The sequence below is a fragment of the Sulfuricurvum sp. genome, assembly GCF_030691015.1.
Lineage (GTDB): Bacteria > Campylobacterota > Campylobacteria > Campylobacterales > Sulfurimonadaceae > Sulfuricurvum.
On the sequence record NZ_JAUYFF010000019.1, the window covers coordinates 1 to 57,671 of the forward strand.

Consider the following 57,671-nt stretch of genomic DNA (forward strand, 5'->3'; position numbering starts at 1 on the left):
GGGTCAAGTAGACCAAGTAACCCAACAAGTTGCCGCCAACTCCGAAGAAGCGGCCGCAGCAGCAGAAGAGCTTAACGCACAAGCGACATCGATGATGGAAACCGTTCGTATCCTTGCCAAAATGGTAGGAATGGAGAGTGACGCACCCGCAGCACATTCGCTAAAAAAGATGAACCTTCATCATATCGAGATGAAATCATCGGCACCGCGTAAAGTCTCTCCCGCACTACAAAACAGAGTCGCACCCAAAGCAGATGATGTGTTTCCGCTCAGCGAAAACGATCTGAAAGAGTTCTAAATGGAATTTGACGGAGACGCGCTTACCATCGATTTATCGATGAGTATGGAAGAGATTAAAGAATTTGAAGCGTTCGTCCGCCCCCGTATCGACTATATCGAGTGCATCGAGGTAGAAGAGGGGGGGATGTTGAAAAGCAGTGCTCTTCTGGCTCTTTTAGCGAGCTTAAAAAAAACACGTCGTGAATTGGTAATCCCTTTTTTAGAAAAAGGGATTACTGTTTCACCGACGTATGGAACCATTCATTGGATATGTCATGACTAAACAAGAACAAGTCAAAGCGATTTTTATCGAAGAGGCGGGAGAGATTATCGAAAAACTCGATGTCGATATTCTCCGCTTTGAAGAGAACTCTACCGATTTTGATCTCCTGAATGAAATTTTCCGAGGGGTTCATACTCTAAAAGGAAATGCCAACGCGTTCGGCTTTACCCGTTTGGGTGAATTTGTTCACCATTTTGAAGATGTCCTTGATTATTACCGAAGTACCAAAGAGGTGATTGAAACAGCTCAACTCGAACTGATTGTTAACAGTGTCGATGTTATCAAAGAGGTGATGGTCTGCGAACTCGATGCACTTCCCGATTTACCTAACGACTATGAGGAGTGTTTGGAGGGGATCAAATCTTTGATCGCTTCCAAAAAAAGGGGATCGGTTGAAAGTATTCCGGTTGAAGCCACTGCAACATTTGCTGATTTGGCATCGGAATTTGGATTGGACTGTCCCGATCAGTATGAAAATGATATGACGCAATCGATCGAGATAATGCGTGCCGCGTATCAGGAGGGGATGCAAATCTATCGTATTGAGTTGACTCTTGATACAGACAGCTATAAGCGTGGATTTGATCATCTCATCTTTATCGGGCTACTTGCTGAAAAAGCGGTCTCCATTGAGAGTTTTTTCAATCTTGAATCGGTTCCTCCCCTGGATAATTTCTCTTGTGAAGAGAATTATCAGAACAAGATGGGTATCGTTCTCCTCACCACGCAATCACGTGCCGAAGTGGAGGAGAATTTTGAATTTTTATTTGATCATGAATATTCAATTCAACCAATGGAACCGGTATCTCAGCCGAGCGTAACGGTAGAAGCTGTTGAAGCAACCGTTGAATCACCTGTTGCAATGGAAACCCCAAAAGCGGTTCAAACACCTTCAGCGGCAGCAAAACCCTCTCCAGGATCGGATATCTCTTCCTTGAGCAATGGAGCAAAATCGACGATTCGTATCGATACGTTCAAACTCGATGAACTCTTTGATTCAGTTGGTGAGCTCGTCATCGCTCAGAACTTTATCGCCCAAAATGAGAAAATCCGTTTGATTGAGGATGAATCGATCAGTCGAACCATTGAGACCCTCTCTAAAATTACGAAACGGATTCAAGATCGGGTTATGAGTCTGCGAATGGTTGCCATACGTGATACGTTTGATAAAATGAAACGGGTTGTGCGCGATACTTCCAAAAAAACGGGGAAAGAGCTTCATCTCAACGTTATGGGAGAAGAGACCGAGATCGATAAAACCATGATCGACAGCCTTTCTGATCCAATGATTCATATTATCCGTAATGCGATCGATCACGGGCTCGAAGCCGATGCGGCCGAACGTATTAGTGTCGGTAAAAAGGTCGAAGGGAATATTACTCTGCGAGCGTACCACAAAAGCGGCAGTATCGTTATCAGCGTCAGTGATGACGGTCGCGGTATCAACAAAGCAAAAGTACTCCAAAAAGCGATTGAGCGCGGCATTATTACGGGGGATGAGAATCTTACCGACAGCCAAATCTTCGGCCTGATCATGCAGCCGGGATTCTCGACCGCAGATACGATTAGCGATCTCTCAGGCCGAGGGGTCGGATTAGATGTCGTCAAAACCTCGATTGAAAAACTGCGTGGAAAGATCGAAATCGAATCCAAAGAGGGGGAGGGGACAACTATCTCTATGGTTCTCCCTTTGACCTTGGCAATCATTGACGGAATGCTCGTTGAAGCCTCAGGTGAGATTTACATCATACCGACGTTGAGCGTCGTTGAATCGTTTCGTCCGGAGCAGGAGATCGTCCACGCGCTCAAAGAAAAAGGGGAATTTGTCTCCTTGCGCGGACAGCATTTGCCTATTATCCGCCTCAGCGATGTATTCAGTCTAAAGGCTGAGCGAATCGAACCGTGGGAAGGGATATTGGTGTGTGTCGAGACCGAAGCGGGAAGAATCGCTATTATGGTCGACGAACTGGTAGGTCGCCAACAGGTTGTTATCAAACCGTTGGGGAAATCTTTGGCTAAACTTAAAGAGATCTCCGGCGGAGCGATACTGGGAAGCGGCGATATCGCATTGATTTTGAATGTTGATGCTTTGCGTCCGGTTATCGAGGGCACGCATGCATGAAATTGAACTCCGTCCTGAGGAGTTTGCCCTATTTCGAAAATATATTTATGAAAAAGTGGGAATCTCCTTATCGGATCAAAAAAGTACTCTGGTAAAAGGACGGCTTAATAAACGGCTTAATCATCTGGGGCTTAAGTCGTTTCGTGATTATTACGATTACCTTGTTTCCGATCTGAGCGGTGAAGAACTCTCTTTTTTCGTCAGCGCCATTTCGACCAATGTCACCTCATTCTTCCGAGAAGGGGCGCAATGGAAATGGCTGGAGAGTTATCTGCCGGCACTCGTCGCGTCCAAACGGGAAAAAAAGCTCCGTATCTGGTCAGCTGGATGTTCCAGCGGGGAAGAGCCCTATACGATACTGATGTTTTTACAGCATCATCTGAGTGATTTTGAGAAATGGGATATCAAGATTTTGGCAACGGATATCTCCTCGAAGGTTCTTACCCATGCCATGCAGGGTGCGTATGAGCCTAAAGCGGTAGAGGGATTATCCAAAGAGATCATTGCCCGTTCGTTTGAGGCCAAAAAAACGGAGGAGGGGCGATATCAAATACGTGCTTCTTTGAGAGAGAAAATTTTGTTTCGCAAATACAATCTTGTGACCGATCCGTTTTTTTTCAAAAATAGTTTTGATATGATTTTTTGCCGTAATGTGATGATCTACTTTGATGAGGCTACTCGTTTCGATTTGATAGGGCGCTTTATAACGCTTCTCCCCAAAGGAGCACCTTTGTTTCTCGGGAGCTCCGAATCACTCACTACCCACCGTGAGAGCCTAAAACTTTTAGGTTCTTCAATTTATCAACGACTATAAGGGATTATAAGTGAAAAACCTAGGGTGCGCCAGTGCTATGAGAGAGGCAAAATTCGATACCGAAGAGCTTTTCTTTTCGATTACCGATCATGCAAGTACGATTCTCTCGGGCAATGAGGTATTTGTCCGTATCAGCGGATATAAAAAAGAGGAGCTAATCGGGCAATTTCATAATATCATCCGACATCCCGATATGCCCCGTGTTGTTTTTAAAACCCTTTGGGATCATCTCAAAAGTGATAAACCGGTTGTAGCGTATGTCAAAAATAAGACAAAAGATGGGGGATTTTATTGGGTTTTAGCGGCCGTATTTCCTCTGCATGACCGCTTTGTATCGATTCGTATCAAACCGAATTCCCACATTTTTGCTGTAGTTCGGGAACTCTATTTCAAGCTTTTAATGGCAGAAACAAGCGGAGGGATGACAGCGAGCGAGTCAATGATGTTCGAACTCTTGAGAGAGTTAGGGTATAACAGCTATGACGATTTTATGTCGGATGCCCTTTTGTCGGAACTCAGTGAGCGTAAAAAAATCATTTCGTATGTCGATTCGTCTGAAAAAATATGTTCCGAAGTTACTACACCTCTTGGGATTGGCCTTAAAGGTTTGTTAGGACATAGCCAAATGTTGATGCGCCGATATGAACAATGGTTTGAAAAAATTGGACTCTACAATCAGGTCAAAAGTGTCTTTGAAGAAAAAGGGGGGATTTTACGTCATCTCGCCCGGGACATCGTTTTCTTATCCCTCAATGCGTCGGTGGCTTCATACAAAGTTGCCACAGGAGGAGAGACATTCGGTGTACTAGCCAGTGATATTCGTATCAATGCCAAAGAGAATGACAGATTGATCGGACATGTTCATACGTTGGCTCAATCGTTGAGTGACACCCTCAATGAACTGATCTTTACCGTTTCCGCATTGAGTATTCAGATAGAGATGGTTCATAATTTCATCCAAGAGACATTACAATGCAACGTTGAAGCCGTTTCCTCGGAGTTGAGCGAGAATATTGATTTTCTTGTCGCGTTGGTTTTGATTTACAGTGAAAAATTGAATGCATTGCAGTTAAAGATGGACTGTTCCATCCAAGAGAGCACTAAAACCCTCAATCAGCTCGAGCAGCAGGTTATGTATTTGGGATATATCCAAGTCTATGGGATTATCGAAGCGGCTAGCAATACGGATGAGACGGTCGGGTTTGGCGGGATTTTTTCACAGTTAAAAGGGTTGATCGGAAAAACGTCCGAAGAGATTATCGTGATGCAAAAAATGGGAATCACTTTTCATACCGAAAATCAAAACCTTATGGCAGAAGCACACAATATCGGGGAGATCTTAAATCAATTTCAAACTGAATCGGATGCTATCAAAACAATGGATGTGTAACTACTATGAAAGAAATTGAAAATAATGAAGTCGCTTTTTTAAGCCGAAAATTACTCGATTTAAATAAACAGCTTATCGACAGTGAAAAAGCAAAAACACGGTTTTTATCACTGATTGCCAATGAGCTGAATAATCCGATGACGGCGCTTTTGGGATTGATTCCCCATTTGGCTTCAGAGAATAGCGAAAAGCGTGAAAAGATACTGGAGTTGGCAGAACAAGAGGCGCTTCATTTGGATTTTCATATTCAAAATCTTGTTGCAGCGGCAGAGATTGAGAACGGAGAGATTAAAATGAGTTATTCTCTGATTGATCCCGAAGAGTTGATCGACGAAGTTCTGAAAGGGCTGAAATATTGGATGAAAGAGAAAAATATTCAGATTCTTATCGAAAATAATCTGAAGCAGAAAATTGTCACTGATCCGCAAAAACTTCATCTTATAATAAAAAATCTTTTAGCCAATGCCTGTGCTTACGGTAACGCCGACAGTACGGTAAAAATTGCTATAAATTGTAACGGCAGTAAATTGAATATAGATGTTAATAATCAAGGTGAAGCGCCGAAAGTAGAGTTTAAACCGCAAATTTTTACCCGTTTTGCCCAACAAGCGGGGGGAAGTGTACACGGTCTGGGAATCGGACTAAGTATTGTACGCGGCTTGTGCGAACTTTTAGAGGGCGAAATCGACTATGATACGGATGGGGAATCTGTGACGTTTACGGTGACCTTGCCGCTTGATACAAAGCTTCCTGATTCAGAAGCATACGGTTCAAACGAATTTTTATTTGAATCATTCAATGACTCGATTGAGCTTTAATGATACAAGGGTGCTCCACGTTTATTCATGTAGGTCAAATTCATGTTGATACTTCTCCCTCAGCTATCTCTACCGTTTTAGGCTCCTGTGTTGCAGTGTGTCTGTATGATACAGCACTCGGCTTAGGAGGGATGAACCATTATTTGCTCCCTTTTTGGAATGGTAATGGCTTACAATCACCAAAGTTCGGCAATATAGCCATTCCGAAATTGATTGAAGCGATGTTAGACGCCGGTTCATCGATAAATAGGATGGAAGCAAAAATATTCGGCGGTGCATCGATGAACATCGGTGCATCGGAAGCCATGATGATTGGTCAAAAAAATATTTTGGTGGCCCGAGAAATTTTGCGAGAGTATCGTATTTTCATTGTTGCTGAAGATGTCGGGGGACAAAACGGACGAAAAATCCAATTAAATTTGGAGCGGGGCAAAGTACAGCTAAAGTATACTACCCGAAGTGATATAGGAAACGGAGGATAAAAATGGCGATACGGGTGCTGATAGTTGATGACAGTGCCACGGCACGAGCCGTACTGCGTGAAATTTTAGAGAGCGATCCCGCTATCGAAGTTGTAGCAACCGCTTCGGATGCCTACGTGGCTCGTGATAAAATTGTCGAATTAAAACCGGATGTCGTGTGTCTGGATGTAGAGATGCCGCGTATGGATGGCATTACGTTTTTGAAAAGACTGATGCACTATATGCCCCTACCGGTTGTGATGGTGTCCTCTCTGACTCAAAACGGTGCACGGACAACCCTCGAAGCACTTGAAGCAGGAGCAGTCGATTTTGTCGGAAAACCCCATTCTCATATATACGACGGCGTTGAAACAATGCGCGAAGAGCTTCTCAGTAAAATCAAAATGGCCTCTCGTGTCCGTGTCCGTCCCCGATTACTTCAGAGTATTCAACAAGCCAATACAACCTCTTTGGCGGAAACTACCAACAAGATTTTGGCTATCGGTGCCTCAACAGGGGGAACAGAAGCGCTCAAAGACCTATTGATGGGCTTGCCGCGTAACGCGCCGGGTACCATTATCGTACAGCATATGCCCGCGAATTTTACCGGACCGTTTGCCGAGAGGCTCAACGGATTATGTGCGATGGAAGTACGAGAGGCTCGCAATGGCGACTCTATCACTCCGGGTGTCGCACTCATTGCTCCGGGAGATTATCACATGGTGGTTCGACGCTCGGGTGCTAGATACTATGTCGAAATCGGGAGCGGTGAAAAGGTTTCCGGTCATCGTCCTTCCGTCGATGTCCTCTTTAATTCTGTAGCCAAAATCGCCGGAGTGAATGCCATCGGCGTTATTTTAACCGGAATGGGGGGGGATGGTGCACGCGGATTATTGTCCATGCGTAATGCCGGCTCTCGTACTCTAGGACAAGATGAATCCAGCTGTGTCGTGTATGGGATGCCGAAAGTTGCATTTGATATAGGTGCCGTTGAAAAGCAGTTGCCGTTGAATAAAATAGCTCAAGAGATTATTACTCTCATTACATAATTACCAGAAGAGTAAATGCATCCCAACAGGAGGGTTTTTTGAGTTCCGATTTTTTTAGAAATCAGCAATATTTTAAAGCCTTGACGGAATCTTCGATTGTTTCAAAATCGAATACCAAAGGGACAATTATTTATGTGAATGACAATTTTTGTAAAGTGACAGGGTACACTGAACAGGAGATGATAGGACATTCCCATAATCTTTTTCGGCATCCTGATAACCCTGACTCTCTGTACAAAGAGATGTGGGAGACGATCAATGCGGGGAAGATTTGGCGTGGACGTATGATTAACCGCAACAAAGACGGGTCCGATTTTATTGCGGAATCGACTATTATCCCTTTGGTAGACGAAGACGGGAATATCCGTGAATATATGGCGATTCGAAATGATATTACCGATATGGTCAAATTAAAGAGGGAGATATTTTTAAAAGAGCAGGAAAAGGTTGAACAAGAGAAAATACGAGAAGCCCAAAAATCCTTTCTTTTACTCTTTACCCATGAGCTTAAAACTCCTCTCAACGCGATTATTAATTTTACCAAATACATTCGAAAACAGATTGAATCACCCAAAGCCATCAATCAAGAAAAACTTTTAGCTCTTTTAGATACCGTTTCGGATAATGCTGCGGATATGCTTGAAACCATCACGATGATATTAGAGACTTCCAAGCTTACTACTCACAAACTTACCTATAACTATACTCTCTTCAGTCTCAATGAGTTGATTACGGTAGCGTTGACAAAGTATGATTCCCTAATCAACGAAAAAAATATTAAGCTTATCCAGCATTTTGATCGCGATGTTTTTATTTACAGCGATATTCTTCGTATCCAACAGATATTTTCCAACATACTCTCTAATGCTATCAAATACGGCAATGATGAAATTATTATTACGCTTCGTGATAATGCGGATACGGTTGTCATCACTATTGAAGATAACGGTCCTGGAATTCAGGATAAAGAGGCAATTTTTGATCTTTATGTTCAAGAGGGTGAAAGTTTTTTACAACGAAAAGGGCAGGGAACCGGTATCGGTCTTTACTTTATCAAACTTCTGTGTCAAGATTTAAATATTTACTATAAAATTGAAGATAGAGAACAAGGAAGCGGGACAAAGTTTATCCTCTCCTTTAGCAAAAAATCAAAAAAATCAGAGAGCAATGGACGCGTATGAAATTATTAATAGTAGATGATGATCAAAACAACCGGATGACGTTACAGCTTCTTTTGGAGGAATTTGACGGTATAGAAGTTTCAGAAGCCAAAGACGGTCAAGAGGCGATTACCCTTTGTAAAAGTACCCATTATGATATCATTTTTATGGACATTATGATGCCCAATGTTGACGGTATTACGGCAACCAAAATTATTAAGTCGTTCGATAAAAAAACGATGATACTGGCATTAAGTGCATTAGACGATGAAACATCTAAAAACCAAATGCTCTCAAGCGGTGCCGAAGATTATATGACAAAGCCGATTGAAGATCAGTTATTTCATCAGCGTGTAAAAAATTATATGCAGATTGTAGAACTTCGCCAAATTAAACCCTCTAACTCCGAGGCCATTAACCCCTTTAGTCAAGAAGTCTACTCTCGATCGTTAAAATTCAATATCAACTCTCTTCAATCTCTCGCTGAATTTTGGGATTATTATCTTAATGAAGCTTGCTATGAAATAGAAGGGTTAGAAGAGTGTATTCGAATCGTTTACGCGTATGGACAGTACAGTTTAAAAAATGATTTTCCCTTTACGATTGCCGCTGAAGAGAATGATAAAAATCTCTTTTTAACATTCCCCCTCATAGAAACGATTAGTGACCTTGTCGTGCAAAATACGTTGATCAAGAACTATCAAAATGCTATTTTCATTCTCGATCGGCATCAACTCTCTTTTCGGCTTCCTAAAAAGAAATTGATGGGGAACGAGGAGATACAAAAACTGGATGTGAGCGATTATACGCAGACCATTCTCTCCAAAACCCATTTTAATAAGATAACCGCTTCTGAATATGTCAGAAGTACGGCAATAGCCTTGATGGAGAAAATAGAAAATCTTGAGAGTATTAAAGATACGTTGGAATTAGTAGCGATCGAATTTGAAAAACAGCCGACAAAGGATAATTTAGAATCCATTACTAAACTGCTGAACTCTTATATTGATGTTATTGATAATCTGATGGATTTTGAACATTTTGCGTATGCACTCAAAACACTCAATGAGTTTTTAACCATGTTAAATCCCGATACTATGGATGCCTCGGATTGTAAAAAATTCTCCCTTCTTTTCTTATCGTTACTGGATGATATCGAAGGGTGGAGAACGAATATTTTTATTTCACAAAAAGCGAATGATATACATTATTTAGACTCTTCTCTCTTAAGCTCATGCCTCCAGATACAATCAATATTGACGAAAACAGAGGTGTCGCAACACGATGACGATGACTTTGAGCTGTTTTAAAATACGAAAAAATCATTGTGATTGTTTTATGATTTTAAATGCCTATGATATCACTAACTAAATGACGTATGAGTTTATTAAATGATAACTATCAAAGATGTGCAAAATTATTCACAGCAATTGTCTGTATTGTATGTTGAGGATAATGATAAAGTTAGAGAAGAGACCGCAGAAATTTTCAAACTCCTTTTTGCCAAAGTAGAGACGGCAAGTAACGGACAAGAGGGGATAGAAAAATACAATTATGAACCATACGATATTGTTATTACCGATATCAATATGCCCCGCCTAAACGGAATTGAGATGATTTTTCAAATTCGAGAAATTAATCCCGAGCAGAAAATTATCGCGATTTCCGCGCATGATGAACCCGAAACTTTGATTAGCATGATGCGTAAAGGGGTAAGTACCTTTTTACTGAAGCCGATTAGCCACGATGAAATGTTGAAAATCATTTATCCCGTGTGCCGTGATGCCTCTGCCCAAAATGTCAATGCCGAACTGTTTGAAAAACTGAACGAAGAACGTAAAAAGTACAAAAAAATTGTTTCTAAACTGATGAGTCACTTACAGACGGTTGAGATTAAAAATGGTCAAATTGAAAAACTGTATGCCCAAAATCATCAGGAAGAGCGTTCAGAGTTGCTGGAAGAGTATTTTGCTAAAGATAACGATGATGAATGTGAAAAAGTGATTTTCTTGCATGATGATTGCGAGGAGATGACCGATATCTTAGGTGAAATTCCTGATAAACTTTCACTCTATATTGACGAAAAAGATATTCGCCATATCCATAAAACACGCGATGACGTTGCTAAACTCTCTAACATTTTGTATCGCTATACCCCCTTTTTAGATCCGTTGGCAAAAAGTCTCGAAGAGCTCTCTTCCGTAGTCGCCCAAGAGGAAGAATTTTTGGTAAAGTTTGATGCCAAGCCCGAACAAATTCTCTCACTGTTTGATGCGGTGTGCATCGATTTGAGTCTTTACGTCAAGCGTTTTGCCATAGAGAGTATGGCAATGAAAAATATTCATCATATCCATCAGCCTACCACATTAAGCATCCATCAGATTATCGGGTTGATTCGTCCTGATTTAGCTGATGAGGGCGGCGATATGGATTTCTTTTGACTCCGGCAGTATCGTGAAACATATGAAAAACAAACTCAGAAAACTTTTCTTCGAGAATTTTCAAGAGAATGAGTTTATTTACGGCAGATATGTTTCGATAATCGGGTTGATACTTTCTCTCGGGTTGATCTATGGTGTTTGGTTTTTTTCAGAACGTTTTTTTTACAATCAGGCAAAGGTTCGTTTTGAGCGTCATGTGGATAAAGATCTCCAGACTCTTAGAGAGCGTCTTCAGCAGTATGAAAATACACTGCGCGGAGGGATCGGTGATTTAATCAATGCTAATAAAGAGATATTGGAGCTTGAAATTTATGACGGTAAGCGTATGGGGACAACTAATCTCCTCTACAAATCACCCGATGTCTCCGGTTATCATTCTGATCATCATACCGAACGTACTTTACGCATCGGAGGGCGTGAATGGCATATGTATTATTCGAGTTCTTCGGCTTTTGATGCGCATCATAGCAGTCATTATCCAAAATTATTCGCCCTCATTGGGTTGATCGTTTATTTGATGATGATGTACATCATCATAGAGCTGCTGAGAAAGCGGGCATTATTAAAAAAACAAACGCAAGCGCTTCAACATGAAAAAGAGTTGGCTCAAACGTATCTTGATATCGCAGCGGTAATGGTCTTGATTCTAGATACTAAATACACCATCAAGAGCATAAACCGCAAAGGGTGTGAAGTTATAGGCTACAGTGCCGATGAAGCGATCGGGAAAAATTTTATTGAGTTATTCGTACCGCTGCGAATACGCGAGGAATTGCACAAGGTAGCGAATGCATTTGTTGATCACAATAAAAATGATTACTATGAAAATCCGATTCTTACCAAAAATGGTGATGAGAGACTGATCGCATGGCGCAATCGACAGTTATTCGATGAGCAGGGGGAGTTAATTGGTATCCTGAGCTCAGGGGAAGATATTACTGATATACGGCATGCGCAAAAAGAGTTGCAAGAGCGCGAAACATTTTATCGTACCATATTTGAATCTATCGATAAATCCATCGTCATTTTAAGTGATACGATTATCGTCGATTGCAATAAAGTTGCATTGGATCTTTTTGATAGTACCAATGAACACTTTATCGGCCAATCACTTTTCGATACAGCCTATGAAATTGATTGTCAAGATGGGTCATTGCATCACCATCTTACATGTGCGTATAGCGGAGAGAGGGTTTCCACTCGATGCACATTGCGTCATCATGCGAATCCGAATAACGTCAAGATCGCCGATTTCTATTTTTCACAATTCGGTTCTGCGGAGCACAATAAGTTGATTATGATAGCGCGTGATATTACGGATAAAATCGAAAAGGAGAAAATGCTTACCCTTCACGGACGTCAAGCTCAGATGGGGGAGATGATTTCAATGATTGCGCACCAATGGCGACAACCGTTGGCGATTATCAATGCGATTACCACCCAAATGAGATTCAAAGCGATTATGAATGACATTGAAGATCATACGTTCATTGATAATTTGGTGAAAATTGAGCAACAAAGTTCTCATCTCTCGCAAACGATTTCTGATTATCGAGATTTTTTCCGCCCTGATAAACCTAAAGAACATTTTCGGATAGTCTCTCTCATCAATCATGCCCACAACCTGATTGACCATACGTTAAAAAATCACTCTATCCATGTAGAGCAGGAAGAGTTGTACAATCCGATGCTTTACACGTACCGTAATGAAGTGCTTCAGGTATTGATCGTCTTGCTTAAAAATGCGTTGGATGCTTTTGTCGAGAACAAAGTGCTCGGAGGGAAGATCACTATCACTGTCCGTGCAGAAGAGCGCTATTGTATTATTTCCGTCACTGACGATGCGGGCGGCATACCAAGTGGAGTGATGCACAAACTTTTTAGCCCCTATTTCACAACCAAAAGTGAGAGTTACGGAACAGGTCTTGGGCTGTATATGAGCCGAATCATTATCGAAGAGCATTGTGATGGATTGATCGAAGCTTTTAGTGAAGAGAATACCACCACATTTAAGATCAAATTACCGTGCGAGGAAGATCTATGAACTTAAAAGAGATGATACAGCAGCTATCGGAATATGCAAAAGGGATGAGCGTCCTTTATGTTGAAGATGAATCTTTGATACGGATCAATACCTCCATGTTATTGGAGAGTATCTTCTCGGATGTGACAACGGCAGAGAATGGACGAAAGGGGCTGGAACTTTTTGAGAAAAAAAAGTTTGACATTGTCATCACCGATATCCTTATGCCGGAGATAAGCGGTATCGTAATGATCCAAAAAATGAAAGAGATCAATCGCACGCAACCTTTTATTGTCACCTCCGCCTGCGAAGAGAGCAGTTATCTCCTGGAACTAATTAATCTGGGAGTGGCGCAATTTTTACTCAAACCGATTCAATCGGAACAAATCGTACAAATCTTATACGAAGTAGTTAAAAATATCTACAATGAACGTAAAGTAGACGAGTTTACCACTCAGCTGAAACAAGATTTATTGCATCAAACAACGTTGTTAGAACAGTATAAAGAGATTGTGGATTTATCATCTATCGTGATCAAAACAGATGTTAATGGCAACATTATCTATGTAAACGAGCTATTTTCCAAAATCAGCGGTTACAGCTTTGAAGAAATTATTACTCATGGCCATAAATTATTGCGTCATCATGAAAGCAGTACAGAATTTTATGATGATCTTTGGAAAACCATTTTGTCTAAAAAAACATGGAACGGGATTATTAAAAATCTCAGAAAAGATGGAAGCCATTACATCTCCGATACAACCATTAAACCGATTTCGGATGAGTTCGGAGACATCATTGAGTATATCAGTATCAGTAATGATGTAACAGAACTCTTTGATCTTAATGAAGAGATATGGCAAACACAGCACGAAATGCTTTCTCTCTTGGGCGAAGTGGGGGAGACACGATCACAAGAGACAGGCAACCATGTCCGCCGTGTCGCTAAATACGCACAACTTTTAGGCGAGCTCTATGGCTTGGAGGAGGAAGAGATTCGTCTCCTCTACAGTGCATCGCCGATGCATGATATCGGTAAAATCGGTATTTCCGATGCGATTTTACTCAAACCCGGCAAGCTTGACGTTGATGAATATGAGGTGATGAAAACCCACAGTACCATAGGGCATAATATCCTCAAAAATTCCTCCCGTCCCCTCCTTAAAGCAGCGGCCATTATTGCCGGAGAGCATCACGAAAAGTGGGATGGAAGCGGGTATCCCAATGCATTACAGGGATCCAAAATTCACATCTATGGGCGCATTACGGCTTTAGCCGATGTATTCGATGCCCTTAGCTGTGAACGTGTCTACAAAAAAGCGTGGCCTATGGAGCAGATTATCGATTTTGTCTCACAAGAGCGCGGGAGACATTTTGATCCTGATTTAGTGGATATGTTTATGGAAAATATCGATCGCTTCAAAGAAATTGCGGCGAAATATCAAGATTGAAGGGACTTCATTATGCCTAAATTCAATGAATTTAGAAATCTTTCGGTTTTGTATGCCGAAGATGATACTGAATTACGTGAAATCACCACAAAGACGCTTCAGCTTATTGTAGGGCAGGTCTTTGCCGTTGTTGACGGGACAGAAGCCTTGTTCATCTATGAGAACAATCGTATCGATATTGTTATCCTTGATATTTATATGGGAGCCGTGAGCGGTCTCGATGTTGCAAAAATGATACGAAAAAGCAACGAAAAAATCCCTATCGTGATCGTATCGGGATCGATAGCGACACAAGATTTATTGGAAGCATGCAAACTGAACCTGATAGAGTATATTTACAAGCCGATTGAGTTTAATGCCCTCATAAAAGTCCTCTATCTTGCGGTGGATCGTCTCAAATCTCAGGGGATGCTGGTTGCAAAAATCAATGATTCACTCTCCTATGACTATTTTGCCAAGTCCTTTATCCATTCAAACGGCGAAAAAACGGCATTAACAAAAAATGAGATACAAGCACTGGAACTTTTATTGGCTCATCGAGCTCAAGTGGTAACGTATGAAACATTTTCAAATGTTTTGGAAGAGGAGATGTCTGATGGTGCGTTGAAAAATCTTATTCTACGAATCCGTAAAAAGATGGGAGATGATACGAACTTGCGCAATCTTGCTAAAGTAGGGTATACGCTGGTTTAAAAAAGGTGCTTTAGTTTGTCTTTTTGGATTGTATTAGAGGGGATTAAATTGATGTGGCGGACGAGGAGAGATTCGTGAAACACCTATTTTAAGCACTTTAAAGATATTTTATAAGAATAACCTACATTAAAAACTACATTAACAACAATGTGACTCAACATTTGTATGAGATAAAGTCCTCTGCTATTTTTCTGATTTAGAATTGTATTTATTTTGTTTAAAACTACCATATTTATTTTATATGGTAGAAATATTGTAAAAAACTACCATATTTTAATTATATGGTAGTTTTCCTACCATATCCCTTCACCCAATAGTGCATAGAGTTTAGGATTGATATAAAGGATAATTCGCGATCTTTTTTGCGACGTCAGTATTCCAATTTTTTCGAGTTCTTTGAGGTACTTAGATGCTGCGTGCCGCTCAACATCCAAAGCAACTTCGACATGAGCCGTTTTAGTATAGACTTCGGTAAAAATAGCATCGATAAGTTCACGTTTATAGATTTTTGGCAATTTAGCTTTGACTTCATTTGCCGTTTCATCTACAAGCTCTTTAATTGCCTTAGCTTTCGTCAACGTACGAACGGCTGTCTCTTCAATGCCTTTGAGCATATATAAAGTCCACTCTTCCCATGCATTACTGACTCGCACTTCTTGTAATAATCGATAGTAGTCGCTTTTGTGTCGGATGATATAGCCACTCAAATAGAGTATCGGTGCATCCAATAATCCCTCAAGACAAAGATAGAGGATATTGAGAATACGTCCTGTCCGACCGTTTCCATCGTAAAACGGATGAATCGATTCAAACTGGTAATGTAATATCGCCATTTTAATCAAAGGGTCTAATTCATCGGGCTCGTTGATTTGTTTTTCTAGGTTGGCAAGCAGTTCATAAATCATCGCCTCATCTTGAGGAGGAGTGTAAACAACTTCACCCGTTTTAGCGTTGCGTAGTACAGTGCCGGCTTGTTTTCGGATACCGGCATTATTACCGGAGAGTTCTTGTTGAATGGCAACAATATCGTTTGTTGTTAAAAGTTGGCGGTGTTGCAAGTGAGTAAAACCAAAACGCAATGCTTTGCGGTAATTTAAAACCTCTTTGATGTTATCAGGAATATGGTGTGATTCACTCGCTAAGGCTTCAAATAGTTCATCTTGGGTGGTAATAATATTTTCAATTTCTGAGCTGTCTTTTGCTTCTTGGAGGGTAAGAGAATTGATGAGTATCTCTTTATTCGGGATTTGATCGGCAAACCCTTTTAGCTCTGCTAATGCCTTGTGTGCTTTAGAGAGTTGTTTGAGTATTGCAACTGTGTCAAAATCAAATTTTGGCGGTAAAGGAGGTAAAACAAATTCATCCATTAAAATGCTCTTCCTCTCAAATCATTAATATCAAAAAGAATATTTTAGCCGAAATGATCCAATATCTACTATTCATTTGGCATTTTTCCCTTATATGGTCTTAGCGGGTAGGGGAATGAGGAAACACTACTTCCTTGAAAATTGAGCCAATATTTTTACAGATAGCTTTGAATCGTTGCTTTCCCAATCAACCGATACACTGCATCGAGAAAATTTTCAAGTGCATTCTTTTCTACTATAGCCTCAAATTCATAGGAAGCATCAAGTGCAAGATGAGGGAATTTTTCTAACAACAGTTCATGCAAGCGTTCTGAAAAAGTATTTCTTCTCGCCATCGTGATAGTGATCGTAAATGTGTCATTTGTATTTCTAACAAGATTGAAATCATAAATCAAACTTGGATCATGATATGCGGATAAAAATATTGCTCTTCCATTTATCTCGGTTTCTTGTTCGAGATATTCTCCGAGAGTTTTGGCGAATTCGAGAAAGGCATAAAGGAAACAGTAGTCATTGCTTCTTTGCAACATTATGCCGCGTTCGTACATGAGATTATCATATATCGAAGTCGCCGCTTGTTGGTAGTTTATATTATTGACAAATACATCACCTGTAAAATAATCTTTTTCTAAATTTAATAAACACACTTCTGAATAGGGAGTTCCTTTTTTAAAACATCCAATTTCAAAAATAACATTACCTTCAATATCAACCAAGACAGCTTTTTTAGTTGAATCCATTAACTTTCCTAAAAAATATTATTTCACTATTATACCCTTGATATTGACATAGATATTCATTTGGCATTTTTCCCCTATAGGGTCTTAGCGGGGTAGGGGCATGGGGAAATACCCACCCCCCCGATATAGCAAAAACATTTTTGGAAATTTAAACTATCTTCTTGCTTTGTATATAGTTTGTGAGGCTTTGTCTCGTTCCGACTCCGATGATCTTGGTGATACTTGCTATCGAAACATCTTTAGCAACTAATTCTTGGATCATAGATAAATGCTCATCGTACTTGGATTTAACAACTGCCCCTTTTTGTCTGCCGAGTTTGACACCGCTTGCTTTACGTTGCGCCAGTGCCGATTTGGTGCGTTCACTGATAAAACTCCGCTCCATTTGGGCAAATCCGGTGAGAAGTGTGATTATCATTTGATTGATCGGGCTAGTATCATTTCCGTCCACAACAATCCCATCTTTGATGATGTGAAGCTGAATACCCCTATTTTTAATATCCTCGATGATTTGTAGCACTTCAATCGTCGAACGTCCGAGGCGGTCTAGTTTGGTAACTATGAGAATATCACCGCTTTTTAACTGTTCTAGCGTTTCATCAATGAGTCGCTCTTTTTTATTTTTCGTAGAGGAAACTTCAATTTCAACTATTTTATCAATAGTCATCTTTTTCGTATGAGCGTAATCGAGAATCTCTTTACGTTGATTTTCAGTTGTCTGCACCCCTGTTGAGACTCGGCAATATCCATAAATTCTGCTCATTTTGCGACCTTGCAAGTTTAGATGTAATAATCATATCTATACTTGCTTATTTTGTCAAGTTTAAATAGCTATATTTACTTAACAATAAAGCATTAGTAAACGTTCATCTATTATTGACAGATAAAGACATAAATATTTTCACGATCTTAAAATATCAAATTAAAAAAGGTTAACTTTTATTTAAGAACGCTAAAATATATAAAACTTTAGCCTGAAGTCCTTTATGAACGAAAAAATAACGCGAAAACAATTAATTGATCAGCGTCTAATGCAAGCTGGTTGGCATCTTGAAGACAGAACTCTTGTTGTAGAAGAGTTATATCTTGCAACAACCAATGAATATGTTGATTATGTTCTTTATGCTAAAGATGGGAAACCATTCGCTGTTATCGAAGCTAAAAAAACTTCCAAAGATGCTGAACTCGGCCGCGAGCAGGCTAAACAGTATTGTCAAAATATTCAACAATCATTTAATTGTGAATTGCCATTTTGCTTTTATACAAATGGCAACGATATTTACTTTTGGGACATAGGTAAACATCCTCCACGCAAAATACACAGTTTTCCAGAGCGTCAAGACCTTGAGCGTCTTCGCCATATCCACATATACAAAAAACCCTTAGCCCATGAATTTATTAATACTTCAATAGCCGGACGTGATTATCAAGTAAGCGCCATACGTTCGATTATGGAAGCAATTGATAAAAAACGTCGTAACTTCTTGCTTGTAATGGCAACCGGTACCGGTAAAACAAGAACGACGATCGCATTGGTCGATGCGTTGATGCGTGCTGGTTACGTCAAACGCACACTTTTTTTAGTAGACCGTATAGCTCTTAGAGAACAGGCACTCGATGATTTCAAAGAGTATCTCCCAAATGAACCTATTTGGCCGAAGTTTGGTGAAAAAGCGATTGCCAAAGATCGCCGTATTTACGTCTCCACTTATCCAAGTATGCTCAATGTCATTCGTGATGAAGAACAGACGCTTTCATCACACTTTTTTGACCTTATTATCGTTGATGAATCTCACCGTTCTATTTATAATACCTATGGTGAGATATTTGATTATTTCGATGCAATGCGTCTTGGACTAACCGCAACTCCAACCAATGTAATCGATCACAATACCTTCCAATTATTTGATTGCTCTGATGGATTACCAACCTTTGCTTTTTCATACGAAGAAGCACTTTTGCATGAACCCCCGTATTTGTGTAACTTCCAAGTTATGAAAATTAAAACCAAATTTCAAGATGAAGGTATTAGTAAACGTACCATCAGTTTAGAAGATCAAAAACGCTTGATCCTTGAAGGGAAAGAGATCGAAGAAATCAACTTTGAGGGTAGTGATCTCGAAAAACGAGTGATTAACAAAGGGACTAATCAGCTTATCGTTAAAACATTTATGGATGAGTCTATAAAAGATAATGATGGCGTTCTCCCCGCTAAAACTATCTTTTTTTGTATGACTAAAGCGCATGCCAGACGTATAGAAGAACTTTTTGATGAACTCTATCCCGAATATGCCGGTGAACTTGCAAAAGTTATGGTGTCTGATGACAGCCGCGTTTATGGCAAAGGCGGTTTGCTCGATCAATTTAAAAACAAAAATCTTCCACGTGTTGCTATCAGTGTAGGGATGCTCGATACGGGTGTGGATGTACGAGAGCTCACCAATCTAGTATTTGCAAAACCTGTCTATTCCTATACCCGTTTTTGGCAGATGATAGGTCGAGGCACACGACTATTAGAGCCTACCAAACCTAAAGCATGGTGCACCAAGAAAGATCATTTTCTTATTATGGATTGTTGGGATAATTTTGAATATTTCAAACTCACACCTACGGGGAAAGATCCAACTTCTTCAGTACCTCTTCCCGTCAAGCTCTGTGAAATACGTATCAATAAAATAAGTGTTGCACTGGATACAGCGCCAGAGATTTCCGAAAAAGAGATCACAAAGCTCAAAAATGAAATTGCCCATTTACCCGAAGGATCGATCGTCATCCGTGATGCGAGAAATGATCTTGATCAATTAGATGAAATCTTTTGGAACAACTTGGATGAGGCAAAAATAGCTTATCTTCATGACAAGATTCAACCCCTTTTCAAAACCATGGTCGGTGTTGATTTTAAAGCTATGCGTTTTGAAAAAGACGTACTTGATGCTTCTTTGTCAAAACTGGCAAATGATGAAACCAACTACAAAAAACAAACCGACTCTCTAATAGCTCAAATCTCAGAATTACCTCTTTCGATTAATATCGTAGCCCATCATGAAGATGTCATTAATGAAGTTTTAAAACCTTATTTTTGGGAACATGCGATTGATGAACAGTTTGATGGCGTCAGCGAAGAGCTTGCCCCTTTAATGAAGTACAGAGAGGTAATAGATGACGGTCAACAAACTAGACTTAACATCAAAGATATCATCAAAGAAATAGAATATGTAGAATTTGGTGCATCCACTGAATCAGTTAGTATCTCTCAATATAAAGCGATGGTAGAGCAAAAGATCAGTGAGCTACTTGCACAAAATCCAATTCTCCAAAAGCTCAAAGAAAAAGGTACGATCAGTGAAAATGAGACCCGTGAGCTTGCGATAGTATTAGAGCATGAGTCTCCACATATTACTATTGATCTGCTTCGCCGCGTCTATCAAAATAAAAAAGCACCGTTTTTAAAACTCATTCGTCATATCTTAGGTATCGAAATGCTAGAGAGCTTTCCCGATACGGTGAGTGCTTCCATCGACAAATTTATACTGCAACACACGACTCTCAGTAAGAAGCAGTTAGAATTCCTCAATCTGTTAAGGGATTTCCTTATAAAACAGGGTGATATACAGAAAAAAGATTTTATTTCCGCACCTTTTACCGTGCTGCACCCAGACGGAATACGAGGGATATTTTCACCGCAAGAAATCAATGAAATATTAGATATGACAAAGGAACTCGTCGCATAATGTTACAAAACAATCCTCAGCTAAAAAGCCTTATAGACAAACTATGGAACAAATTCTGGGCTGGTGGCATTTCTAATCCGCTGACGGCTATCGAACAGATTACTTATTTGATTTTTATGAAGCGTCTAGACGAACTGGATACTAAGCGAAAAGCTAATGCTGAGTGGACAGAAGAACAACATATTTCTATTTTTGATGGTGTCTTTCCAGAACCTACTGAACAAGAGATTGAAGATTTTGCAAATGGTAAAGCAGACACTGTAGTTCGAGTTAAAAAACAAACATTACGTTGGAATTATGTCAAAGAGCTTAAATCTGAAGAAATGTTAACACATATACAACAATATGTTTTCCCTTTTATTAAACAACTTGGTGGCGAGAGTTCCCATTTTGTTAAACATATGAAAAATGCGGTCTTCATCATACCCTCTGCATCATTATTAGTAGAAGCAATTAGCATTATCGAAGATCTATTCAAAGAAATTGATAAAGATGCCAAAGAACAGGGGCATGCTTTTCAAGATATCCAGGGTGATGTTTACGAAATGCTTCTCAGTGAGATTGCAACAGCTGGGAAAAATGGACAGTTTAGAACACCAAGGCATATAATCAAACTCATTGCAGAACTGGTAGAGCCAAAACTTGGTGACAAAGTGGGAGATCCAGCATGTGGTACTGGTGGCTTTTTGCTTGGAGCATATCAGTACATTGTTTCATCATTGGATACTGAGGGTAAATTCGCCCAAAAAGACGAAGATGGTTTTACACGTAGCAGCACTAGCGCATTACTTACCGCTGATGTCAAATCAAGTTTAGATGGTTCATTCCATGGCTATGATATAGATGTTACGATGGTACGTCTTGGGCTCATGAACCTCATGATGCACGGCATTGATGATCCGCAAATTGATTATATGGATACCCTCAGTAAAAAATTCAACCATAGTGAATTAAATTCTTATGATGTAATCTTAGCAAACCCTCCTTTTACAGGAAACTTGAATAAAGGTGAAATAGATAGTGAATCTTTAACGTTAAATACCACTAAAACCGAATTATTATTTATCGACCGTATTTATACTTTGTTACGACAAGGTGGAACAGCAGGCGTTATTGTTCCACAAGGCGTACTTTTTGGTACTGGAAAAGCTTTTCAAGAAGCACGAAGAATAATGATTGAAGAATCTCAGTTAAAAGCAGTAATTAGTATGCCAAGTGGTGTTTTTAAACCTTATGCTGGAGTTGCAACAGCAATCCTGATTTTTACTAAAGCAGGTGTTACTGACAATGTCTGGTTTTATGAGATGGTGAATGACGGTTATTCATTGGATGATAAACGTACAAAGATTGATAAAAGTGACTTACAAGATATAGCAGATAAATATAAAACACGTAATGTAATGATTGAAAATGACCGAAAAGCTAAGCACTTTTTTGTAACTAAAAATGAAATTAGCGAAAATAACTATAACCTTAGCCTTAACAACTATAAAGAAGAAGAGTATACAGAAATCCAGTATGAAGCTCCTTTGGTAATTTTAAATAAATTGCTGAAAAATGAGATTGGAGATATATCTGAAAATGAGCTAAAAAAAGTTAAAAGTGGTATCGTACGAGAATTATTGGAGCTAAAGGAGATGATTGGGTGAAAAATACTGTCATTAAATCTATCTCAAAATTTGCGGAAGTTATTACTGGTGGGACACCTTCAACCGGAAAGTCTGAATATTGGGATGGTGATATTCCTTGGTTAAATTCTGGCGTATTAAATGATGGAGATATTAAAAAACCATCAAAATACATTACAAAACTTGGTTTAAAGAATTCATCTGCTAGGTTAATGCCAAAAGATACTGTTTTGATCGCATTAACTGGAACTACAACAGGTCAAGTAGGCTATTTATCATTTGAAGCAGCTGCAAATCAATCAGTCACGGGGATTCTTCCATCAAGCCAACATCATCCTCGTTATCTCTATTACTATCTAAAATCGAAGCGATCTAAGATACAAGGCGATACTTTTGGTGGTGCACAGCCACACATTAATCAAAAATATATTAAGGATTTTAAAGTTCCCCTGCCATCTCTTGAGTATCAAATCCAAATTGCTACAATTTTAAGTCAAGTTGATGAACTGATTACAAAACGCGAAGATAGTATTAAACTTCTCAATGAATTGCTTATGAGCACTTTTTTAGATATGTTTGGAGATCCTGCTTTAAATCCTAAGAGTTGGAATATCAAAACGTGTATAGATGTCGCATCATGTATAGTACCAGGGAGAGATAAGCCAAAATCATTTACGGGAAGTGTTCCTTGGGTAACCACAAATGATTTAGTCAATAAAGGAATTATGAAAATATCTGAAGATCACCTAGGTTTATCTATTGAAGAAATTGATGAAGTAAAAGCTAAATTAATTCCAAAAGGAAGTGTTATATTCACATGTGTTGGGGACTTAGGGATTGTAACTATTAATGATGAAGCTATAGTTATTAATCAGCAATTACATGCCTTTCAGCCTTCTGATGATGTAAATAATATCTTTATGATGTTTAATCTTAGTTTTCAAAAAAATTTTATGTACAAGTATGCATCAAAAACAACTGTCCCATATATGAATAAAACTACTTGCAATAGAATCCCTATTATTTTACCTCCAAAATATCTCCAAGATAAATTTGCTACCATTGTAGAAAAAGTAGAGTTAACAAAAATAATCTATCGGGAAAGTCTAGATCAACTTAATAAGCTCTTTAACTCATTGGCACAGAGAGCTTTTAATGGGCAATTAGATTTCAAAAAGTTTAAAATAGATAATAGTCAATATCAAAATAATGTTGAAAGTATTGCAAAGATTGACAATATATCTCCGTTAGAATATGTAGATGAAAGTAATGCTCCTATATTTGATGAACAATTTTTAGAAATGCTTTTGTTTCAAGCAGATGATGATATCACATTTGAATCCATCAATCATAAACTAGTAAAATTTTCTTTTCGAGAACAGCCAAGTTATGATGAAATACAAAAACATATTTTTTCTTTGATAAAAAAATCAAAATTAGTACAAATATTTGATCAAGAAAGAAATAAAATCGTATTAAGTAAAAAAATATGAAATTATTAAGCATAAAATTATTAGGAGATACAAGTTTTAGAAGTTTGGCTCAAGGTTTTGAAATAAAATTTTCAAGTAAATTAAGTGAACACATACAACCTAAATGTATTATAGGATTAAATGGTAGTGGCAAATCTAACCTCCTAGAATTGTTGTCTGAAATCTTTTTTTATATAGAAGAATATCTTATGCAAGTAGAAAAAAATACTTTGCTTGAAAAAAAAGATTTTGACTTTGAATTAGAATATCTATTGCCACTTTCTAAAGTATCTTTTTTATTACAACTTGGTTTTGAAAAAATTGATAAATACATTCAAGTTAAGATAAGAAAAGAAAATAGTGGATACCCTGTATTTTCAATTAAACGTTATGAATCCAATAAGCCATACATAGTACAAACAGAGCGTTTAGCTAGTTTTTTACCTTCAAAAATTATAGGTTATAGTTCAGGGATGAATGAATTAATAAGTAATCCTTATTTGAAAATGAACTTTCAATACTTCAAAGATTATGAAGAAAGTTTAAAAAATAATTTTACATATCATTTCGATACTAGTAGATTGTTTTTTATGAGCTACGAAAGTAATAATTTAATTGTTGTAGCAAATTTTTTATTGGCCGAATCAAAAAAGTTAAAAATATTCCATCAAGAATTAAAAATCGACTCACTAAACTCTTTTAGAATCAAAATTCGATTTCAAGATTATGATAATAAAGTTATTCTCGTACCTGATGATATTGGAAAAGATATAGAAAAGTTAAAATCATGTGCAACAATATATCATGACCAAGGAATAGGTAATAAAAGAGAAATAGTAATGGATTTTTATGTCGATGCTATGCTGAAAATAGCATTTGAAAATCACTTTATTTCTGCATTTGAATTATTTAAAAGTTTTTATCGCTTGGACTTACTCAATATACATTTAGTACCCAAAAGCATTAGAAATCAAATTTTGAAATCATCTGGCTCATTAAATATTTCTCAGATTATTCCTTCAGCTCCATCAAAAAAATTATTTGACTTTGAATATATTAAATTAAATAAAGAAAATACTTTTGAACCAGTTCTATATGAGAATTTATCGGATGGGGAACACCAGTTTTTACAAATTTTTGGTTCATTGAGTATGCTTAATGATGAAGGGAATCTTTTTTTATTAGATGAGCCGGAAACGCACTTTAATCCAAATTGGCGTTCAAAAATGATTAGTATTATAAATAATTTGTTAAATGAACAAGAAAGCACTGTTAAAAATCAAGAAATTATTTTAACAACGCATTCACCTTTTATTCTGTCGGATAGTAAAAAAGAAAATATTTTTAAATTTAAAAAAGAAAATGGTAATGTTAAATATGAAAGTTTTGAGAATAGTGAAATCAAAACGTACGGAACGTCAATTAGTGATTTACTTGAAATGTTCTTTGAAAAATCAGAATCAATTGGAGCGATGTCGTATGAAGAATTACAAGAAATAATTTCAAATATTAAGACAATAGAAAATTATAATGAAGCAAAAAAGAAACTTAGTAAATTTGGTGATTCTATAGAGAAATTTGATGCATATAATTTTTTAAATCAAAAGAAAATGGAACTAGAATAATTGCTATTTTTTTATAAACCTTTACACAACCATAAAATTGAAAAGCTACATCATTATAATAGATATTTTTTTATTGGTTTATTTACATTTGAACCAAAATTTGTTCATTCTAGATTACTAATACACCCTGATTTTGAAGAAATTTATACATCCTATAAAACAACAATAAAAGACCATTTGGAAAATATTCACAAAGTCTATATTGCATTATCTTCACATGATAAAGAACTTGTTAAAAATGCATTTTACAACAATCAATTAATTGAAGATATTTGTAAATGTTCAATTAATCCAGTGAGCTATTCTGAATTACCTAAAGAGATCAATAATTTATTAGAAGAATATTTAACTAACTTATGGTCATTACTTACAACAAAGGATGCTAAAAAAAATATTAAACTAAAAGAACAATGTGGAAATATATATGAGCACTATTGTGACTTATTTAAAGATAAACGACAAATATTTACTGTTTGCCCGGTCTGTGGCATTGAAGAATTATTAGAAGAATATGACTCTTGTAACGATGAAAATGAAGAAAATCAAACAAAAGCCAGAGAAGCATATGACCATTATTTGCCAAAATCACTATATCCCTTTATGTCTATAAGTTTTGAAAATCTCATACCAATCTGTCATCACTGTAATAGTGATTATAAACATAAATATAACACACCATACGATGGAAGCCATAGACAGAAATGTTTTTTCCCTTATTCATCTGGTAATAATAGTATTCAAGTCAATATCCAATCTGAACATATACTCAAAGCTTTGAGTTCCTCAAACAGTTGGTTTATAGAGTTAAATTCACCTAATGATATCCAAGAAGAAATAGATTCTTGGGATCGAATTTTTCAAATTAAATCAAGATATAAAAACCGGATAAAAACAAAAGAAGCATCCTGGAAGCAACGTCTTTATACTGAATATAAACATGATAGTTCATCGAATACTTTTACATTAGATTCTTTTAAAATTAAAATGTATCGAGATATTCAATTAACTGATCAATCAAGTGCAATTGTTCAAAAATCTTACTATGATTATTTTTTAAATAATTTATTGCCATCATATATGGCAATGGAAGAAGAAATGAACCAATGACAAAAGCACAAAAATACCTCGAAGCCCTCAAAACCTTTGATGACTGGATCATTGTCTCCGAATGGGCAATACGTGTTAGTGAACTTTATCCTGATCTCCTAGAAGAAGCCAATAAACAAGCTGAGCAACAGAAAAACGATACAACAGGACTTCGTGAACTGGCAGCACGCATCAGTTCACGTCTCTCTACTGGTGGTTTTGGTACTGATGTAGAAATCGATGAGTCTGAACGCCCTAGAAAGGTACGATATGTCTCGGAAGAATTTAAAAAAGAACGAATCGATCAGGAACTTGCTGAAGATATTGAACCGTTAACCAGAGCTGAGCGGATCAAACAAGATTGCAAAGCGTTAAGTGTCACTGAAGAGTATCGTATAGCGGAGTTTGAAGCCATCAGCAGACAGCTCAACCGGTTTTTTGGATTAGATTTTGAAGTCGATCATGCAATGGCTATTCTCAATCCCGAAAATCCGGGTAAACATCACCCCGATAATCTTCAAATACTCATAAAAGCCCATAATGGCAAGAAACATAAATACAACTGGCAACGCTTTAGTATCGATGATCAAATTGCTTATATAGAAGCTGTAATTAGCTTGCAAACGATCGTTGCGCCGAAATTCGGCATTGAGCTTGAACCCAAGGTGCTAGAAAACTTGATCACTCGATTGCGTGAGGTCTTTTAGTGTTTAATGACTGCAATGCGCTGCTTCCATTTTCCGCAGTATTGTTCAGTGCAGGTATAGCGTATTATATTTACTCACGTAATCGTCGTTACGATAAGGCGAAAGAAAAACTCAAAAACCTCTATAATCCCCTTAATGCACTAATCCAAAAGCGATCAAAATATCTAGCCTTCCTCAACATTCGTGATCGTTCACGCTATGAAATCGAATACTACAATTTCTTTTTAGAACTTCGAGATATTTATCTCGAAAATTCAATGTATGGTACAGTTAAACTCAGAATGGCTTTTCATACCCTATGGCACGCACATGAGATAGAATATAACCTTGTTGATAAAGGCAATTCCTCAGAAGAAGAAATGATTAAACAAATTGCTAATTTTGAGCTAAACCATCGTATTGGTAAAGATGAGAATAGTGAATTTGAACGCAAAATGGAAGAGTTAATCCGAATCATCTCAATAGAGCAATATTATTTGAGCAAAGAGATCATGTTTAAATTTAAAGAAGCAATTTACGACGGTACCAAGGATTGATTTGATTTATCAAAGCGAGTCTCCTTGAGCTGTAGAACGGTTTGCTTTTTGAGAAATGCTTTAGCCGAATCCGAAAGCATCTGATAATCGCTGATGATGTAGTGAAAAGCGACTTGTTTTTTGACAGGGTTTTGGATCAAATAGAGATAGCAATCACCGATAAATGCACGAAGATGATCCCTGCATTAACTTTTTCCGGTTGATTCTCAAATTGATTGTATATATTTTCACAAAATATTTTAAATAACCTATGAAATATTATCAAGTTGTCTTTATATTCTTCAACATTTCAACAAACTCCTTGAAGCTTCGGGTGTTAGGTGTTTTTGGCTGTTGAAGATACCAATCAACATAATTTAAACAATCAACATCCTCTTTTTCCACTTTCCGGAAATTCCGGTTTTGTTCTAATTTCCGTACCCACCTAGCAAAATCCTCCGGTTTGGGAGGAAAAGGCGGGGGATGCCAATAATAAACTGTATATAAACTCTATTTCTGCCATCGTAATTTAATGAAATCGCCATAGGTAGAATTGAGTGAAGTTACCGAAATGCTGAGGTTTCTAGCGAGTTCAGCTTTGATCGGATTTCTATTCTCTTCCTTGCACTTTAAGAAATATTTAATGATTTGTTTTTTTCTATCTTTGACCAATTTTGCTCTATTGATCTGTGCTTTTTTGCTTCCGCTTCTCAGTGTGGCGTTTTGAGATAGCTTGTATATGCTGTTTGTGATCGAGCGTATTTCATTGATCGGTAGGGGTTCATAACACTTTTCATCGTTTAACCGCTTCGCAAAGCTAAAAATATGTTGTTTGGTAGCTTTAGAATAGGCGAATTCCCGACAACAGAGTTTAAAGATAGTGCAGTTGCGATTAGAGCTGATCTTTTGATGTTTACTGACCGATAGATAACTCTTGGAGCTGTAGGAGAAAATTTCACTTGCGAACGCTTCGAGTGGTAATGCGCCTTTTAAATCCTTTAGGTCATAAATGACACTGGTATATGCGATGTGTTTGTGCCGTAGTGGATTTCTAAAAATACCATGATTTTTACTACTGGCAATTTTGTCTAAATCTAAATACCGTATGTACCTAGATTTGATGTCGGAGAGAAAATATTGGGGGGAGTTTTTCGGATTGTGTCCGGCTTGAACGTTTAAAAATCCTTTGATGAAAAACCCAAACTGAAACCCTTTCGTAGTTGCACATATATAGCTAGGGCGTATCTCGATCATTTCCAAAAGCCATTCCTCAAAAATAACCAAATCCCCGAAATACTCAAGTGCCGTTTGACCCTCATGGGTATCTTTATCAAATACCACAATAGTTGTCCGTTCTTTTGAATTAAACTCGATAAATAGAGACGATTTTAATGCATTATGCGTCATTTCAAGAGGCTTAGAATAAGCCCCCGATTTGTTGTCACTGCAATGGATTTTTGGCGGGAGATTTTTGAGTAATAGTGCAAATAAATCGCCTTCATTTGTTTTCATTCATCGCCCCTACTGCTCATTTACGCAATAGCGTAGAACGGTTGTGGCGGGCTGAATTTCGAGAAAGCCTTTTGTCAGGGACAATAAATCTTTTTTCGAAATACGCATCCGTTGTTGAATTTCTCGAATTTTTGGCATAGTTCCATGCTCATTTAGGAATGTTTCGACCAAGTATTTAATCTTCTCAATCTTTTTTTCTTCCCAGATGACCGAGCTATTATCGGTGAGATAGTCGATTAGTTTGTCAATTTGCGGATAGATAATCTGCTTCATAAAAGCTACTGCCAATTCTGTGGTCGAGGGAGTGACGTTCTCGTCCCATTGTCCTTTTTCAAAGCATCTAAGTGCATGAAAAATACGGATAATGATGATAGTGTTCTGAGCGATACGGTTATAAAAAAAACCAAAGTTCTCGTTACCTTCTCGTAGAAAATTGATTTTTATTGATTGTATCTCTTGTTTAAACTGTGTGAGCAGTTCTTTGGAAGTTATACAGTAAGAGACCTCTAGTGAGTTTTCTCGTAAAAATTTCAATAGCTCTACGATTTGTTCATTTATTGCTGATGTATCTATCTCATTCAAACCGATAGGATTAATCTCTTCAGGCAATTTAAGCCGATTGTTAAAAACTATCAAAGAACGGTTGACAAAACCTCCGAGAAGATGGTGTTTCAACTTCTCTTTTGACCCGAAGTAATCGAGTGTCGTTGCTCCTATAAAACTTAGAGCGACAGAAACGACCGAATCGGTAGAGGGTAATTCGGTTTTTAAAACGGGTAGGGTTGTTTCCTCTAAACCGTATAGCTCCGTTACGGTATGAATGATCTCATCATTCGTTTTTAGGCTTAAGCCCAATTCATCATTGATAATCAATTGAGCGGGAACCGTTTTAAAACACTCATACAGTGCCGGAATCGTCACTCTATTGCGATGAATATTCATATATCGCTTTGTTCTCTCTTCGCCGTCATTTGTAGAAGCTTGGAGAGCTTTTTGCTCATTGATGATTGGACGAAGCAATGCTTGGTATTGAAGATCAATGTTATGTGATTTACCCGAACCGGAAATACTAAAATCAAGTAACAACAAAGATGTTTTTCTCATTCCTGCGTGAGAGAGGATAAATCCAAACATACTGATGGCTACTAATGAAACCTGCGCATAATCGGCTTCGCAATATTCCATAACAGTATCGATATGTTTATCCAACAGAGTGATATTGGTAGTAAAAGGAGTCGATGCGTTCATGCAGACTCTTTTGCTTGCTCGATAAAACGGGTTAACTCGTCGATATCGAAAACGGTAACTCTTTGGGAGAGTTTTATGGTATGCAGTTTTTGTTGTTTTGCATATAACCAGACGGTACTCACGCCGATTCCTAAAAATTCGGCAGCCTCAGGGGCTCTATAGTATTTTTTACTCATTGTTTGTCCTTTTATTAGTGGACTCGAAGCTTCAAGATTTGAATACCGCTCTGTTGGATTTATTTGAGCTGTATTGGGCGTGCTTGGATGAAAGTTTACATAATAAAAATGAGCTAAGTGGGCTGTAAAAAAGGTACAGTTAATGAAATTTAAAATAACACAATGGAAGATTTTTTTGATGAGAGTGAAATTAAAGTCCGAGGCAGGAATTACAACGAATAAGCCGACAACCCCTTACTCTATTCCTACAATTGTCGAATGTGCTTTAAGCTCTTATAATTTACGGAGAGATTTTTAAGACGAACCGATTGTATCCGTTGCATGAACGGAACTTTTTTATCATCTAGCATTGAAAGTATACTAAAAATTAACTCATATCAAAATTTGAATAATTTGCATTACTGGCTTTGTCTTGTTTTTAAAGTATCCAAATAATCCGCATACCATTGCATCAGTCCAAAACGCTCTTGAGAGTATTGAGCATGATTGTAAGCCCCTTTTACCTTGTTCCCCTCGACGTGTGCCAAACATCGCTCTATTACGTCGGTGTGGTAGCCATGTACGGTTATGTTTTCGTTTGCTAATGTGCTAAACATTGCGCGGAAACCATGAGATACAATTTCTTCTTTAGAATAACCCAAGCGTCTTAATGCTTGATTCATCGTATTTTCGCTGATAGGCTTAATGGTTGTGTGGAGAGAGTGAAACAAGTATTTACTTTTGTGTTGAGTGTGCGGACGTAAATTATCTAACACTTCTTTTATTTGCTTTGTGATCGGTACGATATGGGGGCGTTTCATCTTCATTTGATCGGCAGGGATCATCCACTCGTTTTTAATCAGATCAAATTCCTCCCATTGAGCGAATCGAATATTATGAGGACGTTGAGCGGTGAGTGTTGCTAATTGTAAAGCACTTTTAACGATTATTTCCCCGTGGTAATTGTCTATCGCGGCTAATAATTTCCCTACCAATTTTGGATCGGTGATCGTTGGCATATTTTTACGTTCTATCTTTCCGATTACAAAGCGTTTATCAATATCTGCAACGATATTGTGAGGGGTGATCTCACGGGTTACAGCATAGCGATATACTTGAGAGATAATATTGAGGGTTCTTAATGCTGTGTCGGCTTTGTTGGCTAGTTTCAATCTGTCTAAACACTCAATTATCATGATACGGGTTACTTCGTTGATTGGTTTATCTCCTACGTAAGGGAAAATATGATTTTCAAGACGTGCCAGCTTAAGAGAGTGATAACGGGGTACAAGTTCACCTGTGATGCTTTCGATAAAATCCCGTGATACTTTTTCAAAGGTATTTAACAATACAACGCTTTCGGCTTTTAATGTCTCCTCCTCGATAATCTTTTGCTTTTTGGTTTCTTTTTTCTCTTGTATCGGATCGATACCTGATGAAACTTTTGCTTTGAATTCGTCACGCTTTGCCCTTGCTTTTGCAAGTGATACAGTTGGGTAACTTCCTAATGTTGTGGTTTTTGGTTTTCCATCAAGGGTGTAGCGTATTTCCCATATTTTCTTAGTATCTGGTTTGATAAGGAGTTGAAGTCCATTTCCATCGGATAATGTGTACTTTTTTTCTTTGGGTTTTGCGTTCTTGATTTCGGTATCCGTAAGCGGTGAAACCTTCTTGTTAGCCATAATCTACCCCTTCTAATGTAGGTTTTAAAACCTACATAATGTAGTATTATCAACAAACTACATTAAAAACTACATTAAGAGAGTGGATGGTGTTGAATAAGACAAATGGGTGTTAGAGGCTAAATAGTGTTAAAAGTGCCTATTTAAGGGTTTTTGTTTGTCTTTTTGGATTGTATTAGAGGGGATTAAATTGATGTGGTGGCGGACGAGGAGAGATTCGAACTCTCGGTACCGTTGCCAGTACGTCTCCTTAGCAGGGAGGTGGATTCAGCCGCTTTCCTACTCGTCCATTTATGTTTAAGAGGGCGTAATTATAAGAACAAGTACATAACAAGCACCTTAAATAGGTGCTTTGGAATGTTAAATTACGGGAGAGTTTTTGGGATTAGCGATAATTTGATCTAAAAGGGCTTGTAATTGCAGTGCGAGAGCTTCATTAGAGGCTTTTGTTTCGGCAATTTTTTCTTTAAGTTTTACAACCAGCTCGATTTTATCCATAAATTTCATGCAGACTCCTTGTAACTGTTTACAAGAAATAAAGCAAGGAATATTCCAATTTATAATCGTGAGAGAATCTTTTCGACTACTGCGGCAGGATTGGCTGCTTTATAAATCGGGCGACCGACAACGATAAAATCAACCTCTTCATCCCTCGCCGTCTCGATCGTCGCAACCCGCTCCTGATCTCCTGCATCTTCGCCGAAAGGTCGGATTCCGGGGGTAAGGGTGATAAATCTTCCGCTCGTCAGTGATTTGATCGAGGCACTCTCATAGGCACTGCAGACTACACCGTCCAACCCCGCTTGATGAGCATCTTGGGCAAAACGATCCGCTTTAGTAGCAATAGTCTCTCCGTATACATGGCAGAACTCACCCTCTTCAAATGAGGTCAGCGCCGTGACCGCTAGCACCAACGGGCGGTTTTCATAGGGGGCTAAACGTTTCATCACTTCATGCATCGCTTTACGCCCTGCGGAGGCGTGGACGTTGAACATATCGACCCCAAGAGACATGATCGATTCGGCGGCATCGGCCATTGTGTTGGGGATATCGTAGAGTTTGAGATCGAGAAAGATTTTAAATTCGGGATTGATCGCTTTGATCGCATCGATAAAAGGCTTCCCGTCACGGATATAGGAACGCAGTCCCACTTTGAGCCATAGGGGGTACTCTTTTATTTTTTCAATAAGGGCTAAATTTTCTTCTTGTGAGGGGAGATCGAGGGCGACACAGAGTTGCATGACAAGCCTTTGGAATATAATGCTAAAAGTATAACCAAGTGAAGTTTTGAAAGGGTTTAGAACGGTGTGCTGTATTAAATCTTAAAAAAAACGTCCATTAGTATTGTATTAATAATTCATTGATAAAAACAGCATACAATGTGTACCTATTTACTCTAAAAGGATTCCTAATGAAACAAAGTTTTATTGCAATAGTTTTGAGCGGATTATTAATGAGTGTGAGTGTTGTTAATGCGGCAGTATATAAAGTTGACCCTTCCCATTCGAACGTGGGTTTTAAAGTCAAACATATGATGATCAGCACCGTAAGCGGGAAGTTTAATACTTTTTCAGGAATGTATGATTTGGAAAAAGGGCAGTTTAAATCCCTAAGCGGTTTAATAAAAGCTGATTCGATTGATACGGGGATCGTAAAACGTGACGATCATTTACGCAGTGCCGATTTTTTCGATACCGCAAAATTTAGCGACATTACGTTTAGTATGACGAGTGCCACAAAAAATAAAATGACGGGTAACCTTACCATCCACGGGATTACGAAAAAAGTTGTTTTGGATATTGATATGGGCGGTGTGGTCGAAGATCCATGGGGGAATCAACGTTCCGGTTTTGTATTGAGCGGAAAAATTAACCGTAAAGACTTTGGTCTAAACTGGAATAAAGCGATCGAAGCGGGCGGCGTTGTTGTCGGGGATGAGGTTAAAATGGTCGTCGAAATCGAAGGGATAGAAGAGTAATTAAAGCATTTTAATAAAGCCGTCCCGCTTGGGGCGGAAGCCCTCTAAATCATCGATAGAAATCCCTTGTTGTTTCCCCCACACTAAAAGACTTCGGCATTTGTACATTTTTGCGTAATCAACCAAATAATCGATCATTTCACGGCTTAGATGCTCACAGCCGCTATAGGTCACAAAATCATCCACGATCAAATGTCGCCCAAGTTCTAAATTCTCCCGTATGCTCACTCCCGCATAAATTTGCAGTTCTCCCCGTTGATACGCACCGATTGGTCGGTAGTCTTTGGGGTATTGCGAGGTGATAAAGGCATCGAACGCTTCGGAGGTGAGCTCGGGACGCAGTGTTGTGAGGAGAGCAAACCCCTCAACCAGTTCAGAAGCGGAGAGTTCCCGAAATTGCAAACTAGTTGCCTAATGAGCTGAGTTGAGCGTCAATTTTACCGATTTTATCTTCGGCATCTGAGAGTCCGTTACGATTTTCAGCAATAACGGCTTCAGGGGCATTGGCGACGAAACGTTCATTGGAGAGCATACCTCGCAGTTTATCCACCTCTTTTTGAAGCTTTTCACGCTGTTTGGTGAGTCGGTCGATGATCGGAGAGAGATCAATCGCATCGGTTGGGAGATAGACTTCGACAGTGTCTCCGATATCGCTGATGGCGTTGTCGATTTTAGTCTCGGTAAAGTGCAGTGTTTCGACTCTCCCCAAACGGACGATAAACGGTTCCATCATAGCATGATCGCCGCCGCATTTGAGGTAGGCGAGATCAATTTTTTGGTTCCCGAGATCGACGAGGGTTTTGGCACGGCGGATCGTGACGATCGCATCCATGATGATGGCAAATTCTGCTTCGATCGCTTCATCGACCGCTGTATTCTCAGGATACGGCATAACCATAATTGAATTCCCCTCTTCGAGGGTTGTTCCTGAGAGTTCATGGTAGAGATGCTCGGTGATGAACGGCATAAACGGATGGAGAAGTTTCATGGACTCTTTAAAGATGCTTCCCAGCTCGTTGACGCTCTCTTTGGACGCTTTCCCTAGTTCGATACCCCAGTCGCAGAATTCGTTCCATAAGAAGCGATAGAGTACCGTTGCCGCATCGTTAAAGCGGTATTCGTCCAAGAACGCTCTCGTCTCTGCCGTTGCACGATGGAAACGTGAGAGCATATAGCGACCCAACGGAGTCGTGATCTCTTGATCGGCTAAATCTTTAAATGTCGGAACATTCATTTGCAAGAACTTTGAGGCGTTGAAGAGTTTGTTGGTAAAGTTACGGCTTTGCTCCAGACGCTCATTGCTGAGGCGGATATCACGCCCTTGAGCCGCAAGGACAGCCAACGTAAAGCGGAGTGCATCGGCACTGTACTTTTCGACCATATCGAGCGGATCGATAACGTTCCCTTTGGATTTTGACATTTTTTGCCCGTGTTCATCCCGCACCAATGCGTGGAGGTAGATGTGTTTAAACGGCAATTCTCCCGTGAAACTCTCCCCCATCATCATCATACGCGCAACCCAAAAGAAAAGGATGTCAAATCCCGTGATAAGGAGGGTGTTCGGATAAAAGCGAGCCATATCTGCACTTTGGAAGAGTTGATCTTGCGCACTGTCGCCGTTCCCCCATCCCAGAGTCGAGAACGGCCAGAGAGCGGAGCTGAACCACGTATCGAGAACATCAGGGTCTTGAGTGAAGTTTTTACTTGCACAATGAGGACACGAAGACGGGGCTTCTTCTAAACTTGCCCATTCATGATTACAATCATCGCAGTAAAAAACAGGGATACGGTGTCCCCACCACAGCTGGCGAGAGATACACCAATCACGTAATTCACCCATCCACGCGTTGTAGCTGTTGATCCAGTGAGGAGGGAAGAATTGAGTCAATCCCTCATTCGTTTTATCGATTGAACCGCGTGCTACCTCTTTGCGGACAAACCACTGTTTGGAGATGTACGGCTCAACGATATTTTTACAGCGGTAACAATGCCCCACTTGGTGGGTATGCTCTTCGATTTTCTCGATAAATCCTGCTTCTTCGAGACGTTTGACGATTACCGCGCGCGCTTCGAGACGCTCCAACCCCTCAAACTCTCCGGCGTGGTGATTCAACATCCCTTTTTCATCGAATACGGTGATGAACTCTAAATCGTGACGTTTGCCCACTTCGTAGTCGTTCGTATCATGGGCTGGGGTGACTTTAACAACACCCGTTCCGAAGTCACGATCAACATGGCTATCGGCGATGATTTTGATATCGCGGTTGATAAGCGGCAAGGTGACGCTTTTGCCGATGAGGTGGAGGTAACGCTTATCATCGGGATGTACCATAATCGCCGTATCACCGAAATAGGTCTCAGGACGGGTCGTAGCCACGACGATATGACCGCTTCCGTCGCTGAACGGGTAGCGCATGTGGTAGAAGTTACCTTTATGCTCTTCGTGTTCCACTTCGATATCGCTCAATGCGCCATCATGCGTACACCAGTTAACCATATAGTTACCGCGCACGATGAGGTTTTGGTTGTAGAGGTGGACAAATGCCTCTTTTACAGAAGATTTCAGCCCCTCATCCATTGTGAAACGCTCACGGCTCCATGCAGGAGATACCCCGAGTTTACGCAGTTGTGAGACCATAATCCCGCCGCTCTCCTCTTTCCACTCCCAAACGCGCTCTAAAAACGCTTCGCGACCAAGTTCTTCTTTGGTTTTCCCCTCGGCTAGGAGCTGTTTTTCCACGACGTTTTGGGTAGCAATTCCCGCATGGTCGGTTCCCGGCTGCCAAAGAGTCATATAACCGTCCATCCGTTTGTAACGGACGATGATGTCTTGGAGAGTAAAGGTGAGACCGTGTCCGATATGAAGCCGTCCCGTAACGTTCGGCGGAGGCATCATGATGGCAAAATGTTTGTCCGGCTTTGCGATCGTCTTATTCCCGTCGATTTCGAAATAGCCTCGATTCTCCCAGATAGGATAGTAGGTCTCTTCAATATTTTTGGGATCGTAGTGAGTAGCGGACATAAATAGGCCTTGATTGGAAAATATGGGCGAATTATATCAAATTTTTGAGGAACGCTAATTGCTTAAATCATTGATATTATTGTTTTACCATATATACAGAAAGTTATTTATTGTATATTAACTAAATATAATATTTAAATGTTATTTATCATAAGTGTGTGCTAGAATGATTTTGCTAAAAAAGCAGAAACATCTTGATAAAAGGATAAAAAAATGCAATACGAAGTAAAGTCAACGATATTAGGGTTTGATCAAGTAACGAAGGTAGAACTGAGTGAAATCGATGAGATGTTTGCCACTCTTAAAAGTTGTGACGGAAGTAACATTAGTTTCACGGTTGTGAATCCTTATCGATTGCGGGAGTACTCTTTTGATCTATCTATCTCGATAAGAGAATTACTGGATATCAATGAAAATTCCAAGGTAGTGGTATATAATATCGCAGTTATTCAAGATCCGCTCGATGAATCGTGCATCAACTTCCTAGCCCCGCTTATTTTTAATCAAGACAACGCGACTATGGCACAAGCGGTATTAGATGTGAAAAATCACCCCGGTCTCGGTTTAGCCGAACCGATCAAAAAATTTAAATCATAATTTAGCCTCATATTATAGGGGCTTTAAGGAGCCTCTTGCCTCTCTCGCGTCTCAACGATCAGCAATATACCGCCGCAACCGCCCCTTATGGACACAACCTTATTATCGCTTCGGCAGGGACGGGAAAAACCTCTACGATTGTGGGGCGTATCGCCTATCTGATCTCTCAAAACGTCAAACCCGAAGAGATTTTACTTTTGACTTTTACCAACAAAGCTGCGGCTGAGATGGTGGAGCGGGTAGCGGCATTTTTCGGTCGGGAGATCGCTTCGAAGATCGATGCGGGGACGTTTCATGCGGTAAGCTACCGATGGCTTAAACGCAAAGAGGGGAAAGTCGTCCTCAAACAGCCGCGTGAACTCAAAACCCTTTTTCGAAGCGTCTATGAGAAACGGACCTTCAGCCACATCGACTGCGCCACTTCGGCGTACGGCGCCAACTATCTTTACGATGTCTATTCGTTTTATCAAAACACGGAGATGAATGTCAATTTTGAAGAGTGGATTCTGACCCGTCAGGATGAACACGCGGTGTATGCCGCCATCTATGCCGATATCATCGATGAGTTTGAAGCGTTGAAAAAAGAGTACGGATTTGTCAATTTCAACGACTTACTGCTTCATATGCGTGCTTTGGCATTGGAAAGTGATTTAGGGTACAAAGAGGTATTGATCGACGAATACCAAGATACGAATGCCCTTCAGGGGACACTGATCAACGCTATGCGTCCGCCGTCGCTCTTTTGTGTCGGAGATTACGATCAGAGCATCTATGCCTTTAACGGTGCCGATATCTCTATTATCGGCTCATTCACGACCAATTTCCCGGATGCCGAGGTTTATACCCTCAACAAAAATTACCGCTCCACGATTCCGATCCTCTCCCTTGCCAACACCGTGATCGCCTACAATGAGCGAATCTATCCCAAAGCCCTTGAAGTAACGCGCGACCACGAAGCACAAAGCCCCGCATTGCTCATTTACGATGAACTCTTCGATCAGTATCATGGGATTGCCCAAAAAATCGGGGATTCCTCTACCAATCGTGAAGAGATCGCGGTGATCTTTCGGAATAACGCTTCGGCGGATGGGATAGAGGCGACGTTGCGTGAGATGGGGATACCCTGCCGCCGTCGCGGAGGCACCAGTTTTTTTGATTCGAAAGAGATTAAAGCCCTTTTGGATATGTATACATTGCTCGTGAACGAATCGGATATGATGGCATTTATCCATCTGTTTGATTACGCCAAAGGGGTAGGGAGTGCGATTGCCAAAGAGCTTTTCGTCGCCTTGCAAAAACTGGGGAAAGGCTCTTTTGTCCGAGGATTGTACTCCCCTGATGCAGAGATTAGCAATCCGTTTGAAAAACGGCGATTGAACCATCAGTTGGGACTGTTTGATGATTATGCGGAGCTCGGCAGTGCAGGGCGGTTTGCAAAACTGGGGTTTGATCCCAATTTTATGGGTAACCCGATTTTAAAACACGCGAAGCTTTCCAAAGATTCGGCCACTTTTTTACACGACCTGTTTACCCTTTTTCGTCAATTACGGGATATTAAAGAGCCAAAAGCCGCGGTTCAAAAAATAGCCCTTTCAGCACTCTACGGACATGTGATTGAGCACTTGTCCCATCGTCGTGCCATGACGGAGAACGGCTCGATCGATGAGAAGGCAAAGAGCGAATCACAAGAGAGAATCCGTCGAAAATGTACGATTTTATTTGAACTTTCCCGTCCCTATAAAGATCATGAACGTTTTTTAAATGCGATGGTATTGGGGTCTCAGGATTTGACGCAGGGTGAGGGGGTACATCTGCTGAGTATCCACGCTTCAAAAGGGTTGGAGTATCAAGAGGTTTATGTCATCGATTTGATGGACGGTCGCTTTCCCAATCGAAAGCTGATGAGCCGCAGCGGAAGTATCGAGGAAGAGAGACGGCTCTTTTATGTCTCCGTTACACGGGCGAAAGATCGCCTCTTTTTGAGCTACGCAAAGTATGACAAAATCAAAAAAACCAATTTTGTCCCCTCACAGTTTTTATTTGAGGCGGGGTTGATCCCCAAAGACGAAATGTATGCGGCACTGGTCGCGAAGGGTACCAACGAAGAGGCTTAAAAAAATCTCTTTTTAGCGGCGTCCCTGTACCGCATTTCCCATTTCCCACATTGGCAAGAAAATACCCAGTGCCAGTAAAACAACCATACACGCAATGAGCAAAAGCATAATCGGCTCTACCGCTTCGGAGAGACCGTCAATAATGGCGTCAAATTTCATTTTATAGTATTCCATAACTTTTTGCATCATCGCATCGAGCTGACCGCTCGCCTCTCCGGCGGAGATCATTTGAATAATCATATTTTCAAAAAGTTTCGTTTCGGCTAAACCGTCGTGAAGCGTTCCCCCTTTTTCAACCGTTTGGCGTACGGTTAACAGCTTTTCTTGCAAGGGGAGGGTATCGATCATCGCAATCGCTGTTTCCAGTGCTTCGGCGATCGGGATACCGGCACGAACCAGTTCGGAAAAGACTAAGGTAAAACGGTTCAACGTTGCGTACATGATAATATTTTTGATGAGATAGGTTTTGAGTAAAAATTGGTGCCATTTGTATCTGAATTCACGATTGTGATTAAGCATATATCGGAATGCGAAAATGAAGATAAAGATTCCCGCTACGACATAAAGACCGTACGTATTAAAAAGGTGTTCTAAAAAGAGCAAGATTTTGGTCGGGAGGGGAAGCTCTGCCCCCAACTGTTCAAAAATAGTTTTGAATTGAGGTACGACATACGAGATAAGAACGGTAAAGGCGATGGCCATAGCGATCATAACGTTACGCGGATAGGCCATTGCTTTTTTAAATTTAATGATATTACGTCGGATTTCTTCAAGCATATCGGCAAGTTTATGAAGCGCTTCAGCCATATTACCGGTTTTCTCACCCAGTTCAATCATAGCCAGTGAGAGGGTTCCGAGTTCATAGCTGAAATTATGAGCTGAGTGGGAGAGGCTATGCCCGGCATTGATATCCTCAGCGATCGTTCCTAAAACGATTTGCAATGTTTTATCGGTTGTGGCATCGGCAATTTCTCTAAGTGAATCGTGAATCGAAATACCGGCATTCGTCATAACGGCAAGCTGTCTGATAGCGGCAATAAGGGAGTCTTGTTTGAGTTTACGTTTTCTGATATTGGAAAAAAAACTCTCTTTTAAACGTCGGAGCTGATCTTCCAGCGGGGGGGCAGTTTCGGTTATTTTTAAAACCATTCCCGTGTATTTGATTTTCGCTAAATAGTGAGCTTCTTTTTTACTCTCGGCATAAAAACCGACATCGGCTTTTTTCCCTTTTGTGAGGATCGTTGCTGTAAAGTATTTCATCCTTTTGCCACCCTTAGTATTTCATCAAATGTTGTAATTCCATGAACGGCCTTAGCCATTCCGTTCTCAAACATTCCGATAAAGCCTTCTTTCTTAGCCTCTTTAAGGAGATCATCTTTTGATGCCCCTCTGGCAATCATGCTGGAGAGCTCTTCGGTAATGGGGAGAACTTCACAAATCATTTCCCGTCCCATATATCCCGATCCGTTGCACTCTTTGCAGCCGACTCCTTCATAAAAAACCGTATGAGGAGGGATCATAGCACTGTACTCTTGAAGCAACGTTTGAGGGATATCAATCTCTTTCTTACAATGGTTACAAATTCTCCGTACAAGCCGCTGCGCTTGTATAGCAACAAGAGCACCGCTGATGAGATAGGGTTCAATCCCCATATCGGACATACGAGGAATAGCACTGATGGCATCATTGGTGTGAAGCGTAGAGATAACAAGGTGACCGGTAAGGGCAGCTTTAATCGCAATCTCCAGCGTTTCATGGTCACGGATCTCCCCGATCATAATTTTATCGGGGTCTTGACGGAGAATGGAGCGGAGCGCATCGGCAAAAGAGAGACCTACTTTTGGATTAACTTGTACTTGTTGAATAAGATTCATACGGTACTCAACCGGATCTTCGACGGTAATGACTTTATCTTCTACGTTACGGAGTTCATTCAGTGCACCGTAAAGGGTAGTTGTTTTACCGCTTCCGGTGGGACCGGTGACCAAGATGATACCAAAAGGGGATTGTAGCCCCTTAATCAGTTTTTGATAACTCTCCGAATCCATTCCTGAGTCTTCTAGTTTTACGAGTGCTTTGGTCTTATCCAAAATACGCATAACGATTGATTCTCCGTAGATAATAGGGAGTGTAGAGAGACGGAAATCAAATTCAGCGTCCATAACGATGGCGGAAAAACGTCCATCCTGAGGCTTACGGCGTTCAGCAATATCAAGATTGGCTAAGAGCTTAATACGTGAAGCGAGCGGAGGGTAAATATCCCGATCAAAAATAAAGATTTCTGCCAATTTACCATCAACCCGTCCGCGAACCACACAGTTCCTCTCCGTCGGTTCGATATGAATATCACTTGCCCGTCCTTTAATACAGGCTTTGAGAATGACATCGATAAGCTGTAAAATAGAAGAAGCCTCTTGTTGTTCTTCTATGGTTCCGATATTTCGCAATTCGTTACGGATGTTGGTAACGAGTTCTTTTACACTATCTTTAAGTTCCATTTTAAACAAATAGGCTTGGATCTGTTTTTCAGTCGCAACGGCAATTTTAAGTGATTTTCGGGGAAAAAGGCGTTGAATTGACTCTTGTGCTTCAAGATTAAGGGGATCGGCAAATGCAACGACAACATACATATCATCTTGTGAAATTGGCAAAGCGTTGTAGCGCTTGAGCTGTACGGTTGGTATCTTTTCAACAAGACGATAATCCATATCGATGGAATCGAGATCGATAAACGGAACTTCAATCACTTCAGCTAAATGGGTTAAAATGGAAGTTTCATCTAAAAAATGGTAATTTTTAATGATGGAGAGTTCATAGCGTCCAAGACGGATTTGTTCAACGATAAAACGTTTAATAAAATTGAGTGATATGGCACCCACTTTTGTTAATGTTTCTAAGACGGTATCGTCTTGTACCCCTCGAGATGTAAGTCGATCAATTTGTTGTTGAGAGATATGGCGCTTCTCTAATAAGTCATGCGTGATGCGATCCATACACTCTATCCTTTTCTAATATACATGATGAAATGTCAATATTTTATCATAGTATTCGTCTATAGCTACGCTTTTTTGCCCGTTTGCTTCTGTCGTATAGAGTTTATAACTTGATCGGATATCGGATGGGTTTGTATATTCTTTGATAAATTGGGTCGGTTGAGGATTTTTGAGATACAAATCAAATACTTTGGAGAGTAAGTGTGAACTGCTGGGAAAGTTGAGGTTTTTAATCGGTTTATTATCATATAAAGCTTGCATAAGAAGTTTTTTTTGCATGAGGATAACTGAAAAATAGGCAGAATTGGCACGTGCTTCTTTCGTTTGATTGAGTATCGTAATCGGCGCTGACAAACGATCGATAAAATCTGCTTTGAGGCATGAAAAGGCGTACAAAGAGACATAGGCTTCATCTCCTTTATGAAGAGAGAATCCTTGAAGTCCTAGATTGCATGCTTGAAGATAATTGCCTTGCTGATAAAGATTAAACATCTTTTGTTTAGTATCTGCCCAGGATGAGAGGGTAAACAATAACGTTAATAAGGCTAAAAATTTCATTTAAACGTCCCTTGTTCAATTGAATCGAGTAAAGATCGTGCCGATTCAGAATTAGATTCGGAAATATAAAGATGCAATGTCTTTTTCGCTTGCTCTACTCTACCGAGTTTGACGAGTGATTTGGCAAAAATAATCCAACTTTCATCTATTTTGCTGTTCATACTATTGGTTTTTAATGAAAAATTATAGGCTTCACTGTAGTTACCGTGATCATAATGGTAACGGGCAATAAACAATCCGAGATTAGGATTTGATGTCTCTTTGAAGCGGCGTTCAACACTTTCTATATCGAGTTTGGATTCATTACGATTGAGTGAGAGCGATTTGTCACCGGACAAAGGGGAAATAGCCGGAGGGGGAGCTTTTATGGAGGTTGATGAGGGGATATTTAGGACTTTCGGAACCGGAATGCTCTGCTGCGGAGGCAGTGCTCTCTGAGGCGCCGGAGCGGTTGCTATTTGAGTTTCCGGTATGGTCGTTTGAAAAGATTGAACAAAATCCATGGAAGGCTCTAGGATGGTAACAGTTTCTGTATTGTTTGCTTTTATTTCTGAAGAATTTTCTGTGAGGGGTAGATTAATTTCTTCATTTGCGACGGTAGAACTGAGGGAATTGTAAAAGGCTATTAGTGACACCAAGAGAATGGTAAAAACTGCACCGAGGTAAGGCGCATACGATTTTATTTTATATTTGAGCCAGCGGCGTTCTAAATCTCGAATGTTAAGCACGGATCAGTCCTGTATGAATCGCAGCCATTTCAATCCATTTTGATTTTAAGGCATTGTATTTAATTAAAGTAGGATGGTTTTCTTCATACCAGTAATAGAGACTAAAAAGAGAAAATAATAATTTATTCGTATCACGATAATTTCCTTTTGTCAGAGAGGTAATTAGTTTCATGTTTTTGTCATTAAACATATTGGCGACATCAAAACAGTTTGCCTTTAAAAGTTTTTTTTGGATGTATACTTTAAGCTCTTCAGCAGAAGCATTTTGGAGTTCAATACTTTCCCAAATTCGTGTTTGAAAGTGCTCTTTTGCAATCACATCTTCTTTATCGGTTTTATGAAGCGTAATGACAAATTTAATAGCACGAGCATCGGAGATAAGACGAATCTTTTCCATAAGCGATGAGCTATAGAGTTGCGCTTCATCCAAAAGAACAATAGGTACATCCGGATACGATACGGCTTCGGCAATTTCTAAAAACCGGGTTAACGTCATCACTTCACGGGGAGAGTGTCCGAATATCCTTTGTGCCAATACACGGAGGAAATCATCTTCATCCACAATAGGGATATCAAACATCAATACTTTTTGATGTTTGGAGAGGTCGTGGTGGAGTTTATGCAGAAGCATACTTTTCCCCGTCCCCGGTTTACCGAATAAAAGGATCATTTTCAGAGGTTTTTGTACTGAGTTTTTAAGCGATTGATACATATGTGAGACACTGTCAATCTGGACGTAGTCCCTAGGGTTCACGACGTCCAAAAACAGATCACGCGGTTTTGAGAAAAGGGAATTCTCCATCCGTTATTTACTTTCTGGCTTTGCTTCTTCTTCCATTTGTTTTCCAAGACGCGTATAGCCTAAATCACCTAAGCTAACCGTATCTTTCTCTTTTTTGATGATATGCGGTTCGATGATAATGACGATTTCTTCGGTCCGTTTGCTCATCCCTTCACGTTTAAACATATAACCAAGGAATGGAATATCACCGAGTAATGGAACTTTATTATTATCTTGGACGTTTTTTGTATTAATCAAACCTCCGAGAATTACGCGATTACCGTCTTTTACGGTAATGACGGAGGAAATCTGACGACGGCTTAAGTCAGGCGGCATATTACGGGCTGAGTTATCTGTAGAAATTTCAGATGCTGTTTCGGAAATGGATGGATTTATACGCAGGGTAATACTTCCGTCACCGGCAATTTCAGGTGTAATATCGAGGAGAACTCCCGAAAATACAGAACTGACCACTTCTGTTGTGGCTTGCTCTCCTGTTGTTCCCCCGGCTAGTGTAGAGGTATTTCTTGTTTTATAGAATAATTCTGTCCCCGCAGTAATAAGGGCAGGTTGATTATTAAGAGTCAAGATCTTTGGATTTGATATCGAGTAAACATCCCCTTGAGTTTTAAGGAATTTGATAACTTCATTTAAGCTTCCTTTTGCACCCAACCTAAAAATACTAGCACCAGTTCGACCCGCGGAAGTAGTGCCATATTCGGTAAAGGAAGTCCCAGTATTTAAGGCAGTTGATGTAAATTTACCAACATCTTTTGAATTCACATAATCAAATGTTAAATCAATATTTTGCAATGCATAAAGTTGCGACCAGTCGATACCGGTTGAAGAAGCATCACTAAAGACGACACTGTACATCTTCACATCGATTAAAACCTGTGTTTGCATTTTTTTCTGTAGATCATGGATGTAACTGTCAAGCCGTTGAATTTGTTTACCCGTACCGGTTACCGTCACTAAGCCAGCACTTTTATTTATAAATATATTGTGATACGTATCTTTTTCAGAGGTTTTAGCTGTTTCATTTTTTTTATCTGTTGATTGGGAGAGGTTCGTATTTTGTTTGTAATCATCCTCAGGGCGGCTAAGGATGCTTTTAACCTCCTGCTCTAAAGTATCCCAAAATTTTACTTCATCAATTGTCGAGATATTCGTTCCTGATTCTGATGATGCATTATTTGCTCCAGAACTTCCGGAACTTCCAGTTGCTCCAGCAGCTGTTCCGGAATTGGAACTCAATCGTATATTGGTACTTCCCGTCCCTTTACGTTCTGTCGTAATGTAATCAATATTATAAGTTTTTGTTGATAAATAAGAGACTCGAAGTACATTGTTTTGTAAGGTATATTGAAGATTATTCTCTTTGATAATCAAATCAAATACTTCATTAATCGTCAGATTTTTCAAAAAGGTTTTGTTCATCGGTCTTTTTAGAACTTCTTCTGCTTGTTCGTCTGTTACAACGACACTCATGCCGCATTCATCACTGAGTTGGTCGACAAATTCTCCTACACTAGTTCCTTTGACTGAAGAGATATTGAAAAGCTCATACGTACAATCTGCCTGAAGCGTAGGTGTGAGAAGGGCAGCCGTGGCAACGGATAACATAAACGTTCGTGCATGGTGTTTAATTATAGATGTCATGATACTTTCCTACTTTGTGATGATTTTAATATTATTATTTTGTTTGTGTAAAAACAAAATAAGTTTTTGATCTTTTTTTCCGGTCAATAAAACAGAATTTGATTTGATCTCAGCAAGGGTAAAATTACGAACACTTTGGCCTACTTTGTACCACTTTCCACTGATAAGCACTGATTTATTCATGATGGCGAGAAGTCGTAGCGGTTCTTCAATCACTTTTGGTTGTGCTAAAATTCCTATACTGCCCAATTTTGGAGGGGCTAGAAGATTAGAACCTGATTTTAGGGTAGGGAGTGCTTTTTTCATTTTCATGGGATCACGAAGTGAGTTGATATATCCATCCGGTATCCCTACTCTGGCAGGAAGGATTGCTAGAATTTGCTCATCAACCCATACTAACTCTTTGTCGGTGTTTGGTTGTGTCATAACGGTTACAGAGGGAGAACTTACAGCAGGGACGGCTGCATGGAGTATCATCATACTCATAAACCCTATAAGTAGATATTTTGTCATTGTCTTACGATCCCCCATACTGAGATATTGAGATCCCCTTTGAGCTTTTCATCAGCCGTAATGTTAAATTTATGCAAATCTACAACCAAATGACTTTGTTCCAATGCATTAATAAACTTTAAGGTATTTTTATACGGTCCTTCAGATGCAATACTAATATCTAAAACATGTCCGAACGAGCTATTATCGGTTTGCAAGGTATTTCCGAATTTGGCTAGCTTTACTTTATGTAAACGTGCATATCTAGATACCGAATCAAGGTATCCTCCCCACACTTTTTCATCATAGTATAAAGAAGAAATCTGTTCCAACTGCTCTTTGATATAAGTATTGTACTGTACGTATAGAGCGCGTTGCCGTTCTATTTCGACTGTTTCTTGCTCTATTTGGGTAATGCGTTCAGGTGGATAAGTCGATAAATATTGTTTATCTACATTCAAATCATTTTCAACTTTCACCGCTTTCTCGTGAGAGATTTTGAAGCTGGCTTCAGAACTCTCCCAAAGCAATAGATAGGAGAAAGTGAACAAAGAGGCAAATATCATAATGAACAGCATCATTTTGTCACGATCACTTTTGTGTGAGAGCGATTGGTCTAATGTATACAGGTAGTCTTCAATTTGTAATTTCATTTGATTACCGCCTTGAGTTCACTAAGGTAGGATTTTTGCTCTTCATTATACGAAATAAGTTCAAGGTTAAAATCATACTGATCCCGTTTAATGTCCGTTAGATGTTTGAGCAATGCCGTAATATCTTGCGTACTTGATGATGTTAGCCCAAACGTGAACGTTTTTGTATCATTAAGATCTTCTGCATACGCAATGGTTTTTAGTTGCACTCGATATTGATTGAAGCTACGAGTGAAATCAGCCATTATTTTGGCTTTCATCGGATAATTCACTTTTTTATCATGCACTTGTACTAGCGTATCTTTTTTTTGTTTATAGGCTGTTTTTTGCTCATCTAAAAGTATCTGAGCGGCATTCTTATTCGCTAATTTTAAATTAACGGTTGCTTCCCGAGTCATTTTTTCGATGTGTACTGACTCATACTCTTTGGATAAGACAGCATGGTGAAACTCTTCGATGTAAGAGAGACCCCAATAGACCCCGGGGTATAGAAGAGCTGCAGCCAAAGAAGCAGCTGCAACTAAAATGAGTTTTCCGCTATCACGTTTTGCAAAAGGAGGAGGACGGTGAAATATTGTAAAGTTACACTCATATCGCTCATCTGCTTCAAGGCGGCCATAGAGGTGCATCAACTGATGGATTTGATCTACTTTTTCCCCGTTTGTGTTAAATCCGTAATTAAAATCAAACGGAGTTGTTTTGATTCCTAAATAGGTTTGTGCGTATTCATCCAGTCCAAGAACTTTTCCGACCCCTGTGCCGATGTAAATCTCATCAAATTTTTTGATGTCATAGGCTCTTTTTGCATACGTTATAACATCGCTGATATGGAGAAAAATCTCACCGAAAAGTTTAATAAGATTTTTTTGATAATCGGGTTGAGAGGCATTAAGTCCTTCTTCTGCCAATAGGTTTTCAAATGTCAGAAGATCTGTTTGTTCGCCTAAAAGTTCACAAAAACGTTCATGCATTTGTTTGAGTGAAAATTTCAGTGATTTAGCATAAATAAATTCCTGATGGCTGTAAATACAGAAAAAGGCGTCGTTTTCTTGAAAATAGATAAAACAATGAACATCGGTTGAATCAATGAGCTCTTTTACATAAAGCGATTTGAGTAATAGAGGAACCGGAATAATTTGATCAATGTATTTGATTGCATCGACGACTTGCGTATAGTCTTGTTCAAGGGTTAAGGGATCAACAACGAATATATGGAAAAAGCGTTCTCCCTCCGTGCTTCTATTGATCGCTTCAATGTATTTGATATGGTATTCAATAGCCATATCCAATGCAAGCTCTTCGTAAACTTTATTCTCAAGGGCATCATAAATATCATCGTCAGGAATGTTTTTACTTATCCCGATCAATGTCGAGATAAACCCTTTGGTATTTAAAAAAGAGACTGAGTATTGTTCTTTAGAAAAAGAAGGAGAAGATGTTCTTGATATGGTATTAAACGTACTACCATAATAATCTCCTTTATAAGGGTTTGCCGATACGATGGCTGAATAGGTTTGTTGTTTGCTTTTACTCATCCTATATCCTATTTAAAATGTACAAGAACCATACCGCAAAAACGGTTTTTCTGGTAAAACTCTACCCGATAGCTCTTATGAGCGGTATCAATAGAGTATTTTGAATCTAAATCACTTAATCCTACTAAAATGTTAGCTTCATCCTTTACCCCTTTTTTGGTAAATCCGATGACATTAACTCTCGTATTAAGATCATTATTGATAATCTTAAAATCGGCAGTTACAAAAAAATCTGTAGCGAATGATAACTTTTGTGTTTTTCCGTCCGCTAAAATAGTTATGGGCATAGAACAAAGCTCTTTTTGATGATAACTCGGGATAAGAGTGCTTATCTTTTGGTTACCGATAAAAAGATCATATTGCGTCTTGTTTTTTTGTACACTCCCCAAAGGATGGGCAAACTTAAACTCATTTCTCTCTGATTGTAGCGGAATGAAACTTAAACTGTTTTTTAAGTTTTGCAAATCAAAATAGATATTATTGTTAATGGTTAAATAATCGTGATTTTTAAGTAACTGCTCGATTGCATCCATGTTTAGTTCAAAAGTGCGCTCGTATTTTATCCCCATAAGTTTCATATAACACTCAATTGCATGCAGATGATAAAAAACTTTATGGTGCAGTGTGGGAAGGTTTTTACTTGTTTCGATAGCAAAGGCAGGTTTGTTATGTGTCACTGCAAAATAGGTTAAAGAGTGCTTCATCGCTTCATCATCAAATCGGGTATTTGTATTGCGTACATCAAAAAAATGATGTCCCTCAATCAAATCGTTATTAAGTTCACCGCTTACTTTTGATGCGATTTCATTTAAATTTCCGTAGGGGTGCTCGGTATCAAGAGTCCCTTGATCAATAACACACGTTTGTCCCCAAGCATTAGGATTGAAAATAGTATTAAGATGCTTTTTCCGATAAAACCCATGACCGTCATGTAAATTTAATATAAGTGCAACTTGCTGTTCGGTGATGATTTTTTGGATCTCTTGCACGGTTTCAACATCAGCATCTTGTGGGTCAATGTCAGAAAACTTTCGATTCATATCCCCGTTGATACCACGGTTGTCTTGTTGGATACTGGGGCGATTCAAATCAGGAACTATCCAGAGATTCCCTTGCGTAATGTGATAATATCGGGATAATAACGCAGCAGCAAAATAGCTTCCGGGCTCATTGCCGTGAATACCGCCGATGACAAGCAATGTCGGAGTATTTAGAATATCTGTCTCTTTTTTAATGATATTAAAGGGGAGTGCATGGAGAGACATGATTGAAAAAAACAGGAGAAACAAGGAAAAATGCATAGGTTATTCTTCTGTGAGAATCGAGATCGATTGATTAGCATTCAATCGAACTAAAAGCGATTTTTCTCCTTCAAAGCGATGTGAATCACTAACATAGAGTTGATTGAAAGTGACCCAAAAAAGGTTACGCTTTTCCCCAGGGTAGGGGATGATGTTGAGACGATCCAAGGTGATCGTTTTCATTTCATTTTTACTAAAAATACGTTCTTTATAGTCTTTAAATTGAGTAAGTCCCATCCCGTCATATCGTTTGAATGCGTTGTCATAGGTGGCAATGTAGCTATCGATATCATTATAAGTCCATGCATATTTCCATTGATACAAACCGGCCAGAATAGCTGAATAAGCGGCAGGATTGACCCATTGTTTCAAAGAAGAATCGATGATTAAAAGTGTATTAGATGGGTTGATAGTCTGATCCAATTGTATTAAATCGTTGTTGTTGATAGCAATACACCCTTTTGTAAAAGGGTCGCGTGTGCCGCTTAGAGGTACTCCGTGAACCCATATTCCATCACCGTTTTTACCTCTGATACGATCATACAAATTGGGATACGAGGTGACAAAAGCCATCGGTCCGTAAAAGGGGTCAACACGTCTCTTTTTTTCAGTCAACGTGTAAATACCTATAGGCGTTTTAAGATCACCTTCGGTTCTTTTGTCACCTGCGTTTTTTCCCGTAAAGGCACTGTAGCGTTTTTTAAGGGAAAATCGTTTCTGAGCATCCGGCGTATAAAGTTCTAGCGAACCTTTGTCTTTACTACACGTTAGAAGTGAAAATGCCCGTTCAAAATAGCCGAAACGGAGATCTTTGTTGAAAAGGGTTCCTGACCAATAGGTAGGGGTATTCATCTGGCTATCGAGCAATTTTTTACCGCCGCTTTTGTATAACGTTAGAACCTCTGAGGATAAAAGGGTTGTAGCCGTTAAGAGTGAAACAAAGAGAGCTTTTACCATTCGTATCCCAAATCGCTTAGAAATTTTTTATCGGTTGTCCACCCTTTTTTGACCGAGACAAAGAGTTCAAGATAAACAGGTTTGGATGCTAGTCGCTCAATTTTTTCACGGGCATTTTGACCGATACGTTTTATCGCGGCGCCCCCCTTGCCGATAATGATTCCTTTTTGAGAATCTTTTTCGACGATAATAGTGGCACGGATATGTTCTACAGGGGCATCTTCATCGATTTTATCAATAATAACATCTGATTCATAAGGGATTTCATCACTGATATTGTCAAAAATGGCTTCACGAATAAACTCTTTGTAAATAGTACGGATCATCTCTGTCGTAATATTTTCAGGATCATACAAGTACGGGGATTCATCAAGATGTTTAACAATGGTATCAAGTAAATCTTTTTTCCCCACATTCTTATTGACGGACATAGGGATGAGAGCAATAAAATGGTCACTGAAGCGGTTGTATTCTCCGATTTTTTTGAGGAGTTCGGCTTGAGAAATTTGATCGATTTTACTCAGTACGATAATATGTTTGCGCTTGTCGGAGTTAATTTCTAGAAATTTTTCATAATGTACGGTTTTATCCGATGCGGGAGCGAGATAGACAACAATGTCACAATCTCCGATGGCTTTGAGCGCTTCTTCTAACATATATTGGTTAAGAAGTTTTTCGGCCTGATGAAGTCCCGGAGTATCAACGAAAATAATTTGATCGTCATTGTGCATGACAATCGCATTGGAGCGTTTGCGGGTAGCGTTTGCTTTTTGACTTACAAGGGCGATTTTTTCACCCAAAATCCAGTTCATTAGAGTGCTTTTTCCTGCATTCGGGCGTCCGACGAGAGCGACAAATCCTGCTTTGTTCATTTATAATTGCCTTTAGAGTATATAACGTGCGAGGTCTTCATCCTCAACAAGTGGTAAGAGAATGGTATTAACCATCGCTTCGGTGATTGTAACGGTACTGCCTTGGTATAAATGGGCGTTAAAACTAATCTCTTCTAACACTTTTTCAACAACAGTATGAAGCCGTCTTGCACCGATATCTTCAGTTTTCTGATTGGCTCTTTGGGCATAACGTGCCATCGCATGTGTGGATGTCTCATCGAACGACAGGGTCATCTCTTCGGTTGCCAACAGTGCTTTGTACTGTTCTAATAAAGAGTTTTTCGGTTTGGTCAAGATCAAGTAAAGGGCATCTTCATTTAGAGGTTCTAATTCTACTCGAAGTGGAAACCGTCCTTGCAATTCAGGGATGAGATCACTGGGTTTGGTGAGATGAAAAGCTCCGGCGGCAATAAAAAGAATATGATCGGTTTTAATCGAGCCGAGCTTTGTTGAGACGATACTCCCTTCCACAATGGGGAGCAAATCGCGTTGAACTCCCTCTTTGCTTGGGTCATTACGCCCGTCGCTTCGAGAACTGACAGCGATTTTATCGATTTCGTCAAGGAAAATAATTCCACCGTCTTCGGCACGTTTAAGCGCCTCACGCTTCATTTGATCATGGTTTAGGAGTTTATCGGCAGCTTCTTGGCGTAGGATATTTTTGGCTTCGGCTACCGTAACCTCTTTTTTACTTTCCTCTTTACCCATGATAGAAAACATTTTTGAAAAAGACTCTTGAACACGTGCGATTTCAGGAGGCATATTAGTGTCGTTAAATTCAACACCACGAGCTTGGAGCTCTATCTCAACGATACACTCATCCAAGCTTCCGTTACGTATGTTTTCTCGTATATTCTCTTCACTGGATGAAAGATGTGCACTATTGCTGAGTAATTTTTGGGTAAGGGTATCGATGACATAGTGTTCGATCGCCTCTTTATTATTCTCGTTGTGTTCAGCTTTTACCATAGACAGTGACGTCATGACCAAGTCGCGAACCATTGATTCGACATCTCTTCCGACAAAGCCCACTTCGGTATATTTGCTTGCCTCAACTTTTATAAACGGCAATTGCATCATTTTGGCGAGACGACGGGCAATTTCCGTTTTACCTACGCCGGTAGAACCGATCATCAAAATATTTTTAGGCATGATCTCATCTTGTAAAATGGGATCAAGACGTAGACGTCGATATCGGGTTCGAAGGGCTAGAGCGATAGTTTTTTTAGCATTGTTTTGACCGATAATATGTTGATCCAGATAATCGACAATTTCTTGAGGGGTCATGTTCATAGTTTTATCCAAGACTCAATGTTTTAATATTGTGATTTGTATAGATACACAAATCAGCGGCAACATTAAGGCTCTCTTTTACCAGTGATTCTTCATCCAAAGATGCATGTTTTTTCAGTGCACGTGCTGCTGCGATGGCATAACTTCCGCCGCTTCCGATGGCGGCAATTTCACCGTCTTCGGGTTCAACGACATCGCCGTTTCCGGTAAGGATAAAAATATGTTCTTGATTGAGGACAATCATCATCGCTTCCAAACGACGAAGCACTTTGTCTTTACGCCATGCTTTTGAAAAGTCGATTACGGCTTTGATGAGTTCCCCTTTACGATGTGCTAGCTGCTCTTCAAACATATCAAAAAGGTTAAACGCATCGGCGGTTGAACCCGCAAAACCTGCTAAAATCTCTCCGTTATGGAGGGTTCGAATTTTGGTTGCATTGCTTTTGAGAATACTTTGTCCGAATGTCACTTGCCCATCTCCACCGATAACGGCTTTGTTTTTACCTTTATAAGCGAGTATGGTTGTGGCATCAAACATCCGTTATTCTCCTTTGACTTCTAAATGGAGTGTTGCATGGATTCCATGACCGAGCTTGAGGTCTAAGTCATGTAGACCGGCTGTTTTAATCCCGTGTTTGGCATCAAGCTCTTTTTTGTCAATTTCGATATTGTGCTGAGCCTTCAGAGCATCGGAAATCTCTTCTTTGGTGACAGCCCCAAAAAGATGCCCTGTGTTTCCGAGTTTTTTAACGATAGTTACTTTGATATCGGCAAGCTGAGCTTTGATGGCATTGAGCCGCTCAATTTCGGCGGCTTCATGGGCAGCTTTTTTCTTTTGTTCCGACTCATATTTTTTTAAAACTTCATTCGTAGCGGCAAGGGCGAGCCCTTTTCCGATTAAAAAGTTTTTACCGTAGCCATCCGCTACATCTTTGATTTCGCCGGCTTTTCCGACCCCTTTGACATCTTTTGTCAATAATACTTTCATTCTAATCCTTTATTAACCGCGTACAATTTCACCACTATAGGAAACGATACCGTGCGCCAAATTAGAAACTTTGGTGTAGCCCATATCATTCAAAATACGTTGACAGTGAGCACTACGGCTTCCGACATGACAATAGACGATAATATTTTCGTCTTTATCTAATTTGGACTCTGTGAGAGTTTGGAAGAAACTGCTGGTTGGAACCAATACGTCTGCACCGGCTATGCGTCCCATTTTCCACTCCATCCATTCACGAACGTCTGCAACTTTAAACGTAACCATGCCAAGTTCACGTGCTTCGAAAAGTGCCGTGAGCTCATCACTGTCGATGTCGCTTTTACTCAAGAGTATTTGACACTCTTCCCTCGTAAGTCCGCGAGAGTGTTGGTGAACGATTTCTTCTATCTCTTCACTTTTCGCTTGTGAAGCCGCAAATTCAGGAGTACAAAAAATCTGACAGTGACAAACACCCTCTTCAGGAATTTCATGTTCTAATGCCGGTTTACAAGGGCAAATACGATCTTCTTCTTTATTTCCGGTAATGAAAAAACAAGGGCAGTATCGTTTGCCGTGCATTAATTTGTTGCGAGTTAAACCGAATTGAATCCCTTGGTTGATTTCAGCATCAGGATTGTAGACAAATCCAAACTGTGCACATACTTTATCGGTAAACTTGACAGTTTTTTCGAGTTCAGTTTTAAACTCGAGAGATTCTGGATCAATTTTAGTAATGGTTCCGCTCATACTAGTTCCTTATTTATTTTTTCGTGCTTTACCGGCAATGATAAAACGAAGTGCATTGAGTTTGATAAATCCGCCTGCATCTTTTTGGTCATAAACAGAGTCTTCTTCAAACGTACAATACTCAGGATTGAACAATGAAAGATCCGAACTGCGTCCGACAACCATCACGTTTCCTTTATAAAGTTTTAATCGAACGCTCCCTCGAACATTCTGTTGGGTTTTGTCGATAGCGGCTTGAAGCATTTCGCGCTCAGGAGCGAACCAAAAACCGTTATAGATCAATTTAGCGTAGCGAGGCATTAATTCATCTTTTAAATGAGCCTCTTCGCGATCGAGTGTTAATGATTCGATAGCACGGTGCGCTTTGATCATAATGGTTCCGCCCGGAGTTTCGTAGCATCCTCGGCTTTTCATTCCGACAAAGCGATTTTCAACAATGTCGGCACGCCCGATTCCGTGGCGGCCTGCAATAATATTGAGTTGCTCAAGCATAACAGCAGGTGAAAGGGCTTTGCCGTTCAAGCTGACAGGATCTCCTTTTTCGTAACCGATTTCAATGTACTCCGCTTCATCGGGTGCATTTTGAGGAGATACCGTCCAGCGCCACATGCTCTCTTCCGGCTCTGAGGCAGGATCTTCTAAGATTCCCCCCTCATACGAGATATGAAGTAGATTCGCATCCATAGAATATGGTGATTTTTTACCGCTCATTTCAATTTTGATACCATGCTCTGCCGCATAGGCCAAAAGTTTCTCTCTTGAGTTCAAATCCCATTCACGCCAAGGGGCGATAATAGTAAGTGCACTGTTTTGTCCCAAGTAGCCCATCTCGAAACGGACTTGGTCGTTTCCTTTTCCGGTAGCACCGTGGCTGACTGCATCGGCACCCGTGATACGGGCAATTTCTGCTTGGCGTTTTGCAATCAAAGGACGTGCAATAGACGTTCCGAGAAGGTATTCACCCTCATAAATCGCATTCGCACGAAACATCGGAAAAACATAATCGCGTACAAACTCTTCACGAAGGTCTTCGATATAGATGTTTTCAGGTTTAATACCGAGGCTAACCGCTTTTGCACGAGCCGGTTCTACCTCTTCACCTTGACCGATATCTGCGGTAAATGTGACAACTTCGCACTTGTACTCATCTTGTAGCCACTTTAAAATAACACTCGTGTCCAATCCGCCGGAATAGGCAAGAACAACTTTTTTAACCTCTTTTTTCATAACTGCATCCTTATCGTTGATACCCTTACTCCATATACAATGGAGTGAATGTCGCGATTTTATCAAAAAAAGAGTGAGAAAAGGGTTAAAATTTTAGATTTAGGGAAGAGGGTGGTTCTGTTTGGGTAGATTTTAGAAAATTGAGGCTATTTTTGAGCTGTTGCAAGATATGTGCAGTCTCTGCTCTATTTTTCTCTAAGGATATTTTACTTTGTGCAAGAAGATAGGATGCTTCTTCTATTTGCTGGAGAGTATCAAACTGAGGCATCTCATCCAATAAAGAGGAGAGCGTCTCAAAATCTTCAAGAATAAGTGCTGTTTTAAGCTTGGTAAGCCACATCAGTACTCTCTTTCCATGCTTCTAAAAGACCTTTAAACACTTGATTTATTTGATCGATTTTGGTTGAATCATTATAAAGATTGGCTTCTGCAAGTAGACGAAGTTGATAGGAATAAAGTCCTGATAAATAAAGTGAAATATCGCCTTGATTGTAATCTAAAATATTAATAAGTTCACTGACAACAGCATTTGAACGGTTAATCCAGTAGGTACGTCGCTCAATATCATTATCCTGGATTGAGCGTTTTGCCTGCATATTGAAGCGTAAGATCCCCTCATACATCATTTGTACTAATTTTTCCGGAGACTCTACCCCGATATTATTTTGAGTATACGTATTGTAAGCTAGATTGGTATTCATAA

General features: G+C 39.5%; 53 protein-coding genes, 1 tRNA gene and 1 pseudogene. 24 read left to right on the forward strand and 31 right to left on the reverse strand.

Annotated elements, in window-relative coordinates; translation table 11 throughout:
• The 14 genes and pseudogenes from Q8O20_RS10800 to Q8O20_RS10865 form a co-directional block, all read left to right on the forward strand.
• A pseudogene (locus Q8O20_RS10800) lies at window positions 1–298 on the forward strand (chemotaxis protein); the annotation flags it as partial.
• Window positions 299–562, forward strand: a complete 264-nt coding sequence (locus tag Q8O20_RS10805; RefSeq protein WP_305531171.1) for a hypothetical protein — start codon at window positions 299–301, stop codon at window positions 560–562.
• Window positions 555–2,684, forward strand: coding sequence for a chemotaxis protein CheA (locus Q8O20_RS10810; protein WP_305531172.1), 2,130 nt, complete (start codon window positions 555–557; stop codon window positions 2,682–2,684). The genes Q8O20_RS10805 and Q8O20_RS10810 overlap by 8 nt, the downstream gene beginning before the upstream one ends.
• Complete coding sequence (locus Q8O20_RS10815) at window positions 2,677–3,498, forward strand: protein-glutamate O-methyltransferase CheR (RefSeq protein WP_305531173.1); 822 nt, start codon at window positions 2,677–2,679, stop codon at window positions 3,496–3,498. The genes Q8O20_RS10810 and Q8O20_RS10815 overlap by 8 nt, the downstream gene beginning before the upstream one ends.
• 10 nt (window positions 3,499–3,508) lie before the next feature.
• Window positions 3,509–4,888 (forward strand): PAS domain-containing protein, encoded by a 1,380-nt coding sequence (locus Q8O20_RS10820; RefSeq protein ID WP_305531174.1) that lies wholly within the window; start codon window positions 3,509–3,511, stop codon window positions 4,886–4,888.
• A 5-nt stretch (window positions 4,889–4,893) separates the two neighbouring features.
• A complete protein-coding gene (locus Q8O20_RS10825; RefSeq protein WP_305531175.1) occupies window positions 4,894–5,706 on the forward strand; it encodes a sensor histidine kinase KdpD in 813 nt (270 codons plus the stop codon).
• The gene (locus Q8O20_RS10830) at window positions 5,706–6,188 is read left to right on the forward strand and encodes a chemotaxis protein CheD (protein ID WP_304742293.1); all 483 of its coding nucleotides are present in this window, start codon (window positions 5,706–5,708) and stop codon (window positions 6,186–6,188) included. The genes Q8O20_RS10825 and Q8O20_RS10830 overlap by 1 nt, the downstream gene beginning before the upstream one ends.
• Before the next feature lie 2 nt (window positions 6,189–6,190).
• Entirely contained in the window at window positions 6,191–7,216 is a 1,026-nt protein-coding gene (locus Q8O20_RS10835) for a chemotaxis response regulator protein-glutamate methylesterase (protein WP_305531176.1), read from the forward strand.
• Between the two features lie 38 nt (window positions 7,217–7,254).
• Entirely contained in the window at window positions 7,255–8,397 is a 1,143-nt protein-coding gene (locus Q8O20_RS10840; protein ID WP_305531177.1) for a PAS domain-containing sensor histidine kinase, read from the forward strand.
• Window positions 8,394–9,686: a response regulator transcription factor gene (locus Q8O20_RS10845; RefSeq protein WP_305531178.1), complete on the forward strand. Its 1,293-nt coding sequence runs from the start codon at window positions 8,394–8,396 to the stop codon at window positions 9,684–9,686. The genes Q8O20_RS10840 and Q8O20_RS10845 overlap by 4 nt, the downstream gene beginning before the upstream one ends.
• Before the next feature lie 81 nt (window positions 9,687–9,767).
• Window positions 9,768–10,817 carry a response regulator transcription factor gene (locus tag Q8O20_RS10850; RefSeq protein WP_305531179.1) on the forward strand — a complete coding sequence of 350 codons (1,050 nt, stop codon included), beginning with the start codon at window positions 9,768–9,770 and terminating at the stop codon, window positions 10,815–10,817.
• Window positions 10,818–10,839: 22 nt separating this feature from the next.
• On the forward strand, window positions 10,840–12,861 hold the full coding sequence (locus Q8O20_RS10855; protein WP_305531180.1) for a PAS domain-containing sensor histidine kinase: 2,022 nt from the start codon (window positions 10,840–10,842) through the stop codon (window positions 12,859–12,861).
• On the forward strand, window positions 12,858–14,291 hold the full coding sequence (locus Q8O20_RS10860) for an HD domain-containing phosphohydrolase (RefSeq protein WP_305531181.1): 1,434 nt from the start codon (window positions 12,858–12,860) through the stop codon (window positions 14,289–14,291). The genes Q8O20_RS10855 and Q8O20_RS10860 overlap by 4 nt, the downstream gene beginning before the upstream one ends.
• Window positions 14,292–14,303: 12 nt before the next feature.
• A complete protein-coding gene (locus tag Q8O20_RS10865; RefSeq protein WP_305531182.1) occupies window positions 14,304–14,984 on the forward strand; it encodes a response regulator transcription factor in 681 nt (226 codons plus the stop codon).
• Between the two features lie 293 nt (window positions 14,985–15,277).
• On the opposite strand, the gene Q8O20_RS10870 is transcribed toward Q8O20_RS10865, so the two are convergent.
• From Q8O20_RS10870 to Q8O20_RS10880, 3 genes are all read right to left on the reverse strand, one after another.
• Window positions 15,278–16,351: a Fic family protein gene (locus tag Q8O20_RS10870; RefSeq protein ID WP_305531183.1), complete on the reverse strand. Its 1,074-nt coding sequence runs from the start codon at window positions 16,349–16,351 to the stop codon at window positions 15,278–15,280.
• Window positions 16,352–16,506: 155 nt separating this feature from the next.
• The gene (locus tag Q8O20_RS10875; RefSeq protein WP_305531184.1) at window positions 16,507–17,091 is read right to left on the reverse strand and encodes a hypothetical protein; all 585 of its coding nucleotides are present in this window, start codon (window positions 17,089–17,091) and stop codon (window positions 16,507–16,509) included.
• 148 nt (window positions 17,092–17,239) lie between these two features.
• Window positions 17,240–17,854, reverse strand: a complete 615-nt coding sequence (locus Q8O20_RS10880) for a recombinase family protein (protein ID WP_305531185.1) — start codon at window positions 17,852–17,854, stop codon at window positions 17,240–17,242.
• Window positions 17,855–18,077: 223 nt separating this feature from the next.
• On the opposite strand from Q8O20_RS10880, the gene Q8O20_RS10885 reads away from it, so the two are divergent.
• From Q8O20_RS10885 to Q8O20_RS10915, 7 genes are read left to right on the forward strand one after another with little or no spacing between them, the layout of a single operon-like run.
• Complete coding sequence (locus Q8O20_RS10885; RefSeq protein ID WP_305531186.1) at window positions 18,078–20,822, forward strand: DEAD/DEAH box helicase family protein; 2,745 nt, start codon at window positions 18,078–18,080, stop codon at window positions 20,820–20,822.
• On the forward strand, window positions 20,822–22,471 hold the full coding sequence (locus Q8O20_RS10890) for a type I restriction-modification system subunit M (protein WP_305531187.1): 1,650 nt from the start codon (window positions 20,822–20,824) through the stop codon (window positions 22,469–22,471). The genes Q8O20_RS10885 and Q8O20_RS10890 overlap by 1 nt, the downstream gene beginning before the upstream one ends.
• Window positions 22,468–23,943 (forward strand): restriction endonuclease subunit S, encoded by a 1,476-nt coding sequence (locus tag Q8O20_RS10895; RefSeq protein WP_305531188.1) that lies wholly within the window; start codon window positions 22,468–22,470, stop codon window positions 23,941–23,943. Before Q8O20_RS10890 ends, Q8O20_RS10895 begins: the two co-directional genes overlap by 4 nt.
• Window positions 23,940–25,547, forward strand: a complete 1,608-nt coding sequence (locus Q8O20_RS10900; RefSeq protein WP_305531189.1) for a restriction system-associated AAA family ATPase — start codon at window positions 23,940–23,942, stop codon at window positions 25,545–25,547. The genes Q8O20_RS10895 and Q8O20_RS10900 overlap by 4 nt, the downstream gene beginning before the upstream one ends.
• Window positions 25,548–26,654: a hypothetical protein gene (locus Q8O20_RS10905; RefSeq protein WP_305531190.1), complete on the forward strand. Its 1,107-nt coding sequence runs from the start codon at window positions 25,548–25,550 to the stop codon at window positions 26,652–26,654.
• On the forward strand, window positions 26,651–27,340 hold the full coding sequence (locus Q8O20_RS10910; RefSeq protein ID WP_305531191.1) for an HNH endonuclease: 690 nt from the start codon (window positions 26,651–26,653) through the stop codon (window positions 27,338–27,340). The genes Q8O20_RS10905 and Q8O20_RS10910 overlap by 4 nt, the downstream gene beginning before the upstream one ends.
• Window positions 27,340–27,876, forward strand: a complete 537-nt coding sequence (locus Q8O20_RS10915; RefSeq protein ID WP_305531192.1) for a hypothetical protein — start codon at window positions 27,340–27,342, stop codon at window positions 27,874–27,876. Before Q8O20_RS10910 ends, Q8O20_RS10915 begins: the two co-directional genes overlap by 1 nt.
• Before the next feature lie 489 nt (window positions 27,877–28,365).
• On the opposite strand, the gene Q8O20_RS10920 is transcribed toward Q8O20_RS10915, so the two are convergent.
• The 7 genes from Q8O20_RS10920 to pyrF form a co-directional block, all read right to left on the reverse strand.
• The gene (locus Q8O20_RS10920; RefSeq protein ID WP_305531193.1) at window positions 28,366–29,367 is read right to left on the reverse strand and encodes a primase alpha helix C-terminal domain-containing protein; all 1,002 of its coding nucleotides are present in this window, start codon (window positions 29,365–29,367) and stop codon (window positions 28,366–28,368) included.
• Window positions 29,368–29,376: 9 nt separating this feature from the next.
• The gene (locus Q8O20_RS10925; protein ID WP_305531194.1) at window positions 29,377–30,615 is read right to left on the reverse strand and encodes a hypothetical protein; all 1,239 of its coding nucleotides are present in this window, start codon (window positions 30,613–30,615) and stop codon (window positions 29,377–29,379) included.
• Window positions 30,612–30,791, reverse strand: a complete 180-nt coding sequence (locus Q8O20_RS10930; RefSeq protein WP_305531195.1) for an AlpA family transcriptional regulator — start codon at window positions 30,789–30,791, stop codon at window positions 30,612–30,614. The genes Q8O20_RS10925 and Q8O20_RS10930 overlap by 4 nt, the downstream gene beginning before the upstream one ends.
• A gap of 398 nt (window positions 30,792–31,189) precedes the next feature.
• Window positions 31,190–32,452 carry an integrase arm-type DNA-binding domain-containing protein gene (locus Q8O20_RS10935; protein ID WP_305531196.1) on the reverse strand — a complete coding sequence of 421 codons (1,263 nt, stop codon included), beginning with the start codon at window positions 32,450–32,452 and terminating at the stop codon, window positions 31,190–31,192.
• A 199-nt stretch (window positions 32,453–32,651) separates the two neighbouring features.
• Window positions 32,652–32,741 (reverse strand) — tRNA-Ser (locus tag Q8O20_RS10940).
• 71 nt (window positions 32,742–32,812) lie between these two features.
• A complete protein-coding gene (locus Q8O20_RS10945) occupies window positions 32,813–32,959 on the reverse strand; it encodes a hypothetical protein (protein ID WP_294894477.1) in 147 nt (48 codons plus the stop codon).
• Between the two features lie 50 nt (window positions 32,960–33,009).
• Entirely contained in the window at window positions 33,010–33,693 is a 684-nt protein-coding gene (gene pyrF / locus Q8O20_RS10950) for an orotidine-5'-phosphate decarboxylase (RefSeq protein WP_305531197.1), read from the reverse strand.
• A 170-nt stretch (window positions 33,694–33,863) separates the two neighbouring features.
• Between pyrF and Q8O20_RS10955 the strand changes: the two genes are divergently transcribed.
• A complete protein-coding gene (locus Q8O20_RS10955; RefSeq protein ID WP_305531198.1) occupies window positions 33,864–34,430 on the forward strand; it encodes a YceI family protein in 567 nt (188 codons plus the stop codon).
• On the opposite strand, the gene Q8O20_RS10960 is transcribed toward Q8O20_RS10955, so the two are convergent.
• Complete coding sequence (locus Q8O20_RS10960) at window positions 34,431–34,832, reverse strand: hypothetical protein (RefSeq protein WP_305531199.1); 402 nt, start codon at window positions 34,830–34,832, stop codon at window positions 34,431–34,433.
• Between the two features lies 1 nt (window position 34,833).
• Window positions 34,834–37,452 carry a valine--tRNA ligase gene (locus Q8O20_RS10965; RefSeq protein WP_305531200.1) on the reverse strand — a complete coding sequence of 873 codons (2,619 nt, stop codon included), beginning with the start codon at window positions 37,450–37,452 and terminating at the stop codon, window positions 34,834–34,836.
• A gap of 213 nt (window positions 37,453–37,665) precedes the next feature.
• Here Q8O20_RS10965 and fliW point away from each other — a divergent pair, with 213 nt between their 5' ends.
• On the forward strand, window positions 37,666–38,049 hold the full coding sequence (gene fliW, locus Q8O20_RS10970; protein WP_305531201.1) for a flagellar assembly protein FliW: 384 nt from the start codon (window positions 37,666–37,668) through the stop codon (window positions 38,047–38,049).
• 35 nt (window positions 38,050–38,084) lie between these two features.
• Entirely contained in the window at window positions 38,085–40,163 is a 2,079-nt protein-coding gene (locus Q8O20_RS10975; protein WP_305531202.1) for an ATP-dependent helicase, read from the forward strand.
• A 12-nt stretch (window positions 40,164–40,175) separates the two neighbouring features.
• Here Q8O20_RS10975 and Q8O20_RS10980 read toward each other — a convergent pair whose 3' ends face one another.
• From Q8O20_RS10980 to fliS, 19 genes are all read right to left on the reverse strand, one after another.
• Window positions 40,176–41,423: a type II secretion system F family protein gene (locus Q8O20_RS10980; protein WP_305531203.1), complete on the reverse strand. Its 1,248-nt coding sequence runs from the start codon at window positions 41,421–41,423 to the stop codon at window positions 40,176–40,178.
• Window positions 41,420–43,156 carry a GspE/PulE family protein gene (locus tag Q8O20_RS10985; protein WP_305531204.1) on the reverse strand — a complete coding sequence of 579 codons (1,737 nt, stop codon included), beginning with the start codon at window positions 43,154–43,156 and terminating at the stop codon, window positions 41,420–41,422. The genes Q8O20_RS10980 and Q8O20_RS10985 overlap by 4 nt, the downstream gene beginning before the upstream one ends.
• Before the next feature lie 15 nt (window positions 43,157–43,171).
• Window positions 43,172–43,714 (reverse strand): hypothetical protein, encoded by a 543-nt coding sequence (locus tag Q8O20_RS10990; protein ID WP_305531205.1) that lies wholly within the window; start codon window positions 43,712–43,714, stop codon window positions 43,172–43,174.
• A complete protein-coding gene (locus Q8O20_RS10995) occupies window positions 43,711–44,442 on the reverse strand; it encodes a CDC27 family protein (protein WP_305531206.1) in 732 nt (243 codons plus the stop codon). The genes Q8O20_RS10990 and Q8O20_RS10995 overlap by 4 nt, the downstream gene beginning before the upstream one ends.
• A complete protein-coding gene (locus Q8O20_RS11000; RefSeq protein WP_305531207.1) occupies window positions 44,435–45,244 on the reverse strand; it encodes an ATP-binding protein in 810 nt (269 codons plus the stop codon). Before Q8O20_RS11000 ends, Q8O20_RS10995 begins: the two co-directional genes overlap by 8 nt.
• Before the next feature lie 3 nt (window positions 45,245–45,247).
• Complete coding sequence (gene mshL, locus Q8O20_RS11005) at window positions 45,248–46,885, reverse strand: pilus (MSHA type) biogenesis protein MshL (protein WP_305531208.1); 1,638 nt, start codon at window positions 46,883–46,885, stop codon at window positions 45,248–45,250.
• A gap of 9 nt (window positions 46,886–46,894) precedes the next feature.
• Window positions 46,895–47,398, reverse strand: coding sequence for a hypothetical protein (locus tag Q8O20_RS11010; protein ID WP_305531209.1), 504 nt, complete (start codon window positions 47,396–47,398; stop codon window positions 46,895–46,897).
• Window positions 47,395–48,030, reverse strand: a complete 636-nt coding sequence (locus Q8O20_RS11015) for a hypothetical protein (RefSeq protein WP_305531210.1) — start codon at window positions 48,028–48,030, stop codon at window positions 47,395–47,397. Before Q8O20_RS11015 ends, Q8O20_RS11010 begins: the two co-directional genes overlap by 4 nt.
• Window positions 48,027–49,565 (reverse strand): hypothetical protein, encoded by a 1,539-nt coding sequence (locus tag Q8O20_RS11020; protein ID WP_305531211.1) that lies wholly within the window; start codon window positions 49,563–49,565, stop codon window positions 48,027–48,029. The genes Q8O20_RS11015 and Q8O20_RS11020 overlap by 4 nt, the downstream gene beginning before the upstream one ends.
• A gap of 8 nt (window positions 49,566–49,573) precedes the next feature.
• Window positions 49,574–50,830: a M99 family carboxypeptidase catalytic domain-containing protein gene (locus tag Q8O20_RS11025; RefSeq protein WP_305531212.1), complete on the reverse strand. Its 1,257-nt coding sequence runs from the start codon at window positions 50,828–50,830 to the stop codon at window positions 49,574–49,576.
• Window positions 50,831–50,869: 39 nt separating this feature from the next.
• Window positions 50,870–51,823 (reverse strand): murein L,D-transpeptidase family protein, encoded by a 954-nt coding sequence (locus Q8O20_RS11030; protein WP_305531213.1) that lies wholly within the window; start codon window positions 51,821–51,823, stop codon window positions 50,870–50,872.
• Window positions 51,817–52,695 carry a GTPase Era gene (gene era / locus Q8O20_RS11035; RefSeq protein ID WP_304741079.1) on the reverse strand — a complete coding sequence of 293 codons (879 nt, stop codon included), beginning with the start codon at window positions 52,693–52,695 and terminating at the stop codon, window positions 51,817–51,819. Before era ends, Q8O20_RS11030 begins: the two co-directional genes overlap by 7 nt.
• A 12-nt stretch (window positions 52,696–52,707) precedes the next feature.
• Complete coding sequence (hslU, locus tag Q8O20_RS11040; protein ID WP_305531214.1) at window positions 52,708–54,009, reverse strand: HslU--HslV peptidase ATPase subunit; 1,302 nt, start codon at window positions 54,007–54,009, stop codon at window positions 52,708–52,710.
• 4 nt (window positions 54,010–54,013) lie between these two features.
• Window positions 54,014–54,547 carry an ATP-dependent protease subunit HslV gene (gene hslV, locus Q8O20_RS11045; RefSeq protein WP_304741075.1) on the reverse strand — a complete coding sequence of 178 codons (534 nt, stop codon included), beginning with the start codon at window positions 54,545–54,547 and terminating at the stop codon, window positions 54,014–54,016.
• A 3-nt stretch (window positions 54,548–54,550) separates the two neighbouring features.
• Window positions 54,551–54,997 carry a 50S ribosomal protein L9 gene (gene rplI / locus Q8O20_RS11050; protein ID WP_305531215.1) on the reverse strand — a complete coding sequence of 149 codons (447 nt, stop codon included), beginning with the start codon at window positions 54,995–54,997 and terminating at the stop codon, window positions 54,551–54,553.
• Between the two features lie 12 nt (window positions 54,998–55,009).
• Window positions 55,010–55,741: a ferredoxin-thioredoxin reductase catalytic domain-containing protein gene (locus Q8O20_RS11055; RefSeq protein ID WP_304741071.1), complete on the reverse strand. Its 732-nt coding sequence runs from the start codon at window positions 55,739–55,741 to the stop codon at window positions 55,010–55,012.
• Window positions 55,742–55,750: 9 nt separating this feature from the next.
• The gene (locus Q8O20_RS11060) at window positions 55,751–56,968 is read right to left on the reverse strand and encodes an argininosuccinate synthase (protein WP_304741069.1); all 1,218 of its coding nucleotides are present in this window, start codon (window positions 56,966–56,968) and stop codon (window positions 55,751–55,753) included.
• A gap of 85 nt (window positions 56,969–57,053) precedes the next feature.
• Entirely contained in the window at window positions 57,054–57,308 is a 255-nt protein-coding gene (locus Q8O20_RS11065; protein WP_305531216.1) for a hypothetical protein, read from the reverse strand.
• Complete coding sequence (gene fliS / locus Q8O20_RS11070; RefSeq protein WP_304741065.1) at window positions 57,289–57,669, reverse strand: flagellar export chaperone FliS; 381 nt, start codon at window positions 57,667–57,669, stop codon at window positions 57,289–57,291. Before fliS ends, Q8O20_RS11065 begins: the two co-directional genes overlap by 20 nt.
• Window positions 57,670–57,671: the final 2 nt, after the last annotated feature.

Excerpts from the sequence above, each read along its gene's own strand:
- Q8O20_RS10805 (WP_305531171.1), top strand. The coding sequence starts at position 299 with ATGGAATTTGACGGAGACGCGCTTACCATCGATTTATCGATGAGTATG.
- Q8O20_RS10810 (WP_305531172.1), top strand. The coding sequence starts at position 555 with ATGACTAAACAAGAACAAGTCAAAGCGATTTTTATCGAAGAGGCGGGA.
- Q8O20_RS10815 (WP_305531173.1), top strand. The coding sequence starts at position 2,677 with ATGCATGAAATTGAACTCCGTCCTGAGGAGTTTGCCCTATTTCGAAAA.
- Q8O20_RS10825 (WP_305531175.1), top strand. The coding sequence starts at position 4,894 with ATGAAAGAAATTGAAAATAATGAAGTCGCTTTTTTAAGCCGAAAATTA.
- Q8O20_RS10830 (WP_304742293.1), top strand. The coding sequence starts at position 5,706 with ATGATACAAGGGTGCTCCACGTTTATTCATGTAGGTCAAATTCATGTT.
- Q8O20_RS10835 (WP_305531176.1), top strand. The coding sequence starts at position 6,191 with ATGGCGATACGGGTGCTGATAGTTGATGACAGTGCCACGGCACGAGCC.
- Q8O20_RS10845 (WP_305531178.1), top strand. The coding sequence starts at position 8,394 with ATGAAATTATTAATAGTAGATGATGATCAAAACAACCGGATGACGTTA.
- Q8O20_RS10850 (WP_305531179.1), top strand. The coding sequence starts at position 9,768 with ATGATAACTATCAAAGATGTGCAAAATTATTCACAGCAATTGTCTGTA.
- Q8O20_RS10855 (WP_305531180.1), top strand. The coding sequence starts at position 10,840 with ATGAAAAACAAACTCAGAAAACTTTTCTTCGAGAATTTTCAAGAGAAT.
- Q8O20_RS10860 (WP_305531181.1), top strand. The coding sequence starts at position 12,858 with ATGAACTTAAAAGAGATGATACAGCAGCTATCGGAATATGCAAAAGGG.
- Q8O20_RS10865 (WP_305531182.1), top strand. The coding sequence starts at position 14,304 with ATGCCTAAATTCAATGAATTTAGAAATCTTTCGGTTTTGTATGCCGAA.
- Q8O20_RS10870 (WP_305531183.1), bottom strand. The coding sequence starts at position 16,351 with ATGGATGAATTTGTTTTACCTCCTTTACCGCCAAAATTTGATTTTGAC.
- Q8O20_RS10875 (WP_305531184.1), bottom strand. The coding sequence starts at position 17,091 with ATGGATTCAACTAAAAAAGCTGTCTTGGTTGATATTGAAGGTAATGTT.
- Q8O20_RS10880 (WP_305531185.1), bottom strand. The coding sequence starts at position 17,854 with ATGAGCAGAATTTATGGATATTGCCGAGTCTCAACAGGGGTGCAGACA.
- Q8O20_RS10885 (WP_305531186.1), top strand. The coding sequence starts at position 18,078 with ATGAACGAAAAAATAACGCGAAAACAATTAATTGATCAGCGTCTAATG.
- Q8O20_RS10890 (WP_305531187.1), top strand. The coding sequence starts at position 20,822 with ATGTTACAAAACAATCCTCAGCTAAAAAGCCTTATAGACAAACTATGG.
- Q8O20_RS10900 (WP_305531189.1), top strand. The coding sequence starts at position 23,940 with ATGAAATTATTAAGCATAAAATTATTAGGAGATACAAGTTTTAGAAGT.
- Q8O20_RS10910 (WP_305531191.1), top strand. The coding sequence starts at position 26,651 with ATGACAAAAGCACAAAAATACCTCGAAGCCCTCAAAACCTTTGATGAC.
- Q8O20_RS10920 (WP_305531193.1), bottom strand. The coding sequence starts at position 29,367 with ATGAAAACAAATGAAGGCGATTTATTTGCACTATTACTCAAAAATCTC.
- Q8O20_RS10925 (WP_305531194.1), bottom strand. The coding sequence starts at position 30,615 with ATGAACGCATCGACTCCTTTTACTACCAATATCACTCTGTTGGATAAA.
- Q8O20_RS10930 (WP_305531195.1), bottom strand. The coding sequence starts at position 30,791 with ATGAGTAAAAAATACTATAGAGCCCCTGAGGCTGCCGAATTTTTAGGA.
- Q8O20_RS10935 (WP_305531196.1), bottom strand. The coding sequence starts at position 32,452 with ATGGCTAACAAGAAGGTTTCACCGCTTACGGATACCGAAATCAAGAAC.
- Q8O20_RS10945 (WP_294894477.1), bottom strand. The coding sequence starts at position 32,959 with ATGAAATTTATGGATAAAATCGAGCTGGTTGTAAAACTTAAAGAAAAA.
- pyrF (WP_305531197.1), bottom strand. The coding sequence starts at position 33,693 with ATGCAACTCTGTGTCGCCCTCGATCTCCCCTCACAAGAAGAAAATTTA.
- Q8O20_RS10955 (WP_305531198.1), top strand. The coding sequence starts at position 33,864 with ATGAAACAAAGTTTTATTGCAATAGTTTTGAGCGGATTATTAATGAGT.
- Q8O20_RS10965 (WP_305531200.1), bottom strand. The coding sequence starts at position 37,452 with ATGTCCGCTACTCACTACGATCCCAAAAATATTGAAGAGACCTACTAT.
- fliW (WP_305531201.1), top strand. The coding sequence starts at position 37,666 with ATGCAATACGAAGTAAAGTCAACGATATTAGGGTTTGATCAAGTAACG.
- Q8O20_RS10980 (WP_305531203.1), bottom strand. The coding sequence starts at position 41,423 with ATGAAATACTTTACAGCAACGATCCTCACAAAAGGGAAAAAAGCCGAT.
- Q8O20_RS10985 (WP_305531204.1), bottom strand. The coding sequence starts at position 43,156 with ATGGATCGCATCACGCATGACTTATTAGAGAAGCGCCATATCTCTCAA.
- Q8O20_RS10990 (WP_305531205.1), bottom strand. The coding sequence starts at position 43,714 with ATGAAATTTTTAGCCTTATTAACGTTATTGTTTACCCTCTCATCCTGG.
- Q8O20_RS11000 (WP_305531207.1), bottom strand. The coding sequence starts at position 45,244 with ATGGAGAATTCCCTTTTCTCAAAACCGCGTGATCTGTTTTTGGACGTC.
- mshL (WP_305531208.1), bottom strand. The coding sequence starts at position 46,885 with ATGACATCTATAATTAAACACCATGCACGAACGTTTATGTTATCCGTT.
- Q8O20_RS11010 (WP_305531209.1), bottom strand. The coding sequence starts at position 47,398 with ATGACAAAATATCTACTTATAGGGTTTATGAGTATGATGATACTCCAT.
- Q8O20_RS11015 (WP_305531210.1), bottom strand. The coding sequence starts at position 48,030 with ATGAAATTACAAATTGAAGACTACCTGTATACATTAGACCAATCGCTC.
- Q8O20_RS11020 (WP_305531211.1), bottom strand. The coding sequence starts at position 49,565 with ATGAGTAAAAGCAAACAACAAACCTATTCAGCCATCGTATCGGCAAAC.
- Q8O20_RS11025 (WP_305531212.1), bottom strand. The coding sequence starts at position 50,830 with ATGTCTCTCCATGCACTCCCCTTTAATATCATTAAAAAAGAGACAGAT.
- Q8O20_RS11030 (WP_305531213.1), bottom strand. The coding sequence starts at position 51,823 with ATGGTAAAAGCTCTCTTTGTTTCACTCTTAACGGCTACAACCCTTTTA.
- era (WP_304741079.1), bottom strand. The coding sequence starts at position 52,695 with ATGAACAAAGCAGGATTTGTCGCTCTCGTCGGACGCCCGAATGCAGGA.
- hslU (WP_305531214.1), bottom strand. The coding sequence starts at position 54,009 with ATGAACATGACCCCTCAAGAAATTGTCGATTATCTGGATCAACATATT.
- hslV (WP_304741075.1), bottom strand. The coding sequence starts at position 54,547 with ATGTTTGATGCCACAACCATACTCGCTTATAAAGGTAAAAACAAAGCC.
- rplI (WP_305531215.1), bottom strand. The coding sequence starts at position 54,997 with ATGAAAGTATTATTGACAAAAGATGTCAAAGGGGTCGGAAAAGCCGGC.
- Q8O20_RS11055 (WP_304741071.1), bottom strand. The coding sequence starts at position 55,741 with ATGAGCGGAACCATTACTAAAATTGATCCAGAATCTCTCGAGTTTAAA.
- Q8O20_RS11060 (WP_304741069.1), bottom strand. The coding sequence starts at position 56,968 with ATGAAAAAAGAGGTTAAAAAAGTTGTTCTTGCCTATTCCGGCGGATTG.
- Q8O20_RS11065 (WP_305531216.1), bottom strand. The coding sequence starts at position 57,308 with ATGTGGCTTACCAAGCTTAAAACAGCACTTATTCTTGAAGATTTTGAG.
- fliS (WP_304741065.1), bottom strand. The coding sequence starts at position 57,669 with ATGAATACCAATCTAGCTTACAATACGTATACTCAAAATAATATCGGG.